The following is a 53,543-nucleotide window of genomic DNA, read 5'->3' as shown; positions in this document are numbered from 1 at the left end:
CCCGCCTATCAAAGGCGGTTTTTTTGTATCTGACTTTTGTGCCTAAGAGGTGCTACCTCAAGTTACAGTTCAACTTGGCGGCTTTAGAAATCAAATGTCGAGAATGAAAAAGCTAGGATATGGTCGGCAATGTATTTATGAGTAGCTGTAGTTGGGTGCGTCACGCCCCAGAATACATAACTGTCTGAGCCATAGGTCGCGCAATCATTAGTCAAGCTGTGGCTTCGCAAATAGTCTGAAGCTGAGCTTCTATTGATATCAAGACAGGCGTCACTCGCGTTTCTAAAGCCATGTTGCTCTGGATTCTCGGTAATGCTAGCAAACAGTGCACTCGCATCAAAAAGTACCACGTTTTTCCCCAAGCCTTGGTAATACTCGGCCTGTGCTTTGATGAATTGGTTAAACTCTAAGATCTTTCCGCGAACTTTAATGATCTCTTGTTCGGTGGAGTATTTGAACTGCGGCGCCTTAGTCGCATCGGGCAATGTGAACAGCAGTATATTATTCGCACCAGATTCCGTTAATCGAATCAGAGCGCTACTGAAATCGGCTTTGACATCGGCGACTTCTCGGTCGTAATTCATAAAGTCATTGAGGCCAAATTCTAGAGTAAATAGTGAGTTTTCAGGGCGATAATTTTTGGCGACTTTCATGTAGGTGAGGTAGGAAGTGACTTGGTCATAGACGCCAGTCAGCGCGACATACTGATTGGTGCCAGCTGCACCGCCTACAGCCCAGTTATAAAGAGGGAGGTCTTTTGCTTTTGCTAAATACTCAGTCCAAACTAAACCATTCGAAAAGTGCCCTAAAAACCACGAATCAGCGTTCGGAAAAACCCATTGAGAGCCATTAAATAGGTTCCCAGTATCAGAGAGGCTATCACCAAAGGTGACAATGCGATTGATGGTATTGGCTTGCACTGCGTTGTCGTTAGTCCAGATGGAGTGATTGTAAGAGAAGCGATTATTTGCGGCAAAATAAGTGATGTCGGCAGTATCATGTTGGATGCCGAGAGTCTGTTCACAACGTTGTTTGATTTCAGATTGCGGGGCATCAGTGTAGAACATGTTTTTGAAAGAAATGGAAGACCACCAATATCCGTTGATCGTGTAATTGTCTCCGTTTTCTTTTTTCGCCCACTTCCAATCTGTGGCTGGAGAGTCGTGTGACGCATCGGTTCGATACCAACATCGAACGTAAGAATAGGTTTCGGAACCTTGTGTGCTGAATACTTGTGCGGATGTAATCGATTCTGGTGTCGATACTGAGTCTTCTGCAGCATAAGCCCCAAACGGTATGGTTAACGCGAGTATTAAAGCCGTATTTTTCATCACTGTATTCTCTTTTAATTTAGATGAGCCAAACAAAAACGTTGTTACTTGTTGTCTATTACCTATTGATAAGTGGATAAGTAAATAACTGGTACGACCTATATCTAAAATCAATAATTCTCGTCAATACATTCAGGTTGTTGGCGTTTCATAACTGGCATAAGTATCAAATTTCCAACGGCTTTCTGATTGAGAAACAATCGATTCGAAGCGAGTGATTTATCACTTAATATTCAATTTTGATGAACTATGACTCGCCAATTCGTTGTCGTAGATTTAAACGAGATTCATTGTTTTGTGGGGGGGGATTTATAATTTGGTCGATATAATTGAAAGCGTAGCTTTATGGTTTTTGATTAAATGTTAATTTAATCAATTGGTTATGCTGTTGATTTTTTGGTCTGATTTTGTTTGTCTAATGTTCATCACAACTGTTTAATTCAAGTTCAATATCACAAATATCGAGTTGCTATTTTATGTTTTATAAAATCATCAACTACGGTTCTTTTACTCATCAGAGGTCTAATCTGTTTAAGGAAAGAGCATTGAAAAAGATATTAATTTGGACGATCGCCTGTCTATCCAGTTTTGGAGCCTACGCAGGCACAAGCGCATCGGCATTAGAAGCCAGTGGATACACAGAAACGAAATATCCCATTATGTTGGTACATGGTTTGTTTGGTTTCGATACATTAGCGGGTGTCGACTACTTCTATGGCGTACCTGAATCCCTAACCAAAGATGGTGCGAGCGTCTATGTCGCTCAGGTATCAGCGACCAACAGCTCTGAAGTGCGTGGCGAGCAATTGCTAGCTCAAGTTGAAACACTGTTAGCCGCGATAGGGGCTAGTAAGGTGAACCTAGTTGGTCACAGCCATGGCGGACCGACAGCACGTTATGTGGCATCAGTACGTCCTGATTTAGTTGCTTCGGTGACAAGCATTGGTGGTGTTCATAAAGGCTCGAAAGTAGCCGACCTCGTGCGTGGAACCGTATCCGAAGGTTCAGCTGCGGAAGGTATTGCGGTTAAGTTGGCTGGTGGGTTGACGACGCTGATCAACTTGTTATCTGGTGGAACGGATCTTGACCAAGATGGCCTTGCATCTCTTGAAGCGTTGACCACTGAAGGTTCGCTTGCATTCAACCAGTTTTACCCTGAAGGCGTTCCGACGTCTGCGTGTGGTGATGGTGAATGGCAAGCAAACAACGGTGTTTATTATTATTCATGGACAGGATCTTCCACTTTTACCAACCTTCTTGATCCTACCGACGGAGCGATGACAATCCTTGGTTTAGCCTTTAACGAACCTAATGATGGGTTAGTGGGTGCATGCAGCGCGCATTTGGGCAAAGTGATTGGTGATGATTACAAAATGAACCACCTAGACGAGATTAATGGGTTGTTGGGTATTCACCACTTGTTTGAGACCGATCCCGTGACGCTATATCGCCAACACGCAAATCGATTGAAGTTGGCTGGCCTGTAAGTCGCGCTGCCATAAGTTAAGATCATAAGGAAAATGTAATGAAAAAGACCGCCATTTTGTCGATAACCACGATAGCCCTGATGAGCACAGCGGCGGTCTTTTTATATCTAAAGAAGGAAGATACCAGTTCATATAATAACAACGCACAAAGCGCTTCTTCATTGAAGGTTAGCTCTCAACAAGATACCGAAATCGATAGTGCGTCAGCCAAAGACATGATGGAATATTTCGTGTCAGGCAATACAGAATTAACCCTCGAAGAGATTCGTGACAATGTGGCAAAACACCACGAGCAATCACAAGCAGCGGTGGTCGATGAAGCATTGTTCGCAAAGTACCTTGAGTACAAGTCGGCACTGACAGCATTGGATGTTCAATTCGACACCACCTCAATATCTGCAGGGGACTTACGCGCGCTGAATCAAGCTCTGCTTGACCTTCAAACTCAATTTTTCAGTGAGAGCGAGATAAGTATTCTGTTTACCCATGACAATAAAATGAGGGAAATCGCTTTAGAAAAGTTACTTCTGAAACAAGAAGGGCTAGAAGAACAAGAATATCAGCAAAGGCTTGAATCTTATCTATCTGAACAACCCGATTATGTTCAGTCCAGTCATCAAAATCAGGTGTTATTACAGCAACTATCCAGCTCAGAAGTCCTAGATGAACAAGGCAAATACTTGAAGAGAAACGAACTGGTTGGCGAAGAAGCGACACAGAGGCTCGAAGCACTCGATCAACAAAGAGCGGCCTTTGAAGACTCTTTAGAGGTCTACTTCGCAGAACGAAATGATGTTTTGAAAGATTCATTCCTATCAGAAATTGAACAAAAAGAGACGATCGCCCAGCTTAGAGAAGCTCATTTTCAGCCACAACAGCTGAGAAGGGTAGAAGCGATTGAAAGAATCAGAGCTGCTGAGCTCGGTGAATAGAGTCTGGTGAATACAAAAGGCCAACTACTGATGGCTCAATAGCTGGCTTCATAACATTTAGGATAGTTACTGCAATTTATACAGCTAAGTAAGCACTTACATCTTAAGTTTTTATACCTTGAGCTCTACACCTTAAAGTAATCCAACTGCTGCTTTTGCTGCTCGGCTAAGTTAGATAGCTCGTGGCTTGCTGCTGCAGCTTGGGTAATGCCGGTTACGTTTTGGCTTACTAGGCTGTAGATGTTTGAGATATTACGGTTGATGTCTGCAGTCACTTGGCTTTGTTCTTCTGCGGCAGAGGCAACCTGAGTGTTAATTTCTGTCATGTCGGTTACTGAGTTAGCAATACCAGAAAGGGCTGCACTCACCTCGCCTGAGAGCGTTTGGTTGTGCGCTAACATAGACAGTGAACTGCTCATGCTCTCATTGGCGTTACCCGATTGAACTTGCAAGCCTTCGATAATTGCTTGGATCTCTTTGGTTGAATCTTGTGTACGTGCCGCTAGCATTCGAACTTCATCAGCAACCACTGCAAAACCACGACCGCTTTCACCTGCACGAGCGGCTTCGATTGCTGCGTTAAGCGCAAGCAGGTTAGTTTGTTCAGAGATACTTTGAATCACCTCAATCACTTTACCAATCTGTTCAGAGTGCTCTTTTAGCGTGCCCACAACATTTGCAGCTTCGCTTAGCTGAATCGCCATCTGTTCGTTAGCTTTGTTGCTTTCATTAAACAAGCTCATGCTGTGTGTCGCCATTTCGTCAGCTTGCTTAGACGCTGAGTCGGCTTGTACTGCGTTCTCATTAACGTGTGCTGCCGTGCTTTCTAATTGGTTTACAGCAGAAGCAACTTGTTCTACTTCTTGCTTCTCTTGGTCTGAATTAACGCTCGATTGTGTCATTACTGCTGCTAACTCTGTCGACGCAGAAGCCACTTCGATACTGATTCGAGACAGCGAGCTTACCGTGTCACGCAGCTGTTCAACAGACTGGTTTACGTCTTGCGCTAGGCGTGAGATTTCGTTGTCGCCATACTCTTCTGCTTTAACTAACAAGTTACCTTTTGCCACTTCGCGCATGGTTGCTTGAATATTGCTGATCGGCTTAACAATGACGCCAGCCAGCGTCCAACTGATAATTAGAGCTACAGATAGGATCACTAGAAGCGCAATGGTTGCGGTATTGAGTGTGCTGGTGTGTTGCTGGCCGTTGATGTCCACTTCTTGAGTGGCAATACGGTTCAGTTGCTTTGAAAGGAGGTTGATAGCCTGCACCATTTCGTTACCCGCGTGACGATATTGGTCGATTGCGATCTGATAGCGGTTATCAAAGTCAGAAGGTAGCGTTGCGCTGCCATGCTTTGCTCTTAATAGAGGAAGCATAGTGGTGCGAGAAAAGTCGACGTAGTGATTCATCGCTTTGCTCATTGCGGCCACTTCATCTTGCATGCCAGGTACGGTATCAAGCGAGCTCAGTAGGCGAGTATTTTGATCACGTTTTTGATTTAGCGTTTCGACAAGCGTTTTGACGTCGTCAGGATTAAATAAGCTATAGATTGCTTTGATGCGCATTCCGTAGCTGTTGTCGACGATTTCGCTAAGTTCTTCTTTATGTAGAATGAGTTGATCTGTTGCTGTTGATACATCTTTAAAAGCATTTTCCAGTTTGTCACCACCGATAATGACACCCGTCAAAAGTAGTACTACGGAAAAGAGTACTGGAATAAGAATTTGTATTTTTATAGATAAGCCACTGAGAAGTTGTCGCATGTATTGTCCTTCTTTGAATAAGTAAATGAGCAGAAGCAATTGTTATTATTGTTATTAGTCAGTGATTCTAACTATTGAGAATGACAATTCAATCAGTAATAGATGCTATTTTTATATATGCGATAGGTATTTCATAAATTCTGATTATTTATCGTACAAACAAGGCTTTAGCCATTTTTAAGATAGGGTTATTTAACGCAGAGCATTGTGCGGTATTAGGTAATAACAGGGGGGCGAGATATTGAGCAGTTTGGCTTAAATAGGTTGGAATGAATATTCAGTGCCTATGAGTGAGGCTCATTTATTACTTCAAGACTATTTGGTAGGGGGAAAACAAGAAAATAAATTGTAGTTGTCATATAGGCTTCAATTAAGTGAAACACAACTGTCACATTCGGATTCTAAAGTAGGCCTCGTTCAAGCAAAACAACATTACGGCAATAACGCCACTAAAGGAAATTTGTGATGAAAAAGACAGTTATCGGTGCAATCGCACTACTAGGCGCTCTAACAGTGAATACAGCTTCAGCTAAAGAAACTATCTCTGTAGTTGGCTCTAACAGTGCTTCTCCACTGGTTGAAGTTTTTGCAGAAACCTACATGAATAAAGGCGAACCAGTGTTCATCGAAATTCAAGCACCGGGTTCTTCTGCAGGCATCAAAGCAGCAAAAAATGGAAGTGCTGACCTTGGTATCTCTTCTCGTGACCTAAAAGAAGAAGAGAAAACAGCTGACCTGAAAGAGCTAGTTATCGCTCGTGACGGTATCGCAGTTGTTGTTAACCCGAACAACGAAGTATCTGCTCTTACTGCTGAGCAAATCACTTCAATCTACAAAGGCGACATCACTAACTGGAAAGATGTTGGCGGTGCTGACAAGCCAATCGTAGCAATCACTCGTGATACTGCATCTGGTACACGTGGCGCATTCGAAGACATCATGAAGCTTAAGAAGAAGATTGGCGATAAGAAAGTATCGGCTATCTCTCAACGTGCACAAGTTGCAAACGGTAACGGCGCACTTAAAGTTTCTGTAGCAAGCAACCCATACGCTATCGGCTTTATCTCTCTAGGTACAGTTGACGAATCTGTTCAAGCTCTAACTATCGACGGCGCTGCTGCGACTGTAGACAACGTTAAGAACGGTTCTTACAAAGTTGCTCGTCCATTCCTAGTTCTTTACAAAGCAGGCGCTCCAACAGCTGAAACTCAACAATTCCTAGATTGGATGGTTGCAGATGAAGCTCAAGCTATCGCTGGTAAGAAAGGCTACATCACAGTTAACTAATCTTAACTGACTCAATCTTAATTATTGCTCAGCCTGCTTTAGGCTGAGCCTTTTCTTTCAACTTTGTTTATTTCGAGCTCTTATTGAGCCACAAAGTTTGAGATTTTATATATGACCATCGCAAATAGTGAAAAGCTTATGAATACTGAAGCGACTCAAATCAACAAGCCAAGTCTACGTGCTAAGAAGCGCATCGACTGGAGAGAAAGAATCTTCCACGGCTTGTTCTTATCGAGTGCTGTAATCGGCATCGTATCACTAGCCGTTATCGCTTACTTTATCGTTGCAGAGAGTATCCCTGCATTCCAAGAGGCCGGTGTTTCTGGCATCGTTCTGGGTGTTGACTGGTTACCTCCAGCTCTATTCGGTGTTGCAACTATGATTGTTGCATCGATTGTTTCGACACTTGGAGCTGTAGTTGTTGGTGTACCGGTAGGTGTATTAACCGCTATTTTTATTGCTGAGATTGCTCCCAAGCGTCTTGCAGATATTATTCGTCCAGCAGTTGAGCTTCTAGCGGGTATCCCGTCGGTAGTTTACGGCTTCTTCGGTCTAGTAATTATCGTTCCAATGATTCAGAACATTTTCCAAGTACCAGCAGGTAACACTATCCTGGCGGGTATCATTGTTCTGGGTATCATGATTCTTCCTACCGTTATAACGGTTTCTGAAACTTCGATTCGTGCTGTACCTCGTACATACAAAGAAGGTTCACTTGCACTGGGTGCTTCGAAAATCTACACGATTTTTAAGCTACTCGTTCCTGCTGCACGTTCAGGCATTATGACTGGTGTGATTTTGGGTATCGGTCGCGCACTTGGCGAAACGATGGCTATCATCATGGTGATGGGTAACGCGCCAGCAATGCCAGAAGGCATTTTGGACTCTGCACGTACGCTAACAGCAAACATTGCAATTGAAATGTCTTACGCAAGTGGCGTTCACGCTAACGCACTGTACGCAACAGGTGTTGTACTTCTAGTGTTCATCATGATGTTAAATGGTGCTCTACTTTATCTTAACCGTGAAAAAGCGAAGTAGGCGAGGATAAGTAATATGGATCGCGTAAAACTAAAACAAGCACGTCAAACCAAAGATAACATCCTAAAAGGTTTTATCTGGGCAGCTGCAGCTGTAACCGTTGGTTTCTTATTCTGGATTATTTGGTACATCCTATCGAACGGTCTGCAATACGTAGATTGGAACTTCATCACTGACGATTACACTCGTACTGGTGAAGAACGTGGTATTTTCCCAATGATCATTGCCACGATCTACATGGTAATTGCATCGATTGCGGTAGCCGCGCCACTAGGCATCATGACGGCGATATACCTAACTGAATATGCGAAAGTAGGTAGCCGATTGGTGAAAGTGATTCGATTCTGTACTGAGTCGCTAGCTGGTATCCCATCGATCATCTTTGGTCTGTTCGGTATGACCTTCTTTGTTTCGATTCTTGGTCTTGGCTTCTCGATTCTGTCGGGTGCACTAACGCTAAGTATCCTGATTCTTCCTGTAATCATTCGTACTACAGAAGAAGCATTGATGGCAGTACCACAAACTTACCGTGAAGGCTCATATGGCCTTGGCGCTTCAAAAATCTACACTATCTGGCGTTTGATCTTACCAAGCGCAATGCCAGGTATCTTAACTTCGGTCATTCTTAGTATTGGTCGTGTAATTGGTGAATCAGCGCCTGTGTTCTTAACAGCAGGTATGGTGGCACGTGTTCCTGAATCTGTATTTGATTCTGGCCGTACACTAACGGTTCACTTATATAAGCTGACAACAGAGCTATTTACTATCGATGAGTGGAACCAAGCCTACGGCACGGCGACAGTCCTAATCGTATTGGTTCTCTTGATCAACATGGTTACAAAACTGATTGCGAGACGCTTCAACACGGCAACTTATTAAGCTCACTAGCTACTGGCTCAACAATGAAGAGAGCCCCCGTGACAAAGAAAGCATCAAGTTAGACACGAATTTAAGAATTTAGAGATTACGAACATGAACAAATTTGATATTGAGAACCTAGATCTGTTTTACGGCGACAACCAAGCGCTTAAATCTATCAACCTGCCAATTCCAACCCGTCAGGTGACTGCTCTGATTGGCCCGTCTGGCTGTGGTAAATCAACACTATTACGTTGTTTGAACCGCATGAATGACCTAATTGAAGGCGTTACTATCAAAGGTAAGCTGGATATGGATGGCACTGACATCTACGGCAATATCGATGTAGCTGACCTACGTATCCGTGTAGGCATGGTATTCCAAAAGCCAAACCCGTTCCCTATGAGCATCTACGAGAACGTGGCATACGGCCTACGTGCTCAAGGTATTAAAGACAAAAAACACATTGATGAAGTGGTTGAGCGCTCGCTACGCAGTGCAGCACTGTGGGATGAAGTAAAAGACCGTCTTAAAGCGCACGCATTTGGTTTGTCTGGTGGTCAACAACAGCGTCTATGTATCGCACGTACCATTGCAATGGAACCAGATGTAATCCTGATGGATGAACCGACATCGGCTCTTGACCCAATCGCGACGCACAAGATTGAAGAATTGATGGAAGATCTGAAGAAAGACTTCACTATCGTTATCGTAACGCACTCAATGCAGCAAGCGCGTCGTATCTCAGACCGTACTGCTTTCTTCCTAATGGGAGAGCTTGTAGAGCATAACGAAACCAGTGTTATCTTCAGTGAGCCAAAAGATGATCGTACTAAAGGTTACGTAAACGGTGACTTTGGTTAATCGATGATTTACGTGCGGTGTTTAAGCGATTAGATACCTTTGCACACTAACTGAAACGCAGGTTAGATAATCGAATCGATCAATAGAATTATCACTATAACTATAAGCGATGGAAGTTTTGCCCCACTTTAGGTGGGGCTTTTTTATGCCTCTAAAAAAGTCCCAATGTCGATGAAAATTTGGGCAGAGAATCCCATTTTTGTCGTCCTTCTCATGCTTGTGATAATGTAAAAGGTGAAACTGCGACCCGCTTAACATCTCATTTTTACTTACATTGATTGCATATCAAGCCTTCTGTATTTTTGCTTTATTCTTAATCGCCAATGGAAGGAAGCTGTGCCTGTTAAAGCCTTTGCAAAACAAATATCTGCGACACGCGACCACCGTCTGTTGGCTGAGTCTCTTTTTGACTATCTGGTTAAGGTACTTACTCCAAAAGGGATAGGAATATTTGCTGAACCGACGCCGGAGAGCGACGCATTACCGCTTTTTTCTTATGGCGACCTAACCTCATTGGCGAGCTACCCCTCTACATTTTGGCCGTGGGTCTCACAGTTTGATACCGCAGACGGTGTGTTACCGATGGCAATCAACACCTGTAATTGGGAACACATGAAAGTGCTTGGTGGGGAGTCGTTTATCATGATGCTCGACAACGCGCCTGCCTCCAGAACTTATTTAATTGTTCAAAATTGCAATGCTGAGAAGGTTAATCAAACCTTTGACCAAGATCTTGATGTGTTACAGCTCGCGGCTGCCCGTTGGCAATGTATTCGTGCCGAAAAGAATGCGGCGCTTGAAATCAAAAATAGAGACACCCGTGAAGCTCAATATTTAGATGAGATAAAGCTACGTGAACTGTTTGTTGAGAACATGAAGTTGGTCCATCAGGTCGCGCTTGAGCTTTCTAATCCCGAATCACTAGACGCTTTGTATAAAGCATCGGTTGAGGCTGTGCGAGATAGGTTAGGGTTTGATCGTGCGATCTTCATGTTGCTTGATATGAAAAAGCGTTGCTTCAGTGGCACTTATGGCACTGACGAAGCGGGTAAAACCAACAGTGAACACCATACTCAATACGATTTGCATCAACTTGAAGCGGAATACATTGAAGCGCTGTCAGACAATCACACCAACTTGGTTATTATCGAACAGGCACCTCTCTACACCGAAGGAAAAGTAGTAGGGCAGGGCTGGAATGGAATGTTGATCTTACGTGAAGGTGATAAACCCGTCGGTTGGATTGCAATGGATAACTACATTCACCGTTCACCAATTACCAATTACCAAAAGCAGATGCTTGAATCCTTTGGTTCTCTGCTTTCTCAAATCTACATCCGCAAACGGCAAGAACAGAACATCCGTATGTTGCACTCAAGCATGGTGGAGTTGTCTCGCTGCGATAGCGTAAGCGAAGTCTGTAAATCTGCGGTTAGCTTTGCTATTCAGCACTTAGGGATAGACCGATTAGCGGTTTTTTTAACAGATAAAGGCTGCAATTACATGCAAGGCACGTGGGGCACGGATATAAAAGGCGACATTGTTGATGAGTCCTATTATCGCTCAGAGCTGGTGGAACGTGACATTGTTGCAGCAGCTCGCGCTTGTCCTAATCAAGTCGCCTTTGAAGAATCAGTGCCTATCTATCACGATTTCAATATTGTGGGAGTCGGTTGGACGGCAATGACGATGCTAACCACCAATACGGGTGAGCCGATTGCGTTTATAGCCGCGGATAATTTGTTAACTCGCAGCCCTTTAACGTCACAACTGCGTGAAGTGATACGTATCTTCGCTTCTAGTTTAGCTGAGGTGCTACAGAGAACCATGGCGCAAGAGGAGCTCAAAAAGCTTAATGAGACGCTCGAGCAAGAGGTCAGTAAGCGCACTCAAGAGCTTGAACGAGCCAATGAGCAGTTGGATATCATCTCTAAATTAGACCCGCTGACACGTCTTGGAAATCGTCGTATGTTGTCGCAGGTGTTAGATGATCTAAATTGCGATGATCGAGGGGCGTTTGCCATACAAGATGAAGTCACATTCGGATTGATACTCGTCGACCTTGATCATTTTGGTTTGTACAACACGGTTTATGGGCATACAGAAGGTGACGCTGCTCTGCGAACCATCGGCAAGATACTCAATGCCCATGTTCATAGCGATAAGGAAACCTTTTGCCGTATTGGTGGTGAGGAGTTTATGTTGTTGATGATCGGCACTCATCACTCTGAAACTAAACAGCGTGCAGAGTCGATCAGAAAATGCATTGAAGAGGCGAAGATCCTTCATTGTGAAAGCAGCACTAGCCAATACTTAACCGCATCTGTCGGTTATGCTTCAATCACCTCTGATCAACGCCAATTCGACTTCGATCTACTGTATGGCAAGGCAGACAAAGCTTTGTATCAAGCCAAAGATTCAGGGCGAAATCGAATCGTTTCTGCGTTGAAACGAAAAAAGGTCGCAGTTTCAATTTCCTAGTTCGGTATTATTTCTTCTTATCGTAAAAACGAACAAAGCCGTGATGCTCACAAGGTGGTCATCACGGCTTCTTTTTTTCTACCAAATTAGACTTTTCTAATTAATTAAAGCGTTTCTAGTGAGCTTTTACGCGTTTTGCTAGAGACTCGCTTTGGCTTTTTAACTGCTTTGATTGCCTCAGAAGGATCCCATGACGGGTTTGTCGAGCTAGCTTCACCATAAAGGCTTTGGTTTAGCTTACTTAGCTCGGCTTCAACGGCTGCTAACGTCTCATCACTCAAGTCTGGGTTTTCAGCTTTCCATTGCTCAAACAAGGTTCTGGTCTTCACGCCATCTTTCGTTTTAAGAGCTTCAATAAGCGCTTCTGCTGTATCTGATTGACGTTCAACAGTGTGTGTTGGTTTTGTCGTTACACCACGGCGTGACCAGAAGTAGAAAGCCATTGCTGAGCTAACCAACCATAAAACAGCAAACAGAGCGGTGAGATAAGGCCAGAATCCTGGGTTATCAACAGTCACAACCGTCGGGTTTACTTGTTGGGCTGGTGGTGCTGTAACTGGTGGTGTGCTAGACGTCGCACGGTCACTTGCTTTTACCGCTAACTCTAGTCCAAATGCTTTACTGGTTTGCTTCGATTGTGAATCGGTGTTGAACCAAGCTTGAGAGACCTTCGGAAGCGAGATATTTCCAGCCTCTTTCGGAATCAAGACTTGCTTGTAAACAACGACAGAATCACCTGACTGAGTTGTGCCAAATTGCGGCTTCTCTTCATAAACACGTATCGATTTAGGGTAGGTGATATTCAGTTTTGGCAGCTGGTGTTGCGTTAAGTTGCTAGCCGTCATGGTGATGGTACGAGTTAACGAATCACCGGCTTCCATTTCAATGGTTGGGTTACCGCCTTCTAAACCATTACTATTTCCCAGTTGATTGCCTTGGCTATCTGACCATTGTTGAATCAGTTTGAAGTTTGATGTTGGTAACCACTCACCTTGGTAGCCTTTTGGTACGTCCTTCACGGTTACATCTAAGGTTTCAACAGGTGTGTCGAGCTGGAACAGACGCGTTGTACTGGAGTTGTTGGTTGAATAAACAACGGCTCCAGTCAGCTTCGGTCCGTTCAGCTTAAACTGTCCGGCCTTTTGTGACGAGATGCGGAAAGACTGTTGAACGACCGTCACTTCTTGTCCATTAAGGACATCTTGAAATTGCTTTGATTCACCAATAGGTTCCACGTCTAAGCCCTGTGAGCTCGGTGGCGCTATTTTAGGATCTTGCAGCCTTCTTGGGTCAGCTTTAATGATGAGTTTTACATCAAGTTCAGCGACTTCTTGTGGATATAGCGAGTCTTTACTCAGATTAAGCTGGAACTCAGCCATATCATGTTGAGTGGGTGCAGCTTCATTAACGGCAACATTGATGGTGATTGGCTTAGTTTTCGCCCCTTCAATATCGAAGCTAGGAATCTGGACCTTGCCTAAACGTAGAGGAGCAAGGCTGATGTTCCATTCACTTGACACCGAACGGCTGCCATTGACGATTCGCATCGACGACCCAAAGTTTGGTGTGCCGACATAGAAATCCTGTTGGAGCGCTGTTAGATCTAGAGCATCAGAGGAGACCTTTTCATCGGTTGCGACTCTAAGAAGGAACACTTCATCTTTGGTGACACTGTTTTGTGAAACGCTCGCTACGGCAGTCGCCGCCAATGCCGAAAAGGACGAGAAAGCGCCTAACAGCAGCGTTAGGAGTATGGATAAAAATGGCTTGTTAAGAAATCGCATGGTTACCACTTTTTGTTTTGGTTATTAGGAGCACTTTTTTGTCGTGCTTGTAAAATCATTTGCGCTTTAAGCAGTTGGCTCGGGTCACGGGCGCTTTCTACTTGCTCAAGTTTTCGCATGTCAGGGTCGCTCGACAGAGGTTGATCTGAGGTTTGTGCTACAGCTTGCTGACCACTTTGCTCACCATCTTCTTTTGAAGCTTGTCGTGCGCTAGCACTTTGAGGTGTAGCGCCTTCTTGGTCACTCTGTTTCGGCTGATCACTCTTACTTTGTTGACCGGCTTGCTTGTCGTCTTGTTTAGACTTTTCAGAGTCAGAGTGATTTTCAGGTTGGCCTTGAGATGAGTTTTGGTCTTGGCTACCGCGTTGATCTTGGTTACTGCTTTGATCTTGCGACTTGCCACTGGAACTTTGTTGTTGATCCTGAGAGCTTTGCGAAGAATCATTTTGCTGACCTTGCTGACCTTGCTGACCTTGCTGACCTTGCTGGTTTTGGTCTTTGGATTCAGAATCGCCTTGCTGTTGCTGTTGCTGTTGCTGTTGCTGTTGCTGTTGGGCTTGTTTGACGATCTCTAGATTCTTCTTGGCATAGGCGTGCTCAGGGTTGTTATCTAGAATGTGTTGATACTCTTCTATCGCTTGATCGTACTTGCCTTGTTGGGCTTGTGCATTTGCAAGGTTGTAGCGAGCATCTTCACCAGAAAGGTCTTGCAGCGTCTGCTCTGCGGCTTCGAAATCACCGGCTTTGTATTGAGCAATGCCTTTCCACTCTTGTTGGGTGAACTGTTCAGCAGCTTGTTGGAAGTCCTCGTCCTGATACAGCCGATAGCCTACTTGATCATCGGTTTTCCACGGGTTCGCAAACGCAGTATTTGGTTGGCTAAAAGAGATAACTCCAGCTAAGGCACACCAAATAACCCCTTTCCTGAATAATCCAAGTGCGGGAAGTAATAGCAAAGGCAGTAACCAGAAGCCGTTGTTCACTCTGGTGTTGAGTGAGTTGTTGGTCTTGGTTACTTCCGATGTTGTTGCAACGCGGTCGAGGTAGCTCGCGATGTGTTCAACATCTGAGTTATCAAATTGAACTTCAGTGAACGTGCCACCATAGCTGCGTGTAAGCTCGCGCATGTTCTTCAAGTTGGTTTTTGCCACCACGGTTTGTCCTGAGTCGCTTTGCAGCATCGACCCCGTAGGTAACGAGATTGGCGCACCGCTTTCACTCCCTACAGCTAGAATCGACAATGTCCAATCGTTGCCAGAGAGTAGCGAGTCGATCTCTTTCTTCTCTTGAGCATCAATATCGTCAGCAATCAGAACTAGATCGCCTCGGTAGATATGAGCGCGAGTCATCATATCAATCGCAAGCTTAACGGCTGTTGCGGCATCACCGCCTTGGTAAGGCATTATATCCGGAGACAAGTTCGGCACTTGGCTCTTGATGGTGTTGATGTCTGACGTAAGCGGACTGATGGTGTAAGCATCGCCAGCGTACGCGACCATTCCGGTTAGACCTTCTTTCCATAATGAGAGCAGATCCAAAGCTTTGTATCGCGCTTGAGTCAGGCGATTTGGTTTTATGTCGGTAGCGTATAGAGACATCGACATGTCCATCATCACAACTCGCGCCTGCGTTTTTTCAAAGCTTGGCTGTTCGTTTTTCTCGAAGCTTGGTCCAGCTAATGCAACAACGCCGACCAGCCACCAAATACCGAAGTAAGTACTGCGATTTTTCGATGGCTTACTCGATTCTGGCGCCAAGTATCGAGCGATGTGTGACGCGAGTAATCCTTGTTTGGATTGTCTCTTGCTCAGCCACCAAATAGCGGGCAGCACGGCAAGCGCCAAGAACCAATATGGGTAGATAAAAGTAAAGTTAGACATTGTTTCTCCTAATGGCTAACAGCATAAATGCGAAGAACATTGCCGCCGACAGTGGCCATACAAACCACTCTTGTTGCGGTCGCCAGATCTTAGTGGCGTTCGTCACGGGTTCTAACTGGTTGATGGTGTCGTAAATCGTCGCTAACTCTTTGCTGTCACGTGCTCGGAAGTACTGACCGCCAGTGCGTTTGGCAATTTCCATTAGTGTGCGTTCGTCCAAGTCTTGAGCAGTATTGACCTTACGCGTCATGAAGAACTCTTTGACCATCATCTCGCCTGCACCTACACCCACGGTGTAAATCGTCGCGTCGTATTTCTTTGCAATATCCGCGGCTTCTAGCGGGTCTAATACCCCGGCCGTATTACTGCCGTCGCTGAGTAGAATCATTACACGCTGAGGGGTGTCACTGTCGACAAAGGTTTTGGTAGCAAGGCCAATACCATCACCAATTGCGGTTTGAGTACCGATAAGCTTTAACACCGCTTGATTGAGTTGTTGTGAAAGCGTGTCTCTATCTAACGTCAGTGGCGTCTGCAGATAGGCGTGATCAGCAAATAGTACCAATCCGACTCGGTCACCTTTACGACGCTCAATAAAGTCACTCAACACGCGTTTCACCGCCGACAAGCGGTCGATGTATTCGCCATTGAACTGCATGTCTTCTTGGCTCATCGAGTAGGAGAGGTCGACAACCAACATCAAATCACGATGCTTCGGTTGAAACTCCACCGGTTCGCCATACCATACAGGGCGTGCGCTCGCCGTAACCAGCAGAAGCCAGATAATCACGGACAACGCCTTTGGTAAGCGACTGCTCGGTGTTTTGGTATTGCTGTCTTCTGGCAGAAATGGAAGCCTTAGGGCATGGCTTGATTCTGACTTTGGTGAGAACAAGTAAACGAGCAACGGCAGTGGCGCGATGAAGAACATCCACCACCAAACGAACTCGATGTTTAGCAAGTCCCTGCTTAGAAACATAGTGCTTAGAAAATCACTCATAACGACCTCGCTTAGGAGGAAGGGCTTTACGAAGCCATATTTCGCAGTCATTAATCAATTGCTGTTGAGCCTTTTTCTGTTCGTCGTTCATTAGGGCTACATCTTGATAGAGCGCTTGTTGCCACTGGGATTGTTTTGCTACAAACAACGGCTTTTTCAATTGTGCGTCTAAGAACTTCAACCAATCATCGCCTGCTAGACCTGCTACTTTTTCTCGTGGGAAGTAGCTCAATGCTGCCTGACGAAGGATGCGTTGTGCTTCGCTCGGAGACAAGCGATTTGAAGACTGACTATTACTAAAGTAAGACAGCGCTTCTTGCTTCGTCTGTTGATTGTTTTTTCTACGTTTCAGAATGAAAAACGCCAAGGCAATCAGGGTAATGGCTGTGATAATCACTACCCACCAGCCCCACGCCAAAGGCCACCAAGTCGGTGCGTCTGGCGCAATAACCGGACTTAAATCTAAGGGCTGTTTCATGACTGAGCTCCTGATATCTGGCTCATGAGTGACTGCGCACTCGACAGCGAGCTATAGGGTATAGCGAGAGACAAACCCATCTGTTGCAGCTGCTGTTTCTTAAGCGAAAAAGCATGGTTAAGCTTTTGCTTTTCTTTATTAGAAGAGAAATTAAACCATTGAGTTTTGCTGCCATCGGTGACCTGTTTAGAACCTTTATAGGCGGTTTCACCTTGCTCTAGCGGATCGTAGAAATGCACCAGACGTACTCGATTGTGCCTTCGAATTTGACTGATAAGTGAGTAGTCACTTTCTTGGTAACGCACAAAGTCACTGAGCATAATAATATCGCTTCCTTTAGGGCAAAGCTGGTGCAGAGATTTCAGCCCATGCTCTAAGGTCGTGTCATTATGATTGTCGTGATGAGTCAGCGCTGCATTATTGATTTCTATGACTTTTTGCAAAATACGCAGTGGAGCATGGTTGCTTGCACTTGGCTTAATCTCAATGACCTCTTTGCCAGTATCGATCACCGCGCCAATTCGGTCTTTTTGAGCCACAGTGAGCCAGCACAGTTGGCTAGCAAAGTGTGCAAGTTGAACCGATTTGAGCAACAAGGTTGAGCCGAAAATCATACTGCTTGATAGATCCAAGAATAAAATGACAGGCTGCTCTCGTTCTTCAGAGAACAGCTTGGTATGCGCTTTGCCCGTTCTGGCTGTTACACGCCAATCAATGCTGCGAATGTCATCTCCCGCTTGATATTGACGAACTTCAGAGAAATTCATTCCGCGACCTTTGCGGTTGCTCTCGTGTTGACCGTTAAGCTGAGACCAAAGGCTCTTGGCTGGAGGCAACCAGCGAACAGACTGCGCTTTGTATTGCAGCAGCTCATCTAGACTCAACGTGACACCGTCACTATGGTTGGGTAGTTGATTATTCATGCGCGTATCCCTATGCGCTGCCAACCAATGAAATAAGGTGTGCGATCACTTGGTTTGCGGTGACACCTTCAGCTTGTGCGTGGTAGCTGCGCAGTAGACGGTGGCGTAACACAGGGAATGCCATCGCTTGAACGTCTTGTGGAGTGACGTAATCTCGTCCTGCAAGCCAAGCGTGAGCGCGGGCACAACGGTCTAACGCAATGGTTGCACGCGGGCTGACACCCATGTCCAACCATTGATCAAGTTGGTCACTGTATTGCTTAGGTTGGCGAGTCGCCATAACCAGTCTGATGATGTACTGCTCAATGGTGTCTGCCATGTGAATGTTGAGCACTTCTTGGCGCGCTTCAAAGATCGTTTGCTGAGATATCTCTTGTGGCTGAACAGATTCGTTGCCTTGAGCTTCGCCTCTGTTTAGGCGCAAGATCTCCAGCTCACTTTCCATGTCGGGATAAGCCACTTCTAAATGCAGCAAGAAACGGTCTAATTGAGCTTCCGGCAGCGGGTAAGTGCCTTCTTGCTCAATCGGGTTTTGTGTTGCCATTACCAAAAATAGCTCAGGCAGCGCATAGGTTTTTCGACCGGCAGTCACTTGTTTCTCTGCCATCGCTTCCAGCATTGCCGCTTGAACTTTCGCCGGAGCACGGTTGATCTCATCCGCTAGAATCAATGAGTTGAAAATCGGGCCTGATTGGAAAGTGAACTCCCCAGTCTCAGGACGGAAGATGTCGGTACCCGTCAAATCAGCAGGCAACAGATCGGGAGTGAATTGAATACGATGGAAGTCACCCTCAACACAATCAGCCAATGATTTTACTGCGCGAGTTTTTGCTAAGCCGGGAGGCCCTTCAACGAGGATATGACCATCTGCTAAAAGGGCGATCATCAGTTGCTTAACGAGCTCTTTTTGACCAATGATTTGAGACTCTAGATAGTTTTGAAGGACTTCGAAATTTGTTTTGTGCATTTTGGACTCTCTGGGTATCCATTTGATTTTTATTTTGAGTATTGGTCACTGATTTCGAGGAAAAAGTTCCAGTACATTTGCGTAATTTATTTTTTCAAAATTGGAAATATTTACAAGTGGTTAGCTAAAAACATCGTTAGGTTGTGATTATTACCATATCAATTGGTTTTTATATACAAAAGCTGAGAGGTGGGGAGTGGTTTGAGTTCGGTTGGGTCTACGGGCTGAGAACTAAAATCGACTCTCGACAATGCGGTTATTTGCTTAGTTAATTCATGCTCAAGGTGGATGGTTCTAATTGTTACATCACATTTGCATTTTTTTGAGAGAAAAGTCTCAAGTTTTATTGGTTGTGGCCGATACATCACTCAGATTGTGCATTGCTTGTTGGAGTGCACTAAAAAAGTCCTGTTCAGGGTATACCAATAACGAGCGATTCTTTTTAAAGGTCCAAATATGTTTAAAACTAACTCTCTGAGTATCAAGCAAAAAGTTGTACTTGGAATTACTTTTGCGGTTCTTGCATCGACAGTGATTGTCGGCGCAATGGCACAACAACAAGCAAGAGATGTATTAAGTCATCGATTGATCGATATTGAACTTCCAGGAATGCTAGAGCGAATCAATGGTGAAATTGACCGAGAAGTCTCTCAGCTATTGCTAGCGGCGGAGCAAATTGCTTCAAATGAATTTATTTCTGATGCTATCGAATCGACCGATCGCGATCCGGCATTAGAAAACAAGCTGGTGAAACAACTGAACAATGTTCGTAACCAGTATCAGTTGAATGATGCCTCAGTGGCGAACCGTCAAACGGCGTATTACTGGAACCAAAATGGTTTCCTACGTCAGTTAAACCAACAGCAAGATGGTTGGTTCTTTGGCTTTACGCAATCTGGACAGCCGACCATGGTGAGTATGTTCCAAGAAGCCAATGGCGAAGTGAAGATGTTTGCTAACTATCAGCAGCCTTCTGGTTTGGCGATGTCTGGTCTATCAAAGTCGATGGATGACATGGTTAATCTGCTGAACGGTTTCAAGATTGAAAATACCGGTTTTGTCTTCTTAACCGATAGCCAAGGTGATGTTCAAATTCATCGCGAGCGTTCTCGCAGTGACTCTTCACTTCAACAACTTTACGGTCCTCAAGCAAGCCAACTACTGAACAAGTCGGGCTTTAACCTGATTACCACTGAAAGCCAAGGCAAAGAGCTGTTCGTGGCGAGCTTGTATGTGTCTTCAATGGACTGGTTTGTTATTGGTGTCGTTCCGACTGATGAAGTGTTTTCAGAGCTAGATGCGACAGCGCAAAAGATGCTGATCATGACTGCGATTGTGGCATTAGTGTTTATCCTAATGGGCGTAGTTCTGGCGAACAGCATTACTCAACCGATCAAGCTTTTGGCTAAGCGTTTCGGCGACTTAGGTGAAGGCGACGGTGACCTTGCACAGCGTATCGAAGTGAAAGGCAACGATGAAATTGCACAGCTTTCAAAAGGTTTCAACGGATTCATTGAAAAGATTCACGAGTCGATGAAAGAGGTGTGTTCGACAAGCCAAGCGCTTCAAGTGGCTGCAGAGAGTGTTTCTAATAAAGCCCACATCACCCACGACAATAGCCAAGAACAGCGTGATCAAACCCTTCAAGTCGTAGCTGCTATTAACCAAATGGGTATGACCATCAGTGAGATTGCATCGAACGCGGCAACAGCAGCAGAAACGGCAACTCAAGCGTCAGGCAATACGGAAGTAGGCCGCTCTGTGGTGAACAAAGCAAAAGACGCGATCAGCCGTTTGGCTCAAGATATCGAAAGCACGGGTCAGGTAGTAGAGCAACTTGCTTCTACAACTCAAGACATTGGTTCTATTCTGGGTGTTATTCGTGATATTTCAGAGCAAACTAACTTACTCGCATTGAACGCAGCGATTGAAGCAGCCCGCGCCGGTGAGCAAGGTCGTGGTTTTGCGGTTGTAGCTGATGAGGTTCGTAACCTAGCAAGTCGTACTGCAGACTCAACGGAAGAGATTCAGAAGATGATCAACCAACTGCAAAGCGATGCGAAAGATGCAGTAACCGCAATGAGTGCGGGTAAAGTGATAACCCTTGAAGGTGTATCGGCGTCGGATGAAGCGGTAGACGTGCTGAGTGGCATTTCAGACCGTATCGTTGATATCACAGACCGTAACACTCAAGTGGCAACGGCAACGGAAGAGCAATCAACAGTAGTTCATACAATCAACCAGAACATTGAAGAGATCAACGCAATCAACGAAGTGACAACGGGCACGGCTGAGCAACTTGCTGAGGCGAGCCAAGAGCTTCGAGACCTTTCTTCTCGTCTAGATAAGATGGTTGGTTCGTTTAAGCTTTAATCCCTTTAAGCTGTAGCATGGCTTAGAAAGATACATAAACTAAGAGCTGGATTCATTTAATCGTGAATTCAGCTCTTTTTATTTACGGGCTTGTTTTCTTCTAACTGACGTTCGCTTGATCTGGTTTCGGGCTTTGCACTCAATCGCCCTAGCATCATAGGGCGTAAATGAGTAAAATCTGGTTAGGTTTAATATTTAGGTAAGTATCATGAGCGATTTTGAAAAAGAACTAGAGCAGATGACTCAAGAGATGGGCGATGAGCCTGAGGTGAAACTGCCATCTCTTGAAGAGCAAAAAGCAATTGTTGCTGAGTTCAAGCGACTAGAAGCGGAAGGCAAACTGACACCTGAAGTGTTAGAGAAGCATTTTGGCCAGTTCAACAAACAGAATGATACGCCAATTCACTAAGTCGATTTAGACAGGTTTCATGTCTGAAAGAAGTGATATTAGCGGTTGGGTTTATAGCCTAACTAACAGATAAGGGTCTAGCAGTTGCTAGACCTTTTTTATTGCCGCTAGCTCAAGAAAAATGGCTGATTCACGAACGATTCAATGTAAGTAAAATTGTTTCCAACACATAAAAAAATCCCCCTTACTGAGTAAGAGGGATTCGATATGGGCAGTTATATCCTAAGCGATTAGTCTGTGCCGTATTCTTTGTACAAACGACGACATGCGCGGCCATCGCTGTGGAACAGGTGACAACGGTGCGCTGGAATACCAATCGCCAACTTATCACCTGATTCGATTTTTAACGTGTCTGGCTGGCGATAGATAACATCAGCATCGGCACTTTCAAGGTTTAGGTAAACCTGAGTTTCGTTACCTAGTTTCTCTACCATCATCACGTCAGCTTCAATCGTCGCGTCACCTGATTCAGCAGACATCAAGTGTTCAGGGCGAATACCCAGAGACATACGGTCACCAGCATTAACAGTCGTACCATCAACTGGGATCCAGAAAGTCATGCCGTTAGAAAGTTGAACTTGTACGCGTTCTGCTTCAGCTTGTTCAATGTGTACCGACATGAAGTTCATCTTCGGTGAGCCAATAAAGCCAGCAACGAAACGGTTTTGAGGGTAGTGGTAAAGGTCAAGCGGCTTACCGACTTGAGATACATAACCACCATCCAGAACAACGATTTTATCCGCCATTGTCATCGCTTCCACTTGGTCGTGGGTAACGTAGATCATGGTACAACCCAGTTGACGCTGTAGCTTGGTGATTTGCGAACGCATTTGAACACGTAGTGCAGCATCTAGGTTTGATAGAGGCTCATCAAGTAGGAATACGTTTGGTTGAGAAACCAGAGTACGACCAATCGCAACACGTTGACGTTGACCACCAGAAAGTGCTTTAGGTTGACGCTCAAGAAGGTGACCAAGCTGAAGAATTTCTGCAGCATGTTCAACACGCTTGTCGATTTCAGCTTTATTTGCGTTTGCTAGCTTAAGACCGAAAGACATGTTGTCGTATAGGTTAAGGTGAGGGTAAAGCGCGTATGATTGGAATACCATACCTACGCCACGCTTTGACGGTTCAACGTCATTCATGCGCTTGTCGCCAATGTACAAATCACCAGACGTAATGTCTTCTAGACCTGCGATACAACGTAATAGCGTCGATTTGCCACAACCTGATGGTCCAACGAATACTACGAATTCACCTTCGTTGATGTCTAAGGTTACGTCCTTAGAAATCTGTACATCACCATATGATTTATAAACGTTTTTTAACGTGACACTCGCCATCTAGCTTGTCCTCGATCGATCAAATTTTAAGTTTTACTGCTTATCATTATAAGAAATTTTTGGGTAAGCAGTAACTGTAGGAATTGGTAAGTATTGAGTGAGTAAGAAAAAAAGTGGGTGAGACTTGGCTTCTTTAACCAAGCCCACCCGTCATAGCCAAACTGATGCCCATTTCCCCCACATCCAGCTAAACCTCCCCCGTGATTCAATCACAGATTTAGCTCGATGCTAATATAAGACACCAGCGGGCAGTGAAGCCAACTAAATGAATAATGCGTCAACGCATAACACTTGCCGGTAAAGGGTTCTTACTATCCACTCTTGGATGAATGCAGTTTCGGTGAAATGGCGTAAGGGTACATCCTCCTAATGGAAAATTAACTAGGGGGAGTAGGAGGGGAGGAGTAGATAAATGGGGTTATTAATAATTGGCGATCCAGTTCAAATAAATCCACCATGTAACGGTGATGTTGATCACGATGACTATGCGTTTTGTGATTTCAGTCTCTAATCTGACCGGATGGCGATCACGAATTTAAGCCATAATAGCTAGGGCGTAGTGGCTAGGATGATGAGCTAAGGTCTGTTTTCTCAGATCATAACCTCCGAAAACTGGCTCGTCTTGGTAGATGTGCCCTACGTATAAATATAAAAAGGATATTCACATGAAAAACGCTCTAAGCGCTGTAGCTCTAGGTACAATAGTTGCTCTGGGTTCTTTTGGTGCAAATGCTGCTATCGAAGAAGGACAACTAACAATCTGGGTAGGTGGTGACAAAGCTTATGAAGGCATGGCTGAAGTAGGTAAACGCTTCGAAGAAGATACTGGTGTTAAAGTAACCGTCGCTTTCCCTGACAAGCTAGAAGAGAAATTCCCTCAAGTAGCTGCAGCTGGCGATGGCCCAGACATGATCTTCTACGCACATGACCGTTTTGGCGGCTATGCAGAAGCGGGACTTCTTGTTGATATCAAACCTTCTAAAGAAACTAAAGAAGGTATCGTAGACTTCGCATGGGACGCTGTTTCATACGAAGGTAAAACAATCGCATACCCTGTTGCTGTTGAGTCAGTTTCTCTAATTTATAACAAAGCGCTTGTTCCTAACCCACCTAAGTCTTGGGAAGAAATCCCAGCACTTGATGCTGAACTTAAAAAAGACGGCAAGAAAGCAATCATGTGGCCTCTACGTGGCGGCGCTTACTTCACATGGCCTCTACTTGCAGCTGACGGCGGTTACGCATTCAAACAGACTGCAGAAGGTTACGACATTAAAGATGCGGGCGTAGCGACTGATGGTGTTCAGAAGTCTCTAGGTTTCATCGAGAAGATGGTACAAGACAAAGTTATCTCTGCAGACATGGATTACTCAGTTGCTGAGTCTGAATTTGTTGCGGGTAACGTTGCAATGACAATCAACGGCCCTTGGGGTTGGGAAAACATCAAGAAAGCTGGCGTAGATTACGGCGTAACAACTTTACCTAAGTTCAACGGTAAAGCGTCTAAGCCTTTCGTTGGTGTATGGGCGGGTGGTATCAGCACTGCGTCTCCAAACCGCGACCTAGCTGTTGAGTTTATGGAAAACTACCTATTAACTGATGAAGGTATGAAGAGCCTGAACGACGACAAGCCACTAGGTGCTGTTGCTCTTAACTCTTTCCAACGTCAACTAGACAGCGATACTCGTATTGCAGCAACAATGGACAACGCGATGAACGGTGAAATCATGCCTAACATCCCTCAGTTCACAACATTCTGGTACAGCATGGAAGAAGCGATCGGCAACGTAGTTGACGGCCGTCAATCAGTAGACCAAGCACTAAAAGCTGCTGAAGGTCGTATGGTTAAGTAACACCCAGGCACTACCTTTTAAGGAGGGGGTAACCTCTCCTTACTTTTCTATTTTTTATCTATATCGCTAGCAGGTTCCTCTATGCAGTCAGTTCAAGGTACAGATGCTATCCCAGCACCATCAAGCCTTCCAGGCAGTAAAAGCGTCTTCATCAAATGGGGGTTGCTTGGTAGCGTTGGCTTAATAAACGGCTACGCTACAATTCTAATGTATTCTCGCGGTGAGCTCGCTTTTGCGCTGCTTACAGTGATCTTAACGGCTTTGGCACTTTACATTTTTGGTAGTAAAAAAACTTACGCCCACCGTTATATTTACCCAGGTATTGCCGGAATGATCTTGTTCATTCTTTTCCCATTGGCATACACCGTAGGGCTTGCGTTTACTAACTACAGCGCGAAAAACCAACTTTCTCTAGAGCGTACTCAAACCGTTCTTTTAGACCGTTCTTTCCAAAGCGGTGAGAGCTACCCATTTACTTTGTACAAGACAGATGACGGTCACCAGATCGTTGTAAAAGATGGCGATCAACTGTTAGCGACTGACGTATTTTCTCTAGACAATATGACAGAAACAGAGATGGACCTATCTGTTATCGAGTCTGCGCAAGGTGAAAAAGAGAAGATCAAAGCGATCATCCAAAACCGTTCAGCGATCAGTGGTGTTGATTTCAATCTACCGGACGGTGGTGACATCCGCATGAGTGGCTTACGTAAGTTTGCTTCTGTTGCCCCGCTTTACACCCTTCAAGATGATGACGAAACGTTAATCAACAATGAAACGGGTGAAGTTCTCAAGCCGAATATGGATGTGGGTTTCTACCAGCCTGTTGATGCAAACGGTGAGTTTATCGGTAACACCATCTCTCCAGGTTTCGTGGTTAGCATTGGTACACATAACTTTGAGCGTGTATGGAAAGATGACGGCATTAAAGAACCGTTTATCAGCATCTTTATTTGGACGGTTATCTTCTCAGTATGTACCGTAGCGTTCACGCTAGTTATCGGCCTTGTACTGGCTAACATCGTGCAATGGGAAGAGTTGAAAGGTCGTTCTATTTATCGTGTTTTACTGATTCTACCTTACGCTGTGCCCGCGTTCATCTCGATTCTTATCTTTAAGGGTCTATTCAACCAAAGCTTTGGTGAGATCAACATGGTGCTCGAGAATATCTTCGGCTTAAGCCCGAACTGGTTCTCAGACCCGATTCTTGCGAAAACCATGGTGTTGATGGTTAACACATGGCTAGGTTTCCCTTACATGATGATTCTATGTATGGGTCTGCTTAAAGCGATTCCTGATGATTTATACGAAGCGTCAGCAATCGATGGTGCGAACTTCCTTGATAACTTTAAGCGCATTACGTTCCCATTGATGATTAAACCGCTTACACCGCTATTGATTGCAGCGTTTGCCTTTAACTTCAACAACTTCGTAATGATTCAACTATTGACGAACGGTGGCCCGAACATGATTGGTACTTCTGAGCCAGCGGGTTACACAGACTTGCTTGTAAGCTACACGTACCGAATTGCATTCGAAGGTGGCGGCGGTCAAGACTTCGGTCTAGCAAGTGCTATCGCAACGCTTATCTTCCTATTGGTTGGTGCACTAGCGTTACTAAACCTTCGTTTCACTAAACTGTCTCAAGATTAAGGAGCACGACAATGGCTATGGTACAAGGTAAAGGCCTTAAATACCGAGTGTGGGCAACGCATGCAGTGTTGTGGTGCTTCTTGGCAATGATTATCTTCCCACTACTGATGATCATCGCGATCTCGTTCCGTGAAGGTAACTTCGCAACCGGTAGTTTGATTCCAGATAACCCATCATTGGAACACTGGAAGCTAGCATTAGGTATGTCAGTGACGAACGCAGATGGATCGGTAACGTCACCTCCGTTCCCAGTACTGACTTGGTTATGGAACTCGATTAAAGTGGCAGGTGTTACATCGATTTTAATCGTGGCACTGTCAACGACATCGGCTTACGCATTTGCTCGTATGCGCTTCAAAGGTAAAGAAACTATCCTGAAAGCGATGATGATTTTCCAAATGTTCCCAGCAGTACTGGCTCTAGTAGCAATCTACGCGCTGTTTGACAAACTTGGTCAATACATTCCGTTCTTAGGCTTGAACACACACGGTGGTCTAATCTTCTCTTACCTAGGTGGTATTGCATTGCACGTATGGACGATTAAAGGTTACTTTGAAACGATTGATAACTCTCTGGAAGAGGCAGCTGCCCTTGATGGTGCAACGCCTTGGCAAGCATTCAGACTGGTTCTACTACCGCTGTCTGTGCCAATCCTAGCGGTTGTGTTTATCCTATCTTTCATCGCGACGGTGGGTGAGGTACCAGTAGCGTCTATCCTACTTACAGATGTGAACTCTTACACACTAGCAGTAGGTATGCAGCAGTACCTATATCCTCAGAACTACCTATGGGGTGACTTTGCGGCAGCGGCTGTACTATCAGCACTTCCGATTACTATCGTGTTCTTACTTGCTCAACGTTGGTTAGTTGGCGGTTTGACGGCAGGTGGTGTAAAAGGATAAGCTGTACTCTATAAGAAAGAAAAAGAGCGACCGTTAGGTCGCTCTATATTGGCATTTTTATTACATCATTTGGTTTGGCCGCCGATCAGTAATAAAAATAACCCTCAGGTTACGCATAGCTGGCTACTAATCAGGTTCCTTACGCTATTAATGATTAGTGGTTTTTGTAACTCTAACCCAGGTATTTACTTGGGTTTTTTTATGCCTGCTACTGTTTGTTTTTTGTCTCAGCGTTACTCGTCAACTATCGCGCTCATATCTACTTTAAAACCCAAAGTTTCGAGTTACTTCTCTCCTAAATACCGACCACTTCATTTTGGTTACTTGTAGAAATGAACGAGTCTCACAAATCAGACACTCAGTATAAGTGGCCGTTGTACTATTGATATGTTGCTAATATTCCAATGCGTGATACTTCAATGATTTGTATGCAACAAAACCTGAAATTGCACTGAAAATGTGTAGGGAAGCGAGAGGCAGTTACAGAGTCTTTAAGTGGTATTTGCGAGGGTTATGAAAGTGGTTTTATTTATATATCTGGTTTTTGGCGGGAGTTAGAAATCAGAACTCTTTGCTCGAGGGAGCACAGCCTAAGTGTTGCAATAACACATAGATACTTTCTTGATCGAGTGCCACGCGACGAAATAGATCGGCAAATGTCGGATCTCCACCGAAACACGTTTGGATATAGTGGTTGATTTCATTGCTGTCGTAGCCTTCGACGTACAAAGTTCTAACCCATTGGTACTCAACAGCCTTTAAATTGTTCAGTGTAGACTCGCTAAGAGTGGGGCGTATGACGCTCAAGAGTGGCTCCAAGAAATTCAAATGCATCTATTATGATTGGCGGTATTTAATCAGAGCAAAATGACGACTTTATTACAGTCAAAATAAATCAGTGAACAAGTGCCGATTCATTTCAACCTTTGGCTGGGTATCACGCTCTTGTCGTCTGTATTGGGCGTGCAGCGGGTTTGGCGGTGTAGAGCACGAAGGTATCAAATAGATCAATGCCAAGCAGGCGCTTGGCATTGTAATAAGGTTTTGTAGGGGGAGGGCTGCTGGTGGACCTTATTTCAGGTACTTCACGTGAGCTTCCATCTCTTCACCAATCTGTTTTCGCATGTTCATTAGGCGAATAGCCGAATCTCGTAATTCGATGTCTTCTGGCGTCTCTGGTATCCACTCTGGTACTTTAGTCGGGTTACCATTCTCATCAACAGCGACCATAATAACGATACAGTGAGTTGTTAGGCGGTTATTGAGCTCTTTAGGGTCGCTTGCTTGCACGTCGATAGCGATATGCATTGAAGATGAACCTGTGTAGATGACCTTTGCACTTACCTCCACAAGGTTGCCTACATGAATTGGGGCAACGAATCGAATTCCGCCTGCATAGGCTGTTATACAGTATTTACCGCTCCACCCTGCAGAACAAGCGTAGGCTGCTAAATCGATCCACTTCATTGCTGCACCACCATGAACTTTACCACCAAAGTTCACATCCCCGGGTTCAGCTAAAAAACGCAGAGTAACGTCTCGTTTACCATCTTGTCGGCTATTGCTACTGCTCATCTATCTTCCTTCATTATTATTTTGCTGCATAACATGCTTGTTACTTGCTAGTAACAATATACTTAAGATGACATAAGTTAAAGCGGATAATCTCACGGTTAAGACTATTTTTTTCAAACAGATGATCAGTTGATGAATATTGGTGCTTAAAGGCGTATCAGGCGAATGGCAAACATGGATGAAGTGATATCAAGCAAGAGAATAGAAATACTGATTAAGTCACTAGATAGGTCGATTGCAAAAAAAAACACCTAGCGCAATGCTAGGTGTTTCTAAGCCGTGTGGTACTCATGTCGGTACCTTTTTTGTGTTAGCCAACTAACCGCTGTTGATTTGGTTTAGTTAAAGTGACTGTATCTCAGTTACCACTAAAGTGGTAGTGGTTATTGTTTTCTTATCAGCTCACTTTTACTGTTTTAAAAAGTATAGATCCTTCGCGTAGATATTTCCTTTCGGATTATTGTTTGGGAAGCCTTTTAGTGTATTTCGCACTAATCGTGTGTGATTGTAATGATACAGAGGCATAACTGCTGCAGAATCGTTGAGTAACGACTCAGCATGCTGATATAAAGTAAAGCGTTTAGACTGATCTTCCGTTTTGCTCGCTTGCTGTAAGAGCTCATCGTAATCGGGATTACAGTAGCCACTCTCATTTGCTGTGTGAAACGTGAGTTTGAATATTTACCCTAATATGAGCGTCGGGTAATGCGTTTAGCTTTGTTGAGGGAGAGGAGCCTCAAGCCTTGGTTTTCTCTTTATTTGAGCAAGGATGACACCTGAAATGACCATCACACCACCAATGACATGGAACTGGTTAATCTCTTCGCCTAGCCAAGTGGAAGCTAATACAATTGCGATAACTGGCATCAAGTTCATGAACATCGCACTTGAGTCCGCACCAATGGTATCAATCGCTTTCACCCACATCCAAGGTGCTAAAATCGAAGCGGCCACCGCGGCGTAAGCTATTAATGGGATCGCTTGTTGCGGTGGTAAAAGCTGTTCGCTGGTAAGCCAAAGTGGCGCTAGCATTGCGACGGCAAAAAGCCCCTGCATGTAAATCACAACCCAGTTACTGATTGGCATTTTCCAGCGTTTCAACAGCACACAGTAAGAAGCATAAACAAAGGCTGCAATCAGCATATAGCCGTCGCCTTGAGTCAATTCTTGGTGCATGAAGAACAAAGGATCGCCTTTACCTAACATCAAAGCTAAACCTGACAGTGACAACACACCGCCCACAATACTCAAACTAGAAATGGACTTGTGTAACAAAGGAACGCTTAGAAACACACTGATCAACGGGACTAGAGACGTGATCAATGCCATGTTGGAAGCCGTTGTGGTTAAGCCTGCGTAGTAACCTAGAGATTGGTTTAATACCATGCCTAAAAAGCCGAGGAACGCTAATTTCGACAGGTTTGGTTTAATGACGGCCCACTGTTTCATCACTGGACGAATACAGAAAGGCGTGAGAATTAACATCGCAAAAAACCAGCGGTAAAAACTCATCGCGCTAGGTTCTATGGTGCTTGCAGCAAGCTTATTGACGATTGCATTGGCGCCCCAGATACAGACTGTAAAAAATGGTAAGAGATAATGCATGTGAATTCCGTCGCAAATGAGTTGATGCGACTAGTTTGACAGGTCGTTATACTTACAAGTATCTTTAGAAAGACATCAGGCGCGATAGGAAGACAAGTTTGAAAAAACACTCCAGAAACCTTCACCCATCCTTATCAATTGATAAGGCACCATCCAACGTATTTATGAATTTTGAAGCGTTTCTTTCGAACACTGAAACCCGAGTTCATAGCCACTCATGGGGACAGGTTCAATTGATCAGTGGCGGTATATTAGAGATGGAAGCGGAAAGCACCCGATTTCTAGCGCCACCACATTTGGCGATTTGGGTACCGGCCGGGGTAATGCATTGCAGTTATAACCGTAAGCCTTTGGACTACTGCTCGCTAAATATCGCCCCAGAGCTAACGCAACATTTGCCAGATAAAACCAGCCTTATAAAGATCACGCCGATTGTGTCTTCGATCATCGATGATTTTCGCGAGCGTGGAATCAATGTTGCGGAAACAGAACAAGATCAAAGGCTCGTTCAGGTACTGCTTGACCAACTTGCGCAGCGTGAGGTTGAACACCACTTCTTGCCTTCAACTGACAATAAGTACCTAGCGCCTATATTGGCTTCTGTTGAAGAGAACCCAACCGATGAAGTGACGCTGAAAGATTGGGCTGAACGTGTCCACACCACGGAAAGAACCCTTTCTCGCCATTGCCAGACGGAGCTCGGAATGAGCTTTACGGAGTGGCGACTGCGAGTGCGCTACCTCTACTCAATGGACTTGTTGAGGAATGGCCAATCGGTAAAAGAGGTCGCTCTAACATTGGGTTATAACCAAGCGAGTCCATTTATTACCATGTTCAAACGTTATGCGAACCAAACGCCAGAGCAGTATAAGAACCGTTTGTTGTAACCCGAGCAGAGCTCGCATGGCTAACATGACGAGAACCCCCGACATAACTATAACGTAGTCAAAGCCGCGCACCTACTACCTAAAAGCGTACGTTTAATATACTACTAAATATAAATCGCATAAAGACGACGCCGTAAGGTTTAACTATAAACCCCGTTTATAGCAAATGTAATCCCCACCAACTATTTAGACCAAAACTGAACCTATAGAATAGTGGAACACACTTATATGGACCGTTTTCATTAATGGCCAGGTCGACGGGTTCTGTTTGTCATTTTGGTTGCAACTCCCTTTTCTATTTCGAAACACACCAACTCTGTCCTGGACACCCAGTCAATTGTTAAATGAGTGATGACACGTTAAATGCGGATATGAATCGGGGCATCGAAAATCTACAAGTGAAATTGGTCTAAGTTAAACGAAATCCAAGACAATATTGAGTTTGTGGCTGAGTTGAATGACAAGAAAGGTTCGGGCGCCACTTAATTACTAATTACGTGAACGCTCTAGCTTTTATTGCGGATGGTTCAAGTGTGGGCTTGTTGCAAGTGTGCGATACGCCGAAAAATTCTCTCGAAACATCCTAAGGAATCTATAAAATGAAGATGACGCAAGTCGCTCTCAATGTTGTGGTTGCATGTGCCACTCTTACCCCCTTTTGGGTCAATAGTGCTGGCTTAAGCATGTCTCAAATAGCGACAACCAAAAGCGTTGCAACAGCAGGGGCCGCCAACGTTACAAACAGTTCTGACTCTTCTGCAACAATCTCAAATGCTGCTGCACTTTCTGGCATTGAAGATCGCTCGTATGTTTCGGGCGCTCAGTATATCAATGTATTCAACCAGTTCACTCGTGATGATTCAGGAGAGAGCACTGAAGCCTCAAAGGGGTTAATCGCACCTCACGCCTCTTATGCTAAAAGAGTGAATAAGAAAGCGGTACTTGGAATTAGTCTTCATTCCGCGGGTGGCTTAGGTGCTGAATATAGCAATGGTGTCGGCGCCAATCCAATTAATGCCATTTCAGAGAACGCTATTGCTGTCGTCGATATTACAACTGGTGTTTCATATCAAGTTACAGACAAGCTCTCCCTTGGCGGTTCTTTGATTCTTCAATACATGAAAATAGACGTCGTTGGTGGCGTGAACACTCAATTGGAAGAACTTGCTACCGGTGACAGTGTTGCTCCTTCTTTTGCACTGAGCTCGTACTACACGTTGAGCGACAATACACACTTAGGTATGCAATATCGGCATAAAACAGACCATGAAATTGATATTGAAACGTCGCTAGATGTGAATCCAACAGCGAATTTATCTTGGGTTACTAGTATCGACTTGGGGCTTAAGCATGCTCTTTCCAAACAAACTGATTTAATGGTTAACGCTAAGTTTGAAAACTGGGAAGATTATGATGACAAATATACATGGACCTATTCTATAGGTGTTGGCGCGGCGCATAAGATGGATAAATTTACGATTTATGGTGGCGCTAGCTACGACTCTTCTCCAGTGAACGAGAATGAGCGAGACGTACTACTGCCCGTTGACCAGCAATGGCGCATTGGGTTTGGTAGTGAGTATGAGCTTGAATCTGGCAACAAGTTAGGCTTAGCGTATCAATATCAAAATAATGGAATCGCGGATATCACAGCCGACAACGTGACACTCCAGCCAACAGGAAGTTATGAAGATAACCGTATTCACTTTGTGACCCTTTCTTATCGTCACTGATTCGTTTAACAAGCCTAGATGTCGAGTTATACACTTTAAACTCACCCAGAACCAAAGCAGAAGAATATAAGAGTAGAGAGCAGAAGAAGGCTTTGGTTAATCACTAAAATGTGTCGATATTTGTCGGTGGTCGTGGATTTGAGCTATTCAGAGGTATGAACTATAAATCCTGTTTATAGTAAATGTAACCACCACCGACTATTTAGCCAGAAACTGAACCTATAGAATGGTGATACACACTTATGGACGCTTCTCACTAATTAGCCACAATGGATGGGCTGACTATAAGGTTCACTCATGCAAGCACCTCACAATTGTCACGTAATGGCCAAGCCGACCGGCTCTGTCTGTAATCTTGATTGCAGTTACTGTTTCTATCTTGAAAAACACCAACTCTATCCTGAACGTCAAACAAACTGGCGAATGAGTGATGACACGCTAATTTCCTATATAAAGCAGACCATTGAAGCTCAAAGCAACAACCATGTTCAATTTACTTGGCAGGGCGGTGAACCAACAATGATGGGGCTCGCGTTTTTTGAAAAAGCCATGCAGTTATGTGAACAGTACGGAAAGGGAAAAAAACTTGAACACACCTTTCAAACCAACGGTATTTTGCTTAACGATGCTTGGTGTGAGTTTTTCAAAAAACATCACTTTTTAGTCGGTGTGTCCATTGATGGGCCACAAGATCTACACGATGCTTACCGAGTCACCCGCTCGGGTAAACAAACACATGCTCAAGTTATGCAAGGTATCGAATTGTTAAAAAAGCATGGTGTTGAGTTTAATACGCTTACCGTCGTCAATAATGAAAATGTAAAGCATCCAAAGCGGGTGTATCAGCATTTGAAAGAGATTGGTTCAACGTATATTCAGTTTATTCCGTTGGTCGAACGAGCGAAGCAAACATGTTCTCAAACGGATTTAAAACTTGTCTTACCCGATGAGCCTTTAGCGGAAGTGACGTCATGGTCGGTGCCTTCGCAAGCCTATGGCGAATTTCTTTGTGACATTTTTGATGTATGGGTACGCAAAGATGTGGGCTCCATTTTTGTGAATATGTTTGATAGTACGTTGAGTGCTTGGTGCGGACAGCAGTCTGGAATGTGTCATTTTACTGAACGTTGTGGTCATGCTTTTGCTCTTGAGGCGAACGGGGACTTATACAATTGTGACCATTATGTATACCCAGAACATCGTTTGGGCAATATTCATCATAAATCGATTTCTGAATGCAATAACAGCCAGCAAGCCATTGAGTTTGGCCTACAAAAACAGACAACATTGACTCCCGACTGTAAAAAATGCCCATTTCAGTTTGCCTGCAATGGAGGGTGTCCAAAACATCGTTTTGAACGTAGTTCAAGCGGACATCCAGGGCATAACTACTTTTGCCAAGGCTATAGAAAATTCTTCGAGTACAGTGCTCAATACATGAAAGAAATGCGTAGGCTATTATCTGTTGGTCGTTTTGCCGATGAAATCATGTTGGCATTGGCTTATCAAGATGTGAAGCTGACAGCAGTTGTAAGCAAAAGCTCGGTGACCATTGGTCGTAATCAATCTTGTTCTTGTGGAAGTGGTATAAAGTACAAACATTGCTGCGGAGTAAGAAGGTAAACCATGGATTTTGATCTGAATTTGATAAAAGTATTCTTAGAAGTTTACCAGTATCACTCTTATACCAAAGCCTCTGAAACCATAGGTATCACACAACCTGCGGTGAGTGCATCTATAAAGCGAATGGAACAAGAGATTGGTGAGCCCCTGTTTTATCGAGAGGGGCGGACGATGAAACCGACCGCGATGGCCATTCGTTTAGCCGCTCGATTTCGCGTTGGGTTTGATGAAATACAAAATGCCTTGAGTGAGCGTTTTACTTATTCGGTTTATGTGAACGAGGCGCTGGCATTGGATTTGCCCGTTCTACCGTCAATGATGATAGAACATACTCCATTAGATCAGGAAATACTGCTGCACCAACTTAAATCGTTATCTGTCGATTTAGCCGTGGGCATATTTATGGTCAAAGACCACTCCATTGTCACTGAGCCGTTATTCAGCGAATCGACCGTTATTGTGTGCCGTCGTGACCATCCAAGAATTCATGGTCATATTTCACGGAATCAATTCTATGAAGAGGGGCATGTCGCATTAGCCACCCAATGGAAAGGAATGGATGGATTCGAACATATCCGCTTGGAGAGTCCAAAAAGTAGGAATATCCAATGCAAGACCCATTCAATTTCAGCGATGCTGCTTGATGTCACCATCAGCGATAGAGTTGCGATCGTACCTCGACATCTTGCACTCAATTGGCAAGAGCGTTTAAATTTTCAAGTACTGGAAAACCCGATAGAGCATAAGCCATTGGAATACTGTCTGGCATACCATCGACGCTATCAAAAAACAGAAAACCACATAAAAGTTAGAGAAACTATTCGAGCACACCTAGGATGCGCGGATTAGTACTATAAACCCCACTTATTGCTGATATAAACGCCACGCTCTACCTGCATATCCCCCTTTTGAATAACCTTAGCACTGAAAAACTACATTGGTGCTGAGGCTATTTTCTTTGACCCCTCGCCATTGAGTTTTACATCTCTGATCTATTTTGCTTCGCTAAATGACGGTATACGGATGTCTTTAGCACAACAGGTAGACCGGAGTTAATTCCTGTTCTCAAAGGTGTCCGAATGAAAAAGCTTAGTGCCATCATGATGTCTTGTTTTGCTGCGGGTTCTGTCGCACAAGAGGTCTTACCGTTTCCTAGTCAGCCATCGACCTCGGTGGCCAAACATACTCTTGCTGAATCTACTCATAACAAGCGTCCTATTTCTAACCATCTACCTGAAGATGCTCCTAATATCGTCATCGTGATGATCGATGATGTCGGCCCAGGCCAAACGTCGACTTACGGCGGTCCAATCAATACGCCTACGTTAGATGAAATCTCTGGTGAAGGTATTTCCTACAACCGTTTCCACTCGACAGCGATGTGTTCGCCTACACGAGCTTCATTGCTTACTGGTCGAAACCATCACCGTGTTGGCGCAGGTGTTATTGCGGAATACGCTAACGATTGGGATGGTTATGCAGGGGTGATCCCGAAAACCAGTGCGACCTTTCCTGAAGTACTTAAAAACTACGGTTATTCAACCTCTGCTTTTGGTAAATGGCACAACACTCACCCGTTAGATTCCACAGCTGCGGGGCCTTTTGATAATTGGCCTACGGGTTATGGTTTTGAATATTTCTATGGGTTTGTTGGTGCTGGTGCATCTCAATATGAACCGACTATGGTGGAAAACACCACGTTTGTTGATCCAGAAAAAATCCACCGCGAAGGCTATCACATGAGTGAAGATCTTGCGGATCAAGCGATAAAGTGGATGCGTCAGCACAAGTCTTTACAGCCTGACAAACCTTTCATGATGTATTGGTCTAGTGGTGCGGCACACGGCCCTCACCATGTAACCAAAGAATGGGCTGATAAGTACAAGGGCAAATTCGACGCTGGTTGGGATGAATACAGAAAAGACGTATACGAAAAAGCCAAGAAAATGGGCTGGATTCCTGAAAACGCGCAGCTAACACCAAGGCCAGAAAGTATGCCTGCGTGGGACGATGTACCTGAAGATGAAAAAGCATTCCAAGCACGTTTAATGGAAGTGTACGCCGGCTTCATTGAGCATACCGACGCTCAGGTTGGTCGTTTGGCCGATGAAATCGATGAGCTTGGCTACAAAGACAACACTGTCTTCTTCTACTTGTGGGGTGATAATGGCGCGTCATCGGAAGGGCAAAACGGCACGCTTGCTGAATTGCTCGCTCAAAACGCCATTCCAACCACGACAAATCAACAAATTGAAGCGATGAACAAGGTCGGTTCAATTGATGAGCTAGGCGGTCCTAAATTCGAGAACATGGCGCATGCGGCATGGGCTTGGGCAGGCAGCTCCCCTTATAAATCAACCAAGTTAGTTGCGGCTCATTTTGGTGGAACACGTCAACCTCTTGCGGTGCGTTGGCCAGCGAAAATTGAACCCGATGCGACGCCACGCTCGCAATTCCATCACGTTAACGACATCGCGCCTACTATCTACGACATCTTAGACATTACACCACCTAAAGTGGTCAACGGTCATGTTCAAGATGAAATCGATGGTAAAAGCATGACTTATTCGTTTGACGATGCGGATGTGAAAGGGCAGAAGAAAACCCAATACTTTGAGATCTTAGGCAGTCGCGGTATCTATCATGATGGTTGGTTTGCGAGTGCGTTTGGGCCAAGAGCACCTTGGGTTCAAGGTATGCCCGAAGGTTTTAGAGAGTGGAGCCCTGAAACTGATAAATGGGAGCTATACCACATTGATGAGGACTGGTCTCAAGCGGTTGATCTGGCTGATAAGTACCCTGAAAAACTGGAAGAAATGAAGGCGATTTTCGAGCAAGAAGCGCAGGATAACAAAGCATTCCCGATTGGTGGATCATTATGGTCTACTGCAGCACACAGCCCGCAAGATGCGCCAGAGAGTAAATATACGCAATGGACGTATCCTGATGAAATCACCAGAATCCCTGAAATAGCAGCACCAAAAGTCGGCAACCGTTCTACGCTCGTTGAGTTTGATGCGGTGGTTACTCCTGATACGAATGGTGTGCTCTACGCGGTCGGTGCATTCTCAGGTGGTATGACGGTGTACGTGAAAGACGGAAAGCTTAACTATGAGTACAACCTGTTTTTGATGGAACACACACATATCCAATCTGAGAAAGTGTTACCAGAAGGTGAAGTGACGATAGAAGTTGAATCTAAAGCGACTAAGCCGGGGCCGTTTACGCCTTTCGATATCACCATCAAGGTGAATGGTGAAACGTTCGCCTCTGGTGTGGTTCCAAAAACAGCGCCTTCGTTCTTCTCATTCAATGATGGGTTTGATATTGGCTCTGATTTAGGCTCGCCAGTATCACAAGCTTATTATAATGAGATGCCGTTCAAATTTGACGGCAAAATCAAAGAAGTTCGTGTTAAGTACCTAGAACAATAAAGTGTATGCCGTCTATTGATACCGATGACAATGGGTATTGATAGGCGGCTTTTTTCGTTCATTCCGGGCTCAGTACTTAAGTGCGTAAATATATAAGTGCGTAAATATATAAGTGCATAAATATATAGGTGCATAAGTGCTTAAGTGATTGGAATAGGCCCAATGGCTTTGCCTTAGAGACGGGATGATAATTTAGGAAATCGTATGAAGATTCATCCAACTACCTTAGTTTACGATGCGTATCCTTCGGTCTACAACATTCTAGAATCGACATTGTTCATGTGGTTCATTGTGGCAGTCACGTTGGGCATCCTTGTATGGACATTGAGCAAGCTATGGTATGTCCATTCTATTCCCAAACACCTTGCTAAAGAGCGTGGTTTGGCTCAGGCCAAGTTGATTTTTTGGCTGTGCATATTGGGCATGTTTTACAAACCGCTCTGGATTATTGCGGTGCTCGCGATTGTGACAGACTGGGATAAATTACAACAGTGGATTAGAGGCGCTTCGCAATGAAAGAGATCATGCTCCCCTACATATTAGTGGTTTGGTTGTTATTCAAATTTAATGTACTCAAACGAACCCCTAAGAATTACTTTGTGTCTGTTGTGATTGGCTTGCTGTTACTGGTGAGTTTATTTGTCGGCCATCGCTTCTATTCGCCGATTGATTTGACCAATTCAACCACTGTCAAAGCCCCCCATGCTGTGATGTCTCCAACGCTTGGTCAACACATCGACAAAATATACGTTGATCATAATAGCGATGTGAAAAAAGGCGAAGTACTTTACACTCTCAAAGATGATCTGATCTCTGCGTCGATTTCTGAGGTTGATTCTGGTCTGATTGAAATTGATAGAACCATTGAAGCTCAAGAAGTGAAAGTGGCCCAAGCTAAGCGAAACCTATCGCGTAACCAGAACTTAGAGCAACATGTTAGCCTTAAAGAGTTAGAAGAAACTCAAGACAACGTTGAGTTTTTTATGGCTGAGTTGAACGTGTTGCATGCCAAGAAAGATGGTTTGCTCGCTAAGAAACAAAGCTTGATGTTTGACCTTGACCGCCTTACGGTTCGAGCTCCGTTTGATGGCATGATCACTCATGTTTTTATTGCGGATGGATCTCGAGTTGGTTCCCTGCATGTGTGGGATACATCGAAGAAGTTTGTCGAAATGCGTATCCCTGATCAAGCGTTTGCCAATATCGAAAAAGGTCAGTTTAGTGAGTTCTTTATTGATACATTTCCGGGGCAAATTTTCCGCTCTCGAGTTCACAGCAAAGTAAAAGCAACCGGTGAGGCTCAAGGAAATTTACTACCACAAGAGCAGCGAGTTTCGGCACACATTCAAAGGGGCTCTCCAGCAATTGGTCGAACCGTTATTTTAGAAATTGATGAAGAAACGATGAAAAAAATACCGATTGGCGCGACAGGCTCAGCATGGATCAGTGCGTCTAAGCCTTACCCTATACTCGGTTTTATAGACATCATTGGTGGGGCAACTTTACGTCTTGCGTCTGTTAAATCGTATCTATTGGCGATTTAATCTCTTTCATTTGTTAACTTTGAATAGAGTGATGAAGCAGCATAAAGGTGGATAGCTCTTTACGCTGCTTTTTTGATTAATACCCCGTCAACTCCATGTAGCCTGTACCAGAGTGAGTACCTTCAATTAAGACCGGGCCTTCCCAATAGGGAACTGACAGCGGCATTTTGGCATTTGGATTGAGAGCTGAAACGGTCAGTTCGATTTGTTGAGTTGGAATTGAAACTTGCCATTTTGTTGGGTAGTTACTTCCATCGATTTCCGTTTGCTTGATGGCGGTTAAGTTGATGTCTTGTTGCTTAATCGCGATGCCGGAACCATCTTGCTTCATCAACTTTGCGTGGGCATAACTGCCTTTGCCTGATGTTGAGTTTCGAAGCTGAAATACCACCAAACTGGTTTCATCACTCAGCCTTAGCGCAAACCAATCCCAGCCTTGTTGTGAGTCGAGTAAGAACTGCGAGCTCCACTCTCTGTCTATCCAACCTTTGCCAGACACTTGATGTGTTGTGCCATCAATGGTTACTTCGCCTGATACATCGATGAATGGTTGGCTGTAGTAATAGGAAGCTACTTTGCCATCGCCACTTTTGGTGCTGTAGCCTTGCTCGCCTTGCTTTTGATATGGCGTGTTGTTGGTTAACTTAAGCGAGTAGCCAAACTGACCGGAATTAGCGTTCAAGGTTGCGGGGAACAGATCATCACTTGACGATGTCCATTGCCAGTCATCAAGATAGACACGAAATGGGGAAGCGCTTACACCTGCGAGTTCAGCTTGGTCGCGTGACCATTTTTCATCGGCGTAGTGTTTGTCTTTCGTGGTTACGGCGCTGTGTGCCATGTAGATTTGCTGACTTTGCCACGTCGTTTGCTTAGCGCTATTCGAACTGTCCTTTGGGGCAGCCGCGAAGCGGAATTGTGTCCATTGTACGCCTAGCGCATTGCCGTCTTCATCAATGAGGTTGGCGGTTAAGTACCACCATTCATGACGAAAATCAGGGTGTGCTTTATGGTCGGCAGGGAAGGTGATCTCCAGGCCTTTTACTACCGGGGTGAATTGCTCAGCCTCTTTTTGTGTTTCATTCTCGGTTTGTGTTCCAGTACTGAGTAACGAACCCATATTTTGAGCTGACGGTTGAGTGGACTCCTCGCATCCTAAAAGGAGCAAGATGCCAATTGTGAGAACGAAAACTTTTATTGGTCGATTCATCACAACACCTCGCTCTGTAAACTGGATACCACGGGTTTGCTGACCAAACGCCACAGTGGAATCAAGGTCGCAAACACAGCAACTAAAATGGTGATGGCTGCGATGCTGAGTGCATCACTCCAATTCCATACGTAATTTAAGCTCCAACCAAAGGCGCGCAGGGTAACGATGTCCGTCAACACATAACCGACCATAGCGCCGAGTGGTAAGGCGATAACCAGAGTGAAGGTGACCAGAACAACGATTTGCGCGACTACCATCACCATCAATTTTCTCTGACTAACACCGAGCGCATACAACCTTGCAATAGAGGCTTTACGTGCGTCGAGCAACATGAAACAGGCGCAAAACAACCCAATCACCGCCACCATTAAGGTGACGCCATTAAGCGCTCGGGTGATGGCAAAGGTTTGTGAGAAGATATCTAAAGCGATCGATTTGATCTGTGCTTGATCGTAAAGCTGACTTGGGTGCAGATTGAGTTGTTGGCGTAGCTGTTCATAAACCACTTGTGGATCGCCAGATACTTTGATTCCCAAGCTGGTGGGTAAGTCAGTAAATCCGCTTTCGAGCCATAAATCAGGTGCAAGCAACACTTCACCATTCGGTGAGCCGTAATCGTGGAAAATCGCCCCGACGATGAGTGTTTTGTCTTGGAGCGCATCGAGCTTGAGTCGGCTTTCTAGGGACAAGCCTAGCTTCACAGCAGTCGGTTCGCTGATCGCCACCACCTCACCTTGGTAAAAGCGCTGCCAGAAGTCATCAACGCGGGATTGGAACACCATGGTTTGCTCAAGTGTGTCTTTGTCTTTAGTGCCGAGCAAAGTCGGTAAGCCCTGCAAGTTATCGTCGACATAATATTGCTTATAAACGGTTTCAACATTTTCAAACTGCTCTAACGCACGTTCCACATTCGCGATTTCAGCTTGGGCAGGGCTAACATAAATATCGGCGTGTAAGCGCTGTTCAAGCCATTGTTTTAACGTGGATTCAAAGCTACCGACTAAGGTATTCATCCCGATATTGGCGGTGACGGCGAGAAGCAACGCCATCATGGCAAGGGAGAGCGGGGAGATAAGTTCACGCAGCTCAGCGAACAGATATTGTATTAACCCCGATTGGGTACGTTTTTCGCTCCAGTTCGCTAGCACGCTGAGCGTTTTGGGGAGATACAAGGGAATCGACACCACTAACACACCGAGCCATGCCATGGTGAAGCGATGGTGTTCGCTCAACCATAACCCGGCTAACGCGAGAATGGTTAATACTGACCCGATAACAAACAGCTGATTTTCGTTAGACGCTTCCGGCGCTTGATAGAAACCGCCATGGGAAGAGAGGGGTTGTCGCACTCGCTGCTTAAAGTGTTGCCAACATGCAACTAACGTAGCCGCTAACGTAAGTAATAAAGCTTGTACCAACCATTGCCACTGCCATGTGCCGGGAAGCAGTGTTGCACCATAAAGTTGCTCAAGCGTTATCGCGACGGTTGGATGTAGCCAATGGCTGAGTTGAATGCCGAGAATGAAACCAAGCGACGCGCCCAGTGTGACTAAAACAGTCAGCTCGACTAACAGAGCTGAAAACACGATGCTTGGCGAAATTCCAGCTTGTTGAATTTGCACCAATAACCGATTACGTTTCAGCAAACTGTACTTCACACCGTTGTAAGCGATGAATAGGCCAACCAAAAACGCCAACAAACTCATGGCGGTGAGATTGAGGTGAAAGCTATCGGTAATTGAACCGAGATCCGTGCTTTGGTTGTTGGAAATCCATTGCCCTCGCTCGCCTATGAGGCTCTGCCATTTATCCTGAGTATTACTCTTAGTGTCGCTCTTAGTGTCAAAAATAGCGATATAGCTCAGTTGTCCTTGCTTGTTAAGCAGTTGCTGAGCGAATCCAATATCCATCAACATTCTGCTGCCCAGTTGCCATTCATCGGGCAGCACTACCACTTGGGTGAGTACTTCATCCAAACTGAGTGTGTCTACTTCTCCCAAGTTCTGGTGCTGTGACTGGCTCATCATCACAATGTGTTCACCCGCCAAGAGTTGCGGTAAAGGTAAGGCATTGTCGAACAGGGAAATGTTTGGCTCTTTGGTCTGAGTATTGCTTTTATCGTCGACGCGAGAGTGACGAGTTCTTGAAGTGAGGGCGGCGATCAACTCACTGCCTTGAACTGACCAACGTCGACCTTGTTCGTCTCTTACTCGCCCTTCTATAACGGGTAGCGCTGCGCTTAACCCACTTTGTCTTAAGTTGAAGTAGAGCGATTCTGGCAAATAGTTTTGCCCTGCTGGTGGAATGATAAGGTTTTGTGCTTGGGCGCTAAGTTGCTCGGTCGATTCTGCATAACTGCGCTTGGCATTGAGGTTGATGGCTTGCACTGCGACAAACAAGGTGACCGCTAGCACAATGCCGATCAGAATCGCTGCGGCTTGCAATGGTGATTGACTATAGTGCGCCGAGAATAGATTCAACGTCAGTTTAGTATGGGTGATCTGGCTCTGTGCGAAGCCAGTTTGCTTCATTGGATTACTCACAACGTTGCTGCTCTTTGGCTTGGGTTCGATCTACGTTCTTTAAACAACCATCATCTAACATCAATTTTGTCTGCATAAAGCTGGCACATTCCGAGCTGTGCGTAACCAAAAGCACGGCAGTGTTGCCTTGTGTAGTGATTTCACTCAGCAGCTTCATAACCTCTAACCCTGCTTTGTGGTCAAGGTTGCCAGTGGGCTCGTCGGCAAGCAATAGTTTGGGTTTATGGGCTAGCGCACGCGCAATAGCGACTCGTTGTTGCTGACCGCCAGAGAGTGCGGATACGTGTCTTTCGAGTAGTTCACTGATGCCCAATGCATCAACTAAATAATCACACCAGTCGCCCCATTTTTGTTGGTTCAAATGCAACGGAAAGGCGATGTTTTGTTTTACGTTGAGTGGTGTTAACAAGTTGAACTGCTGGAAGATAACGCCCAGTTTTTGATGGCGGAAGCGGCTCCATTGTGGATCTTTCCAATCGAATGTGTTCTCGCCATCGAGCCACAATTCTCCACCAGATAGTTCGCCACCGGAAAGAGGTTCAAACCCCGCAATGATGTTCAGCAGAGTACTCTTTCCACTGCCACTCGCCCCTGTCAAAGCCACGCTTGCCCCTGTCGCCAAAGCGAAGTCGACACCTTCCAATACGTGATGGGTATCTTTGCCATCAACAAAGCTTTTGCTGGCATGTGTGAGTGTGACAATTGGGCTTTCCATTTCCTTTCCTTATAACCAAAACTTACCATCAAAAGGTGTCGTTGCTTGTGGCAATTACCGAAGCGACAAGCTCTATAAAACTGTAGACAACAATTTCAAACATTAGAGCGATTTATATCGAATTATTAATAACTTGTACTTCGAAAAGAGGGGAATAGATCAGTGTTGGGGAGAATACAGTTGGTGGTGGGAGCTTAGAGTCACCGAGGAGGCATTGAATTTTTCGTCAAATGGTTCGTGGCCACGTTTAAGTGCAATAAATCATGGCTCAAATTATTAAACGTTTTAATTATGAAAGCGGGGTGGGTTGGTGTTGTTTTGCTAGCTTGTTTTTGCCCCATTATGTTTTACGTCGGTTTTTCGGAAATGCATTAAGTTTAGAGTTTGACTTATTTTTCCTTATGACAAAACGCTAGCTATGTGACCAAATTTGCTCATCCCCTATACACTCTACAACACACTTAGTCGTCCAAATGGTGTAGATTTTCGAACATTAAAATTGATATCTAATCTGCCAATTACTGCTCACAAATCATGAGATAGAACACAACACAATAAACGTCTGTTTTGATACACTTATAACTACCGTAAATTGCGTAGTAGGAACCTTTTTTGGACTTAAATCTATTCACGACATTCTTAGCAGTATATAAGCACCGGTCAATAACGTTAGCCTCTGAAGAACTAGACCTAACTCAACCAGCAGTCAGTTCGGCGATCAAACGACTCGAAGCAGTCGTGGGTAAATCGCTCTTCGTCAGAGAAGGTCGAGGGATAGCACCGACAGGGGCTGCCGTTTCATTAGCACATAGAATCGAATACCCGATTAATGTCATTAGCAGCGTGGCAGAGCACAACGACGAGCTGAATGTATATTGTACAGAAAGTCTATTACCGTTTTGCGCACACATCGACGGCGTGCGCTTTATTGAAGCTCCGTTGGATGAGGATAAACTCTTTGATGCACTCATCGCACAGAAAGTTGATTTGGTGATTGATGTTATTTCGAGTAAACGCCATTCACTGATAGAAGAGGTGCTTTTTGACGATGAGGCGGTCTGCTTAACGCGTTCGAATCATCCAAGAATAGACACTGAAATGACTTACGATCAGTATTTTGAAGAGCAACATATCGCACTTAAGCTTAGGCGTTCGGAAATGAACACAATAGATTTCTTATCGGACAAACCCATTAAACCGAGAAAAGTAAGTATTGAGACTAGTTCCATCTCATCAATGCTCATGTTGGCCAGTACCACTGATTACGTGGCATCATCAACTCGTTCTCTTGCGAAGCTTCTTGCGCCACAGCTTGGTCTTAAAGTTCACGCTATCCCACTGGACCTGAACCCAATAACATTTCGTATGCTGTATCACAGACGCTACGCAAGCGATGAGCAGCACATTAAAGTTCGAGAAACGGTTAGAGCCGCACTGCCTTCAATCCACTCATAAATTGAATTAATGTTACGCCATAATTTGGCTATGTTTTTTCAAATCAATAGTCAGTAAATAATCTCCAGTACTTTAAGTACACAACATTACTGGAGAAATTTATGAAAGCATTCCGTTTACTTCCTTTATCGCTACTTTGTGTAAGTAGCGCAGCTTTTGCAACTTCCACGCAAGTATATCTTGAACAAAATATCGCCTCTAATGCCGCGGACAACGGGACTTATGCTACTGAAGCTGGTGCATTAATTGACACTTCAGAAAACGGCCAGGTTTATATCGGCTTTGACGATCAAGGATGGCTAGCGGCAGGTTACGGTCACTACTTTTCATTGTCTGATGACTGGGGTTTAAACCTCTACGGTGAACTCGGTAAGTGGGAAACCGGTGAAGAAATGTTAATCGAAGCGATTGTTGACTTTCAGGCGACTGACAACCTCAACTTGTTTACAGGCTATGGATACAACCGCTCAGGGCAAACTCTAGAGAATCTGAGTGATACCACGATTAATACCAATCAATGGATCGCAGGTTTTGGGTTGGATATGGGGCAATGGGCACTGGATTACACCTACACCCACGAAAATAGAGACGGATCCAATGGTGGATTCACTCATGTTGGTGGGGATTTCTACTTTAGCCAAGACTCCTACCGTACCAATGAACATGAAGTGATTCTATCGACTTCAATCGACCAATGGACTCCTTATGTGAAGTACACGTACTTCAATACCCATGAAGGTGAACTTTCTACTACTAGTGCCCTGAGCAATATTGTTGAAAATGACAGTATTTTGACGCTTGGTGTTTCTTACGACTTCTAACGTTTGTACGTTCTCAAAGTTCATCATGGCAAATGGATTTGCCCCTAGTTTTCGAGGCAACGACCATGGCGATTCTCCCAATCAAACGAACCCTTATCAATGCCGCAGCGACCGTGGGTATTGTTCTTTTTTCAGCAATCCCGACATACGCTTCAGCCCACACTCTTATCTTTGACGAATCCATTTACGACGCGGACTCATTCACGCTCGACCACAATCAGTGCTATGACATGTTAGAGGGCGTAGGGCAACACGAAGGCGCTGGTGCACTAGAGCAAGGGGTAAAGCGGGGCTTACGTGGGGCCACAGCTGGTGCCATTGCAGGTAGTGTGTCTGGAAATTCTGGCAGCAGTGCTGCGAAAACAGGAGCAGCAATTGGTACAACGGTAGGCGTACTTTCTGGCGCGGGCTCGAAAGCATCGGCTGACAAGATCAATCAAGATGAGCGGAACAGCCTGATGCGCAATTGTATGAAAGGCCGCGGGTATGACGCACTCAATTAAGAATCGATAAAACGCAGAGATTAGGTTGGGTGAAACGACGAATACGAAGTGTCTATGGCTGTAATACATAAATTAAATTAATGTTTTAACCAAACCTTGCTATCTCCATTTTTCTAAACCTAACGCGCATAATACTTACATCAACTAAGCAGGGAATGAGTCTTGGACTTCCGCTTACCAAATTAGCCACACGGATGTGATTTCCTTAAACATGAATTAGGAACTCACATATGACTAGCATACGAATCATCTCAATATTGGCTCTCGCAGCGCTTAGCATTGCAAGCACCATGCACCTTTGAGCATTTAACTTTCAGTCAAACATTTAAGTTAGGTCATCACATTTTGCTTATCGATTATACGAATTGTAGGAAATTCCATATGAAAAACTCACTCATCATCGCTTTAGTAACCGTTGGTTCGCTTGGTGCAGTATCTGCAAATGCGGCATCTCACAGTCACGATACTTTGTTTAGTCAAGATAACGCAATCATGGCAGCGGCAGCCGTAGAAACAGTGAATCAGTACTGTGTCGAGTACGGCACAATGACACCAGAATACGTCGAGAAACAGTCTTTAGTGATGCGACAAACCATTGAAGGGCTATCTCAGGAAGTGCTAGGCGAAGCGTTTCAGTTTACTGAAGAACATGAGATGTATGTAGAAGGTGTGTCTATGGGCAAACAACTTATTGATGAAGCAAAAGAAAAAGGTCACGTTAAACAGATGTGCACTCAACCAGAAAAGGAGCAAATGCTATGAAAAAACTAATTTTAGCCTCAACTACGTTGTTTTCTGGCTTGGCAATCGCTTGTGGTGCCCATGTTCACAACACGCTTCCACATTATGAAAACTACACGGAGTCGCTCGTGGCAATGTCGGTGTGTAAAGTCAATAATCATATATCGGAAGAGCAATCGGCAGTCTGGTTTAAGAAATTGGCGTGGGTGGCCAATGGAACTGATGAAGAGCTTTTTGAACATTACACTCATTTTGCCGTCGAGCATGTCAATAAAATTTCGCTAGATGAAGAAATGCTACCAAAGTGGAACCAAAATTATTGTGAAGAGCAGTTTTTTGATGTGATGGCGATGGACCAAGTGGTTCTTGAAGACCTATACGACGCACAAGAATTGGCTGACCGCGACTTCAATCGACAAATTAAAATGACAGGAGAAACAAGTTAAGTTCTCTGTTCACCAGGAATTGTAAATGAGTCCTACAATGGCAAAAGGATTTGCCGCCTTCTCTCTTTAGTTTGTACCAGTTGATCTTTAGCCATCGTTAAAGCCTTTACATAATAAGGCTCAAGACTGGCACGCCGTATAATAGATATTCTGTAACTATCTCAATGAGTAAACATCATTGGTGCTGTTGCTTCAAACTCCTCAACCTTAAAACATTGCAGCTCAATTGAGGCCATATTAATGGCACATGCAAGTGGCGGTTCAAAAAGCTTCCCATCCATCTGACCTTGAGCGATCTAGCCCCCTGGCTCATCCCCATATTTTTGTCCCTTGAGTTATGCTTAAATGCCATTTAACCATCTCCAAGCTGAGTCGAGCAGGCTAGCGCTAGAGTTCTATTGAATCCAAATTGGGTTGCTATCAAATAGTTCCAAACTATCTGGACGGCAAAGATGTTGAATACCAGCCTCAAAGTATTCGTGCTGGCATCGACTTTTTGTCAACTCATCTTTCCCTCGAAAAGCCTGCTTCCTAACACCGTCTAATACGGCTTCAGGGCTTTACGTTGATATTTAGGTGATTGGTCATGTTGTTTTTACCAACTTGTATTATTTTTCGCGCAATACATAAATTTGATTTATGACTTGACTAAAGTTTGCTCTATCCATTCTCACGTTCGTCTATCACATAATAGTTTCATCAGCAGGGCAGGGGTGAATTGCTAAAGTTCATTGTCCATTAATGCACCACACGGAAGTGATTTCCTTTAACTTTTGTAGGAACTCACTTATGAAACATTGTCGAACTTTAACTACTCTTGCCGGCGCTATCTTATTGTCTAGCAGCGCTTTCGCTAATAATCCCTTCGAGCATTACCAGTCAGAAAACTCAGCAAGCTTCAGTGGCTACAAGCATTTCAACTACGAACAAAATGTCAGCACCGAAGATTTGATGAAGCAAGGCGGAAAAATTTACTCATCACCAGAAGAGATCCATGCCATTTTACAAGGTGGCCTAAAGCATGACATACAAACGGGTGAAGAGCTGTGGAAAGAAGGCCTGATGTTTGATGGCATTGAGCCAATGGACCACATGGTGACCGCCGCTAACTGGTACCCTCGCACAGAAGAACTACTTCACAATGAAATGCGTGTCACGTTTATGGGTACTTCACCGATGATTCGCCCAGGGCAGGCTAACACGTCAATTTACGTCGAACTTGGTAATGGTGACAACTTCGTTTTCGATATCGGTGAGGCATCTATCGCAAACTACATTGGTGCCGGGGTAGCATTAAATGAATTGGACAAGATTTTTATTACTCACTTACACGTCGATCATTTTGGCTCACTGCCTTACCTATACCAGTTTGGTGGTTGGAATGGCCGTTGGGAAAAACCGCTGACGATCTACGGACCATCGGGTCGTAACCCAGAAGATGGCACACGCCACATGGTGGAAGGTATGCTGCAAATGCTGTCTTGGCACCAAGATGCGTTCGATGTATTCCCATCGGGTAACGATATAGAAGTCGTTGAGTTCGACTTTAAAGATGATGGCGGAATTATCTATGATGTTGACGGCGTCCAAGTTTCTCACTGGCGTCGTTCACACGCAAAAGACGGCGCATCGGCGTACCGACTGGATTGGAAAATTGACGAAGAAGAGTCACTCAGCTTTGTTTGGACAGGTGATGGTCGCCCAACTGAACTAGATATTGAATACGCAAAAGGGGTTGACCTATTTGTAACAGAAGTACAGACCGAACTGGTTGGTATTGCATCGATTGTACAGGGTGTTCCTGCCTTTTTAACACGATACACGATCGATACGCACCACACTTCTGGTTACGCAGCGGGTTGGTTGGCGAATGAAATTCAACCGCGTCTGTTTATGACAACGCACATGGAATTTGACCCGTACTACAACAACGAAACGGTAGCTCAGGTTCGTGAACACTGGAAAGGCCCTTACCACTTTGGTGCACCAGACATGATTGTCGCGAACGTTACACCAGAAAAAGCATGGGTTCGTGAGGGAATTATTCCTGACTTCCCGAACAACCGTGCCCCTCAATTTAACCTAAATGACGGAGAAGTGTTCAGAGTGCCGATGCCGAAGAACTCTCGTGCGGATATCCAAGAGCAAGAGATTCGTGACCTAGAGATTGATGAGTCATTGTACTACCCAGAAGGCTACCACCCACAACTGTTGAAAGAGTGGCCATTGGATCGCGACTTGATTGTACCGACCGAAGCATTGCCTGAAAGCATGAAACGCGGAATGGGTGAGAAACAGCGAATGGTAGATGAAATGCGTGAAGCTCACGGCTTAGAACCGCGCTCTGTCCACCGTAAACACTCAGCAGATCCTTACCGCGATACTCGCGAAGGAAACACGAAATAACGTCTGTCTTGGGGTACCAAAAGGTACCCCAAATTTATCAAATTGTAGGAACAGCACATGACACGTTTTAATTTTCGCCTTTCAGCTCTCTCACTAGCACTAATGAGCCCTTTTGCCTTTTCACACGGTAATGTAGATATCTCCAACGGTTCTCAAATTGATGTGTACGTAGCCAATGAAGATCACCATGGTCACAGTAGCTCAAATACTGAAAAAGCCTATGGTATAGAAGCAGTAGCAATGGATGATGGTGGCTTCTTCGTTTACGTTGAAGGGGAAACCGGAGCCCACGAATTTTATCAACTCGGTGCTGGTAGATATTTTACGCCTAGCGAACAGCTAGGGTTATTCGCTTACGGTGCATACGCGCAAGGCGGCTACGCAGATGGCAATGAGCTCAGAGCTCGCCTTGGGTTAGATTATCAAGCAACCCATGAATTTGGTATTCATGGTCGAATTGGCTACGACTATGGTAATAGCAAAATGGGAGTGGATTCTGGTGACCACGACCATGGACATAGCTTCCACAGCCATAATGGTTCTTCAGCGAGAAGTCAGTTAGGCCGGTTAGATTTAGGCTTCAGCTATGAGCTAGGTCATGTAGCGGAGTTCTCATACAACTACGTAATGCAAAAACAGTTTGAATCGGCCCTAGTCGATGACAATGACACCAACCTGCATTACGAAGCCCGGTTGACTTATACCGACGCAAAATTGAAGCCTTACGTCGAGTATCGACAAACCAACAAAGCCTTTGATCAGTACCACTTTGAAGAGAGTGCGGTGCAGTTTGGACTTTCATTTAACTACTAAAAGGCAGTGTGAAGAGAGGGCTGGTATAAATTCAGTTAATGAATGAAACCACTTTTACTTTATATATCTCACTCACTTACTACCTTAATATATTTACCAGCAGCCAAGGATGAATAGGTTTCTTACCTAATACGTTAATGGAAGACAAGTGTTCTATTCAATCTAACGTAAGGTTTCACAATGTATAACTCTCTCATGAAAAAGAGTAAAACACTCCTCAAATGGGTCATGTTCATTGGTTCATTTGTTTCAATCAGCTATCTGTTTTCGCTTCTCTCTACCGTTCACGGTGAGGAATTGCCAGAAGAGTACTTCTCGAATGGCCATCCCGTGATTATTGGTTTGCTTGACTCAGAATTCTTTATGGGTTTGATATTCCTAGTTACATTCACCGTCATCGCATATGTATTCTATCTTCTGTGGCAACTGCATGAAATAGCCGTCCATAAGGCTGAAAAACTGAAAAGCAAACAGGTCAACTTAGTATTTGCGCTCTCTCTGTGTGGACTTTTTTTGCACAAGGCTTGGTGGGTCATTGCAGTAGCCATCGCGTTCACCGATTGGGTAGCAATATCTGCTGCGCTTAGCACAATTATTTCTCGTGGTATCAAAGGTACAAAAGAGGAGAGACTGTAATGAAAGAGATCATGTTGCCATATATTCTGATTGTTTGGTTATTGGTTAAACTTGGTGTTATTCAGTGGACACTTAGAAATGCGGTTATCAGCGTCGGAATTGGAGCTGCGATTGCATTTAGCCTATTCGCAGCTCACCGATTTTGGTCACCTGCTGACTTAACTGACAGTACCACAGTTAAGGCACCTCATGCGGTTTTGAGCCCTTTATTTGGCCAGCAGATAAAAGAGATCCATGTTGCTCATAACCAAGAAGTTAAGAAAGGGGAGCTGATTTACACCTTGGAGTCGGAAGACTCTGAAGAAGAGATAAAAAGTTTACAGGCGAGTCTTACCGCAATTGAGCATCGTATTGTGAGTATTCAAGAACAGATTGCGATAGACAGAAAGAACCATGAAAGATTAGTTAAGCTCAACGAATTCAGTTCGCAGAAAGAACGAGACGACCTGTATACCCGAATTCAGCAAGGTGAATCGGATTACTTAGCGGCAATGTCGGATGCCGATTCCATTCGCGCCACGATTAATCAACGGAATTGGCTTAACGATCGCAATGAAGTGAGAGCCCCTTTTGATGGCGTGATCGGCATCGTCAATATTGCTGAAGGTTCTAGAGCGGGTAATTTGTTTCTATACGACACAAGCAAAAAGTTTGTTGAGATGAGAGTAAGCGATCAAACCTATCGCAACCTTGAAGAGGGGCAGTTCGCTGAGTTTTTTGTCAACTCTCACCCTGGTGAGATTTTCCGTGGCCGAGTCAACAGTATTACCACCAATACCGGTGAAGCTGAAATCTCAGTTCGAGGGACTGCGGAAAGTGTACAAAGACATGTGGGCGCTAACATGGGCAGCCACGGTAGAACAGTGGTGATCGAGTTTGAAGAACCAGAGAATTATACCATCCCTCTAGGAGCAACGGGCTCAGGGTGGATATCGGCAGCTAAGCCCCATGAAATGCTAGGATTTATGGATATTATCGGTGGTGCTACGGTAAGGCTGAAAGCGCTAAAAGCTTACTTGTTCGCACTTTAATAGAGACGCTGATTTAAGAAGAAGATACATGGTGTCTTCTTCTTTGTTTTTCAGAGAATTAACTCGTCAGTCACGTTTGAGGGTTTGTTGTGTCTCACTGTTCAAAGAGCGTTGTGAATGTGTAAATTTAGCCAATCAACTAATGGTTTTGCAATACCTTAGGTAATCCGTTAAGTGCTAATTTAGCAAAATCGCTGGCACGTTTTT

Annotated in this window: 43 protein-coding genes and 1 pseudogene; 28 read left to right on the top strand and 16 right to left on the bottom strand. The window is 44.6% G+C overall.

Annotation, left to right across the window (positions count from 1 at the left end; genetic code table 11):
• Window positions 1–83: 83 nt before the first annotated feature.
• Entirely contained in the window at window positions 84–1,331 is a 1,248-nt protein-coding gene (locus A142_RS07900; RefSeq protein WP_029405501.1) for an SGNH/GDSL hydrolase family protein, read from the bottom strand.
• A 545-nt stretch (window positions 1,332–1,876) separates the two neighbouring features.
• Here A142_RS07900 and A142_RS07895 point away from each other — a divergent pair.
• On the top strand, window positions 1,877–2,818 hold the full coding sequence (locus tag A142_RS07895; protein ID WP_019822965.1) for a lipase family alpha/beta hydrolase: 942 nt from the start codon (window positions 1,877–1,879) through the stop codon (window positions 2,816–2,818).
• Window positions 2,819–2,856: 38 nt separating this feature from the next.
• The gene (locus A142_RS07890; RefSeq protein WP_019822963.1) at window positions 2,857–3,750 is read left to right on the top strand and encodes a lipase secretion chaperone; all 894 of its coding nucleotides are present in this window, start codon (window positions 2,857–2,859) and stop codon (window positions 3,748–3,750) included.
• A gap of 125 nt (window positions 3,751–3,875) precedes the next feature.
• Here A142_RS07890 and A142_RS07885 read toward each other — a convergent pair whose 3' ends face one another.
• On the bottom strand, window positions 3,876–5,519 hold the full coding sequence (locus tag A142_RS07885; protein WP_029405499.1) for a methyl-accepting chemotaxis protein: 1,644 nt from the start codon (window positions 5,517–5,519) through the stop codon (window positions 3,876–3,878).
• A gap of 465 nt (window positions 5,520–5,984) precedes the next feature.
• On the opposite strand from A142_RS07885, the gene A142_RS07880 reads away from it, so the two are divergent.
• The 5 genes from A142_RS07880 (at window position 5,985) to A142_RS07860 (ending at window position 12,050) form a co-directional block, all read left to right on the top strand.
• Window positions 5,985–6,806: a phosphate ABC transporter substrate-binding protein gene (locus tag A142_RS07880; RefSeq protein ID WP_017064254.1), complete on the top strand. Its 822-nt coding sequence runs from the start codon at window positions 5,985–5,987 to the stop codon at window positions 6,804–6,806.
• A 111-nt stretch (window positions 6,807–6,917) separates the two neighbouring features.
• Window positions 6,918–7,847, top strand: coding sequence for a phosphate ABC transporter permease subunit PstC (gene pstC / locus A142_RS07875; RefSeq protein ID WP_019822958.1), 930 nt, complete (start codon window positions 6,918–6,920; stop codon window positions 7,845–7,847).
• Window positions 7,848–7,862: 15 nt separating this feature from the next.
• Window positions 7,863–8,726: a phosphate ABC transporter permease PstA gene (gene pstA / locus A142_RS07870; RefSeq protein ID WP_017064256.1), complete on the top strand. Its 864-nt coding sequence runs from the start codon at window positions 7,863–7,865 to the stop codon at window positions 8,724–8,726.
• A 93-nt stretch (window positions 8,727–8,819) separates the two neighbouring features.
• Entirely contained in the window at window positions 8,820–9,569 is a 750-nt protein-coding gene (pstB, locus tag A142_RS07865) for a phosphate ABC transporter ATP-binding protein PstB (protein ID WP_004737715.1), read from the top strand.
• A gap of 336 nt (window positions 9,570–9,905) precedes the next feature.
• Window positions 9,906–12,050 (top strand): sensor domain-containing diguanylate cyclase, encoded by a 2,145-nt coding sequence (locus A142_RS07860; protein ID WP_019822954.1) that lies wholly within the window; start codon window positions 9,906–9,908, stop codon window positions 12,048–12,050.
• Window positions 12,051–12,154: 104 nt separating this feature from the next.
• On the opposite strand, the gene A142_RS07855 is transcribed toward A142_RS07860, so the two are convergent.
• Genes A142_RS07855 through A142_RS07830 form a run of 6 tightly spaced genes read right to left on the bottom strand, consistent with a single transcriptional unit; the run spans window position 12,155 to window position 19,082 of the window.
• Window positions 12,155–13,834, bottom strand: a complete 1,680-nt coding sequence (locus A142_RS07855; protein ID WP_029405498.1) for a BatD family protein — start codon at window positions 13,832–13,834, stop codon at window positions 12,155–12,157.
• A gap of 2 nt (window positions 13,835–13,836) precedes the next feature.
• Window positions 13,837–15,714, bottom strand: a complete 1,878-nt coding sequence (locus A142_RS07850; RefSeq protein WP_019822949.1) for a vWA domain-containing protein — start codon at window positions 15,712–15,714, stop codon at window positions 13,837–13,839.
• Window positions 15,707–16,714 carry a vWA domain-containing protein gene (locus A142_RS07845; RefSeq protein ID WP_029405497.1) on the bottom strand — a complete coding sequence of 336 codons (1,008 nt, stop codon included), beginning with the start codon at window positions 16,712–16,714 and terminating at the stop codon, window positions 15,707–15,709. Before A142_RS07845 ends, A142_RS07850 begins: the two co-directional genes overlap by 8 nt.
• Entirely contained in the window at window positions 16,707–17,192 is a 486-nt protein-coding gene (locus A142_RS07840; protein ID WP_019822945.1) for a DUF4381 domain-containing protein, read from the bottom strand. Before A142_RS07840 ends, A142_RS07845 begins: the two co-directional genes overlap by 8 nt.
• A complete protein-coding gene (locus tag A142_RS07835; protein WP_029405496.1) occupies window positions 17,189–18,115 on the bottom strand; it encodes a DUF58 domain-containing protein in 927 nt (308 codons plus the stop codon). Before A142_RS07835 ends, A142_RS07840 begins: the two co-directional genes overlap by 4 nt.
• A gap of 10 nt (window positions 18,116–18,125) precedes the next feature.
• Window positions 18,126–19,082: an AAA family ATPase gene (locus tag A142_RS07830; protein ID WP_019822941.1), complete on the bottom strand. Its 957-nt coding sequence runs from the start codon at window positions 19,080–19,082 to the stop codon at window positions 18,126–18,128.
• 456 nt (window positions 19,083–19,538) lie between these two features.
• On the opposite strand from A142_RS07830, the gene A142_RS07825 reads away from it, so the two are divergent.
• The gene (locus A142_RS07825) at window positions 19,539–21,455 is read left to right on the top strand and encodes a methyl-accepting chemotaxis protein (RefSeq protein ID WP_019822939.1); all 1,917 of its coding nucleotides are present in this window, start codon (window positions 19,539–19,541) and stop codon (window positions 21,453–21,455) included.
• Window positions 21,456–21,663: 208 nt separating this feature from the next.
• Window positions 21,664–21,864: a hypothetical protein gene (locus A142_RS07820; RefSeq protein WP_010431457.1), complete on the top strand. Its 201-nt coding sequence runs from the start codon at window positions 21,664–21,666 to the stop codon at window positions 21,862–21,864.
• Window positions 21,865–22,094: 230 nt separating this feature from the next.
• On the opposite strand, the gene malK is transcribed toward A142_RS07820, so the two are convergent.
• A complete protein-coding gene (malK, locus tag A142_RS07815; protein WP_019822935.1) occupies window positions 22,095–23,207 on the bottom strand; it encodes a maltose/maltodextrin ABC transporter ATP-binding protein MalK in 1,113 nt (370 codons plus the stop codon).
• 665 nt (window positions 23,208–23,872) lie between these two features.
• Between malK and malE the strand changes: the two genes are divergently transcribed.
• The 3 genes from malE (at window position 23,873) to malG (ending at window position 27,612) form a co-directional block, all read left to right on the top strand.
• Complete coding sequence (gene malE, locus A142_RS07810) at window positions 23,873–25,057, top strand: maltose/maltodextrin ABC transporter substrate-binding protein MalE (RefSeq protein WP_017060048.1); 1,185 nt, start codon at window positions 23,873–23,875, stop codon at window positions 25,055–25,057.
• Between the two features lie 81 nt (window positions 25,058–25,138).
• Window positions 25,139–26,710: a maltose ABC transporter permease MalF gene (gene malF / locus A142_RS07805; RefSeq protein ID WP_019822932.1), complete on the top strand. Its 1,572-nt coding sequence runs from the start codon at window positions 25,139–25,141 to the stop codon at window positions 26,708–26,710.
• Between the two features lie 11 nt (window positions 26,711–26,721).
• Window positions 26,722–27,612 carry a maltose ABC transporter permease MalG gene (gene malG, locus A142_RS07800; RefSeq protein WP_019822930.1) on the top strand — a complete coding sequence of 297 codons (891 nt, stop codon included), beginning with the start codon at window positions 26,722–26,724 and terminating at the stop codon, window positions 27,610–27,612.
• 561 nt (window positions 27,613–28,173) lie between these two features.
• Here the strand turns inward: malG and A142_RS07795 are convergent.
• The 4 genes and pseudogenes from A142_RS07795 to A142_RS07785 form a co-directional block, all read right to left on the bottom strand.
• Complete coding sequence (locus tag A142_RS07795) at window positions 28,174–28,446, bottom strand: hypothetical protein (protein ID WP_019822928.1); 273 nt, start codon at window positions 28,444–28,446, stop codon at window positions 28,174–28,176.
• A gap of 237 nt (window positions 28,447–28,683) precedes the next feature.
• Window positions 28,684–29,187, bottom strand: coding sequence for an acyl-CoA thioesterase (locus tag A142_RS07790; protein WP_019822926.1), 504 nt, complete (start codon window positions 29,185–29,187; stop codon window positions 28,684–28,686).
• A gap of 408 nt (window positions 29,188–29,595) precedes the next feature.
• Window positions 29,596–29,850 (bottom strand): annotated as a pseudogene (locus A142_RS25625) (peptide ABC transporter substrate-binding protein); the annotation flags it as partial.
• 48 nt (window positions 29,851–29,898) lie between these two features.
• Entirely contained in the window at window positions 29,899–30,792 is an 894-nt protein-coding gene (locus A142_RS07785) for a DMT family transporter (RefSeq protein ID WP_019822924.1), read from the bottom strand.
• A 98-nt stretch (window positions 30,793–30,890) separates the two neighbouring features.
• On the opposite strand from A142_RS07785, the gene A142_RS07780 reads away from it, so the two are divergent.
• The 7 genes from A142_RS07780 (at window position 30,891) to A142_RS07750 (ending at window position 40,013) form a co-directional block, all read left to right on the top strand.
• Entirely contained in the window at window positions 30,891–31,679 is a 789-nt protein-coding gene (locus A142_RS07780; protein WP_017101015.1) for an AraC family transcriptional regulator, read from the top strand.
• A gap of 599 nt (window positions 31,680–32,278) precedes the next feature.
• On the top strand, window positions 32,279–33,412 hold the full coding sequence (locus A142_RS07775; protein WP_019822920.1) for an OmpP1/FadL family transporter: 1,134 nt from the start codon (window positions 32,279–32,281) through the stop codon (window positions 33,410–33,412).
• 297 nt (window positions 33,413–33,709) lie between these two features.
• Complete coding sequence (locus A142_RS07770) at window positions 33,710–35,035, top strand: anaerobic sulfatase maturase (RefSeq protein ID WP_019822918.1); 1,326 nt, start codon at window positions 33,710–33,712, stop codon at window positions 35,033–35,035.
• 3 nt (window positions 35,036–35,038) lie between these two features.
• Window positions 35,039–35,884, top strand: a complete 846-nt coding sequence (locus tag A142_RS07765; RefSeq protein WP_019822917.1) for a LysR family transcriptional regulator — start codon at window positions 35,039–35,041, stop codon at window positions 35,882–35,884.
• Window positions 35,885–36,114: 230 nt separating this feature from the next.
• The gene (locus A142_RS07760) at window positions 36,115–38,469 is read left to right on the top strand and encodes an arylsulfatase (RefSeq protein WP_019822916.1); all 2,355 of its coding nucleotides are present in this window, start codon (window positions 36,115–36,117) and stop codon (window positions 38,467–38,469) included.
• A gap of 204 nt (window positions 38,470–38,673) precedes the next feature.
• Window positions 38,674–38,985, top strand: coding sequence for a hypothetical protein (locus A142_RS07755; protein ID WP_010432893.1), 312 nt, complete (start codon window positions 38,674–38,676; stop codon window positions 38,983–38,985).
• Complete coding sequence (locus A142_RS07750) at window positions 38,982–40,013, top strand: HlyD family secretion protein (protein ID WP_010432896.1); 1,032 nt, start codon at window positions 38,982–38,984, stop codon at window positions 40,011–40,013. The genes A142_RS07755 and A142_RS07750 overlap by 4 nt, the downstream gene beginning before the upstream one ends.
• A 76-nt stretch (window positions 40,014–40,089) precedes the next feature.
• Here the strand turns inward: A142_RS07750 and A142_RS07745 are convergent, their stop codons facing one another.
• From A142_RS07745 to A142_RS07735, 3 genes are read right to left on the bottom strand one after another with little or no spacing between them, the layout of a single operon-like run.
• Window positions 40,090–41,223 (bottom strand): lipocalin-like domain-containing protein, encoded by a 1,134-nt coding sequence (locus tag A142_RS07745; RefSeq protein ID WP_029405495.1) that lies wholly within the window; start codon window positions 41,221–41,223, stop codon window positions 40,090–40,092.
• Complete coding sequence (locus A142_RS07740) at window positions 41,223–43,757, bottom strand: ABC transporter permease (RefSeq protein WP_029405494.1); 2,535 nt, start codon at window positions 43,755–43,757, stop codon at window positions 41,223–41,225. Before A142_RS07740 ends, A142_RS07745 begins: the two co-directional genes overlap by 1 nt.
• A gap of 4 nt (window positions 43,758–43,761) precedes the next feature.
• Window positions 43,762–44,484 carry an ABC transporter ATP-binding protein gene (locus tag A142_RS07735; RefSeq protein ID WP_029405493.1) on the bottom strand — a complete coding sequence of 241 codons (723 nt, stop codon included), beginning with the start codon at window positions 44,482–44,484 and terminating at the stop codon, window positions 43,762–43,764.
• Between the two features lie 612 nt (window positions 44,485–45,096).
• Here A142_RS07735 and A142_RS07730 point away from each other — a divergent pair.
• The 9 genes from A142_RS07730 to A142_RS07690 all read left to right on the top strand — a co-directional run bounded on the left by A142_RS07730 (window position 45,097) and on the right by A142_RS07690 (window position 53,336).
• Window positions 45,097–45,939 (top strand): LysR family transcriptional regulator, encoded by an 843-nt coding sequence (locus tag A142_RS07730; protein WP_019822914.1) that lies wholly within the window; start codon window positions 45,097–45,099, stop codon window positions 45,937–45,939.
• 101 nt (window positions 45,940–46,040) lie between these two features.
• A complete protein-coding gene (locus A142_RS07725) occupies window positions 46,041–46,760 on the top strand; it encodes a hypothetical protein (protein WP_019822913.1) in 720 nt (239 codons plus the stop codon).
• A gap of 65 nt (window positions 46,761–46,825) precedes the next feature.
• Window positions 46,826–47,263: a glycine zipper family protein gene (locus A142_RS07720; protein ID WP_019822912.1), complete on the top strand. Its 438-nt coding sequence runs from the start codon at window positions 46,826–46,828 to the stop codon at window positions 47,261–47,263.
• Between the two features lie 381 nt (window positions 47,264–47,644).
• Complete coding sequence (locus A142_RS07715) at window positions 47,645–48,025, top strand: hypothetical protein (RefSeq protein WP_019822911.1); 381 nt, start codon at window positions 47,645–47,647, stop codon at window positions 48,023–48,025.
• A complete protein-coding gene (locus tag A142_RS07710; protein WP_019822910.1) occupies window positions 48,022–48,450 on the top strand; it encodes a hypothetical protein in 429 nt (142 codons plus the stop codon). Before A142_RS07715 ends, A142_RS07710 begins: the two co-directional genes overlap by 4 nt.
• A 789-nt stretch (window positions 48,451–49,239) precedes the next feature.
• Window positions 49,240–50,856, top strand: a complete 1,617-nt coding sequence (gene gntH, locus A142_RS07705; protein ID WP_019822909.1) for a guanitoxin biosynthesis MBL fold metallo-hydrolase GntH — start codon at window positions 49,240–49,242, stop codon at window positions 50,854–50,856.
• Between the two features lie 57 nt (window positions 50,857–50,913).
• Window positions 50,914–51,669, top strand: a complete 756-nt coding sequence (locus A142_RS07700; protein ID WP_019822908.1) for a hypothetical protein — start codon at window positions 50,914–50,916, stop codon at window positions 51,667–51,669.
• Between the two features lie 180 nt (window positions 51,670–51,849).
• On the top strand, window positions 51,850–52,305 hold the full coding sequence (locus A142_RS07695; RefSeq protein ID WP_019822907.1) for a hypothetical protein: 456 nt from the start codon (window positions 51,850–51,852) through the stop codon (window positions 52,303–52,305).
• Entirely contained in the window at window positions 52,305–53,336 is a 1,032-nt protein-coding gene (locus tag A142_RS07690) for an HlyD family secretion protein (protein WP_019822905.1), read from the top strand. Before A142_RS07695 ends, A142_RS07690 begins: the two co-directional genes overlap by 1 nt.
• The last annotated feature ends 207 nt before the right edge of the window (window positions 53,337–53,543 follow it).

Source organism: Vibrio splendidus 12E03 (assembly GCF_000272105.2).
GTDB lineage: Bacteria > Pseudomonadota > Gammaproteobacteria > Enterobacterales > Vibrionaceae > Vibrio > Vibrio splendidus_I.
Note: the sequence above shows the minus strand (reverse complement) of the source record. Positions and strands in the feature narration are given on the sequence as shown.

What these genes read in the sequence shown, in the direction of transcription:
- A142_RS07900 (WP_029405501.1), bottom strand. Translation starts at nt 1,331, where the DNA reads ATGAAAAATACGGCTTTAATACTCGCGTTAACCATACCGTTTGGGGCT.
- A142_RS07890 (WP_019822963.1), top strand. Translation starts at nt 2,857, where the DNA reads ATGAAAAAGACCGCCATTTTGTCGATAACCACGATAGCCCTGATGAGC.
- A142_RS07885 (WP_029405499.1), bottom strand. Translation starts at nt 5,519, where the DNA reads ATGCGACAACTTCTCAGTGGCTTATCTATAAAAATACAAATTCTTATT.
- A142_RS07880 (WP_017064254.1), top strand. Translation starts at nt 5,985, where the DNA reads ATGAAAAAGACAGTTATCGGTGCAATCGCACTACTAGGCGCTCTAACA.
- pstC (WP_019822958.1), top strand. Translation starts at nt 6,918, where the DNA reads ATGACCATCGCAAATAGTGAAAAGCTTATGAATACTGAAGCGACTCAA.
- pstA (WP_017064256.1), top strand. Translation starts at nt 7,863, where the DNA reads ATGGATCGCGTAAAACTAAAACAAGCACGTCAAACCAAAGATAACATC.
- pstB (WP_004737715.1), top strand. Translation starts at nt 8,820, where the DNA reads ATGAACAAATTTGATATTGAGAACCTAGATCTGTTTTACGGCGACAAC.
- A142_RS07855 (WP_029405498.1), bottom strand. Translation starts at nt 13,834, where the DNA reads ATGCGATTTCTTAACAAGCCATTTTTATCCATACTCCTAACGCTGCTG.
- A142_RS07850 (WP_019822949.1), bottom strand. Translation starts at nt 15,714, where the DNA reads ATGTCTAACTTTACTTTTATCTACCCATATTGGTTCTTGGCGCTTGCC.
- A142_RS07845 (WP_029405497.1), bottom strand. Translation starts at nt 16,714, where the DNA reads ATGAGTGATTTTCTAAGCACTATGTTTCTAAGCAGGGACTTGCTAAAC.
- A142_RS07840 (WP_019822945.1), bottom strand. Translation starts at nt 17,192, where the DNA reads ATGAAACAGCCCTTAGATTTAAGTCCGGTTATTGCGCCAGACGCACCG.
- A142_RS07835 (WP_029405496.1), bottom strand. Translation starts at nt 18,115, where the DNA reads ATGAATAATCAACTACCCAACCATAGTGACGGTGTCACGTTGAGTCTA.
- A142_RS07830 (WP_019822941.1), bottom strand. Translation starts at nt 19,082, where the DNA reads ATGCACAAAACAAATTTCGAAGTCCTTCAAAACTATCTAGAGTCTCAA.
- A142_RS07825 (WP_019822939.1), top strand. Translation starts at nt 19,539, where the DNA reads ATGTTTAAAACTAACTCTCTGAGTATCAAGCAAAAAGTTGTACTTGGA.
- A142_RS07820 (WP_010431457.1), top strand. Translation starts at nt 21,664, where the DNA reads ATGAGCGATTTTGAAAAAGAACTAGAGCAGATGACTCAAGAGATGGGC.
- malK (WP_019822935.1), bottom strand. Translation starts at nt 23,207, where the DNA reads ATGGCGAGTGTCACGTTAAAAAACGTTTATAAATCATATGGTGATGTA.
- malE (WP_017060048.1), top strand. Translation starts at nt 23,873, where the DNA reads ATGAAAAACGCTCTAAGCGCTGTAGCTCTAGGTACAATAGTTGCTCTG.
- malF (WP_019822932.1), top strand. Translation starts at nt 25,139, where the DNA reads ATGCAGTCAGTTCAAGGTACAGATGCTATCCCAGCACCATCAAGCCTT.
- malG (WP_019822930.1), top strand. Translation starts at nt 26,722, where the DNA reads ATGGCTATGGTACAAGGTAAAGGCCTTAAATACCGAGTGTGGGCAACG.
- A142_RS07795 (WP_019822928.1), bottom strand. Translation starts at nt 28,446, where the DNA reads ATGCATTTGAATTTCTTGGAGCCACTCTTGAGCGTCATACGCCCCACT.
- A142_RS07790 (WP_019822926.1), bottom strand. Translation starts at nt 29,187, where the DNA reads ATGAGCAGTAGCAATAGCCGACAAGATGGTAAACGAGACGTTACTCTG.
- A142_RS07785 (WP_019822924.1), bottom strand. Translation starts at nt 30,792, where the DNA reads ATGCATTATCTCTTACCATTTTTTACAGTCTGTATCTGGGGCGCCAAT.
- A142_RS07775 (WP_019822920.1), top strand. Translation starts at nt 32,279, where the DNA reads ATGAAGATGACGCAAGTCGCTCTCAATGTTGTGGTTGCATGTGCCACT.
- A142_RS07770 (WP_019822918.1), top strand. Translation starts at nt 33,710, where the DNA reads ATGCAAGCACCTCACAATTGTCACGTAATGGCCAAGCCGACCGGCTCT.
- A142_RS07765 (WP_019822917.1), top strand. Translation starts at nt 35,039, where the DNA reads ATGGATTTTGATCTGAATTTGATAAAAGTATTCTTAGAAGTTTACCAG.
- A142_RS07760 (WP_019822916.1), top strand. Translation starts at nt 36,115, where the DNA reads ATGAAAAAGCTTAGTGCCATCATGATGTCTTGTTTTGCTGCGGGTTCT.
- A142_RS07755 (WP_010432893.1), top strand. Translation starts at nt 38,674, where the DNA reads ATGAAGATTCATCCAACTACCTTAGTTTACGATGCGTATCCTTCGGTC.
- A142_RS07750 (WP_010432896.1), top strand. Translation starts at nt 38,982, where the DNA reads ATGAAAGAGATCATGCTCCCCTACATATTAGTGGTTTGGTTGTTATTC.
- A142_RS07745 (WP_029405495.1), bottom strand. Translation starts at nt 41,223, where the DNA reads ATGAATCGACCAATAAAAGTTTTCGTTCTCACAATTGGCATCTTGCTC.
- A142_RS07740 (WP_029405494.1), bottom strand. Translation starts at nt 43,757, where the DNA reads ATGAAGCAAACTGGCTTCGCACAGAGCCAGATCACCCATACTAAACTG.
- A142_RS07735 (WP_029405493.1), bottom strand. Translation starts at nt 44,484, where the DNA reads ATGGAAAGCCCAATTGTCACACTCACACATGCCAGCAAAAGCTTTGTT.
- A142_RS07725 (WP_019822913.1), top strand. Translation starts at nt 46,041, where the DNA reads ATGAAAGCATTCCGTTTACTTCCTTTATCGCTACTTTGTGTAAGTAGC.
- A142_RS07720 (WP_019822912.1), top strand. Translation starts at nt 46,826, where the DNA reads ATGGCGATTCTCCCAATCAAACGAACCCTTATCAATGCCGCAGCGACC.
- A142_RS07715 (WP_019822911.1), top strand. Translation starts at nt 47,645, where the DNA reads ATGAAAAACTCACTCATCATCGCTTTAGTAACCGTTGGTTCGCTTGGT.
- A142_RS07710 (WP_019822910.1), top strand. Translation starts at nt 48,022, where the DNA reads ATGAAAAAACTAATTTTAGCCTCAACTACGTTGTTTTCTGGCTTGGCA.
- gntH (WP_019822909.1), top strand. Translation starts at nt 49,240, where the DNA reads ATGAAACATTGTCGAACTTTAACTACTCTTGCCGGCGCTATCTTATTG.
- A142_RS07700 (WP_019822908.1), top strand. Translation starts at nt 50,914, where the DNA reads ATGACACGTTTTAATTTTCGCCTTTCAGCTCTCTCACTAGCACTAATG.
- A142_RS07695 (WP_019822907.1), top strand. Translation starts at nt 51,850, where the DNA reads ATGTATAACTCTCTCATGAAAAAGAGTAAAACACTCCTCAAATGGGTC.
- A142_RS07690 (WP_019822905.1), top strand. Translation starts at nt 52,305, where the DNA reads ATGAAAGAGATCATGTTGCCATATATTCTGATTGTTTGGTTATTGGTT.